The sequence below is a fragment of the Oculatella sp. FACHB-28 genome (genome assembly GCF_014696015.1).
Classification (GTDB): Bacteria; Cyanobacteriota; Cyanobacteriia; order Elainellales; family Elainellaceae; genus JAAUTN01.
Genome location: NZ_JACJPJ010000057.1, coordinates 115,344 through 173,014 on the forward strand (window position 1 = coordinate 115,344; position 57,671 = coordinate 173,014).

Consider the following 57,671-nt stretch of genomic DNA (forward strand, 5'->3'; position numbering starts at 1 on the left):
GATAGCCACTTTAGCGAACGTGGAAGACAGGGACGGATCATTCGTCTAGCATCTGATTTGGGTGTTAACAAAGCCTATGGTGTAGATGAGAACACCGCTCTGGTCGTAACTGATGCGGGAACTGAAGCAGTCAACTTCTCGGTTTTAGGGCAGGGGGGAGTGTCTATCTTTGACCTATCCGAAGCCAACGTGGGTGAAAAAAATAGTTATTGGACAATCGGTGGAGTTACAGAAGCCTACTTGAATGAGGGTGATCAGTTCAATCCCCTGACGAATGAGGCTGCTTTTGGCAATAAAACGCCGATTACAAACGAGCAATCTGGTGAGGTTCCACTAGAAAGAAATATTTTCAGCTATTTTGATGATGAACTAGGTACCTGGACTGATCCACGAGCCTTCACGGAAACGGCGATCGCCCTGTTTAACAGTACCGAAACTCAAGCCTTTGGTCAGAGTCTTGAGTCTAATCCAACCTATGGTGTAACTCTGACTAAATCTCCTGGGGCAACTGGGTTTTCTGGCACCGATAGCCAGGGAAATGTGCGCTATTCCTTTGAAGATTTGGAAATTGCGATCGCTCCTGTCCCTGAGCCTGGGACACTGTTAGGTTTATTTAGCATTGGCGCACTAGGACTGGGATATCGACTTCAACAAAAGCGTTAGTCATAAGCGTGATTCTTAAAGGGAGGTAGGCTTCGGTCTGCCCCTTTTTTGTTCTCATCATTTACATGACAATGCGGCTGCTCCCCACCAAACACTCACTTGTCACGTTGGCATTATTGAGGAATGATTTGACTCACATGACCTGCTATGATTTGCCAGCGGTTTTGTCGTTGCATCCAGACACGAGTAAAGCGATAAGTTTCTGAGAAAGCTTGACCGTTAAGAACCCCACCAATTTCTGCTTTGAGGGTGACGACGACGCAATCGCTACTGTAAGGATGAAACTGGCGATCGCTAATCTCCAACTTTGTGAACCGAAAAACTCCAGAGCGGTATGCGTCCAAATCGGATTGCTTGTTACTTACAAAACCAGTGTGCATTGTCCAAACCAGGTCGTCGGCAATCAGCTCATCCAGTACAGCAACATTGCTAGTGAGCATAGCTTGCTGCAATTTTTCTTCCAAATTTTCGATAGTTCTATTATCCATCGCTGGTTTCCCCTCTATGGGTTGAGGAACGTTTAAGTTTTACTGAGATTAACGGCGTTGTTGCATGGAGGAGTTGCGGATAGGCGAGGTGATAGGTTTGAAGTACCACCAACAAACCTTCACAGCAATGAGCTACCGTATCTGCAACTGGTCTGAGTATAACGCTGGGCTCAAGCAACGAGGAAGCCTAACGTTTTGGATAGACCAATCGGCATTGGAAGGGTGGATAGAGCCGTACTTAAGCGGTCAGCCTGGAGCATCGAACCAGTATAGCGACTTGGCGATTGTGACGATGGCGAAGGAGAGTGGAAAACTCGGCAACACGGAGTGGGTAAACGACGCACTTGGCGCAAATTGCACGTGGGAGTCGATGAGGCAACAGGAGAAATCCTGGCAGCAGTGGTGAGCACCAATGACGTGCATGATGGTGAAGTCTTAGATGATATCCTCGAGCAGATTGAAGCAGACATTGAGCAAGTCACAACGGATGGAGCCTACGACCATAGTCACTGCTACGAGGAGATTGCCGAGCGAGGAGCCAAAGCGGTGATTCCACCCCGCAAGGATGCAGTAATTTGGCAGCATGGTAATTGCAAAGCTCCACCCCATCCTAGGGACGAGAATCTCCGCTACATTCGCAAGCATGGGCGCAAAAAGTGGAAACGGGATTTTGGCTATCATCGTCGGTCCTTAGCAGAAACGACGATGTTTCGCTTCAAGGTGATCTTTGGCGGTAATCTCACCACTCGCAAGTTTGACAATCAGGCAGCCGAGTTATTCATCAAGTGTGCTGCTCTCAATCGCATGATCCAAGTTGCAAAGCCTGATAGCTATGAAGTTAAAGCTTAATCTCAACCTAGTTTAGAACTTGATTGGCTCAATTCTCAATCATGCAACAACGCCGAGATTAACTGCAATAACTTCGCTACTGAGAACAGTAATCTTCATTTTAGGATAGCGCTCGCTCTGGCTTGCTCTCATCTCACAGCAAAGGGTGAACTGATTCCTGTATGTTCTGCATTTTCCTCTGTAGTTATTAACCCGGCAATGTAAGTTCCAAAAGGGAATCTAGCGTTTTCGACGGTTACAGCCTAGAAAATGCAAGATCAATGATTGCCGGTTTAATAGGTTTTCCTAAAGATAAATTGCAGGAGTGAGTAAAATTGATAAACAATAGTACAATTGAACTATTGCGTGTGGGATAGCTCTATCACTTTAGGCGATCGCAATTCTCGATTATTCTTTAGCCAAAGGAGCGTACCATGAAGTTGAATTCTTACTTGATGTTTAATGGTCAGTGTGAAGCAGCGTTTAAGTTCTACGAACGGTGCTTAAACGGGAAAATCACAGATATGATGACCTATGCACAGTCTCCAGACCCATCTATGATTGCGCAGATGCCCTCAGAGTGGCGCGATCAAATCATGCATGTTGCACTGATGATAGACGATCAGGAATTAATGGGTTCTGACAATCCCCCTGGATACACGGAAGAGCCAAAAGGGTTCTCCGTATCGATTGGACTGGACAATCCCTCGGAAGCAGAGCGCATCTTTCACGCATTGGCAGAAAATGGAACGATCCGGATGCCGCTCCAACAGACGTTTTGGGCTTACCGTTTTGGAATGTTAGTCGATCAATTTGGCATTCCCTGGATGATTAATTGTGATCAAGCCGCCTGATGCCCAGCTCAAGAAATACTGTAGTTTTTTGAAAGAATAAGGAGATAAAGCAATGGAGACTAATACAGTTCAACAGGAGTCAATGATGCATTCTGAACCTCAAAAAGAACATCATTGGCTCCAGAGATTAGTTGGTGAATGGACATATGAAACTGAAGCATTAATGGGGTCAGATCAGCCGCCAGCCAAATGTACGGGAAACGAAAGTGTGCGATCGCTCGGCGAACTTTGGGTTGTGGCAGAAGGATACGGTGAGATGCCCGATGGTGATACCGCAACAACCATGATGACGCTTGGCTATGACTCCCAAAAACAACAGTATGTAGGCACTTGGGTTGGGTCAATGATGACCTACCTGTGGACATACAAGGGTGAGATGAATACCACTGAAACGGTGCTGTCACTCCACAGCGAGGGTCCTGCAATGTCTGGTGAAGGGAAGATGGCAGAGTATAAGGACGTGATTGAGTTTAAGGGCGATGACCACCGAGTGATGACTTCTCACCTCTTGAAGGACGATGGACAGTGGCAACAGTTCATGACTGTGAATTATCATCGCAAGTAATCTGAACCTTGTCTAATCAGTGCTTTGATGAGCTCTCTCGATCACACAATTCTTTGGCAGAGATTGGATCTGCCTGGACACGACATCTGCCGACTCTGGAAATCTACTGCTGGCTGGCAATTATCCGGTACAGCGATCTTCCTGTTCGAGCAGATGCCGTGCCTCCTTGCTTATGAGGTGAGTGTTAATAACAGTTGGCAGACCTGTGCTGCCAGTGTTTCGGGTTTCGTTGGTCAATCAGACGTTGCGCTAGCGATCGCTCCTACTTCGAACGGACATTGGAGTATCAACGGAATAGAGTCCCAGGAAACAGCAGGCTGTATGGACCTTGACCTCGGCTTTACGCCAGCCACTAACTTGATCGCAATCCGTCGCATGGCGTTGAGAGTTGAGGAACAATCACGAGCCCCCGTAGCATGGCTGGACTTTCCAGACTTCAAACTAAAACAACTTGAGCAGTACTACCGTCGTGTCTCAAGCTATGAATATGAGTATGCGGCCCCCGACGTAGACTATGCTGCAACATTAGAAGTTGATCGTTTTGTGGCACGCCTACAAGTGAAAGCCACGGAACCATCAGTACCGGATGACTTCATCTAATTACTAATTCCAAAAATTAGGGATACAGAGGGAAGGGCACCCCGCCGAGGGGTGCCCTTCCCTCTGTATCCTCTTTGTAGAGAAACGGTATAACTCTCCTATCAATTGCATCCGTTACGTGTTGCACGTGTTGCACGTGTTGCAGTAGAATTGCCCTAACTCGTAGAATTTACACGTTAGGAAAAAGTACCAAAGTCTTATTAGTGTAAACTTTGTTTAAGTTTCAACATAACCGTATTGCAAGATGGTTTAGGCAGTTCAATTGATTTTCTTGTTGCCCAGCGTACCTTTGCGGAAATACGGTTGAGATTACATTAATCTAGGGCTCAAGGTTCAAAGAATCTTCATACAAATCGCTAGTCTTTGAGGCAGCGAGAGGATATTGTGTTGGGAGTAATGCTCGGCATTTGCATCAAAAGTTGCGCAAAAGCACGAATTGCATCTAACTTCTATATAGGTCAATACCTTTTGTGCAACAAACAGTCTGTTTTGGCTTCTACCTGCTCTGACTATAATGTAGTAACGAACCAGGCTAGAACTGTACTAGTCACCAGAATATTTCAGGTCATCGCCACAGCTTAGGGTGTAAGCTTTCCAGGTTCGAACCTAATGCAGTTAACACTTAGTGTTGCTATCCGCCTAGCTGATTGTGCTTCTATCGCTGCTAATTGTGCTTCTACCTGTAGTCATATTTTTGGGAAAATTGTCCTGCTTAACTTGATGTTGTTTCCCTAGCTGATTGGTTGTCTTGCTGTCAGTTCTACATTAATTGTTCAACCCTTCCCTCGAAGGGCTGTTTTGCTTATCTCAATGGCACAAAGTGACTGTCTACTCAATACATTCCCTGTTGATTCGTCATGGTCATACCGGCAATTTATAACTTTGCGTTTCAAGCGCAAGAGTTGCCCCAGAAACTGAACCACGCAACTCAAGATTTGCTTGAAGGCACGCATACGGGCTATTGGCTTTGTGAATTTCCTGCTGCTCCTAAAAACAGTCAAGTCAATCCGTTATATATTGCTTTACTAGAAGGACGGGTTGTCTTCTCAGGGAAACAACAGTTCTCCTGGCCGAGCTTGCTTGAAACACTGCAGCGTTATATCCCTCGTCTCCGCCACAGCAGCGTCAGGCAAACGATTCTCACTTTAGAGCGGAAACTCACTTCAACGCAGCATAATGCAAAACGCATTATTATTCCCAGGCTGTTGAACGAACTGCGTAAGCTGAGCCTGGTCGAGCAGTCAGAAATTACCCAAGCATTGCGGCTGAAGATATTGTCAGACCTGGACCTGTGTTTGTTTGATTGTTCAGGACAAGCTCAGTTTTTGCCATCCCCTCAGTTACACGTGGAATCTCCAATTCCCGGTTTTGAACTAGAAAGCTTGCTTTCTGATGTTCAAAAGCGACAGGCGTTATGGCATAAACTCCAGGCTCAGATTCCTTCTATGGATAGCGTTCCAACTCTCAACACTGAGGCGGTGTCCCGCTCAAATTTATCGATTGAACAAAAACGACGCTTGGAAAATCTGGTTTTACATGGCAAAACCTTGAATGAGATTGCTGAAACGCTAGCTCAAGATTCATTAGAAATTGCTAAAGGGTTTGCCAAACTGGTCAACGAAGGATTAGTTACGCTTGACACATCTACCGCTGCTATTGTTCCAGAGATTGTCATTGTTGACGATTCTCCAATCATTTTGAATCAGTTCAAGCGTTTGGTTACGACTTGGGGCTATCAGGTGAAGCTCTCTCAAAACCCTGCTACTGCACTTAAAACAATCCTGTACTCCAACCCGGCAATTATCTTTCTAGATATCAATATGCCGGAAATAACGGGCTTTGATCTGGTTAAGCAAATTCGTCGTCAGCCTAAGTTGGCTTCGGTTCCTTTAGTGATGTTAACGGCTGAGAAAACGCTTTCCAATAACTGGCGAGCACAGTGGGGTGGCTGTAAGTTCTTGTCAAAACCGGTGGTGATGCAGGAGGTACCACGATTTCAGGTTGAGCTTCGAGAATTGTTAGGAGAATTAGCGCCGCTACAAGCCTCAAATCAGGTTGAGACGCATTTAGTCCAGGAGAAGTGATCATGAGATTTCTAATTGTTGATGATAGCGCTGTAGATCGGCATTTCTTAACATCCTTACTTGAGGGAATGGGGCATCAGGTTGAGTCTTGCGAAAGTACGGCAGGGGTGATTGATAAGATTGCGACTGGCAATTACACCGCTGTATTTCTTGACATTGTCATGCCTGAACAGGATGGCTATAAGTTTTTGCGGGAGTTGCGTTCTAACCAGAACACGGCAAAGCAGCATGTCATCTTTTATTCCAGCAAGAAGACTGCTGTGGAAATCAATTATGGAATTAAACGAGCTGGGGCAAATGACTATTTGCCGAAACCCATGACTCGCGAACGTCTCGAACAAACCTTGCAAAAGTTCTAAAGTTTGAGGCCAGATATGATAGACGCTGCGGCAGAGGGTCTTATGCAGGGAGAGACGGAGTTGACAACGTCGCCGTCTCTGCAAGATCGCTATATTCTCACTCAAGTTGGAGATCAACAATTTGCTTTTCCGTCGGTGTGTGTGGCTGAGATTTTGTTGATTGAGCGATCGCAAATCTTAGCGTTGCCCTTTTACGATGCGGCCATTCTGGGAGTGGTTCATAATCATGGACGGATTGTGCCGCTGGTTGAAATTCAGCGGTTGTTTAAGAAAACATCCGGATTAATGCGAGAAACCGTGAATGTGGTGCAGCTAAGCCAGGAGACTGAGCATCTGGCAGGTATTGGGATTGTAGTTGATCAAATTTTGGATAACCGTTCGCCTGGGCAACTTCCCGATGACGTATTGGGTGTTGCTGCATCTAAGCTTTCTGGAACTGTATCGTCGCCTGTTCAGGGATCAATTCAGCTTTTTCGTCCTGAACTGTTGAGCGATCGCCTTTGGACACCTCAATACTGGCATTAAATCCCGAGGAACCAATCGTATTGCTGTAGGGGTGGGTACCACTCACGCTTGGCGAAGACCTGAATGACTAGGGACGTGAACTGTGAGAGTTAGTGATACCGATTTGAATAGATTTCGCAACACATCAATTTCTGTAAGGGCGCACTGCGGTGCGCCCCTACACGCCTCTGCAACGTCCTCAAATTAAATCGGTATGAGTACTGCCTACCCTGCAAAAGATGGTATATGAACTGGACCGTTTTGCTTGAAACCTCATTCACCCTTAAACGAGAAGAACTGTGAAACGTAGACATTTACTTCGTCAACTCACCATTGGCACCGCTACAGCAGGCACTCTAGCTGCGTGCAGCAACCAACCCCAATTTTTTGGCTCTCAAGTTCAATCAGGTTCTCAGCCCCGAGTTGAGTGGCGAATGGCAACCAGTTGGCCCGAAAACTTGGATATTGTGTTTGGGATAGCAAAACTGATTTGCGATCGCGTTAGTGAGTTAACGGGTGGAAATTTTCTGATCACAGCCTTTCCTGCTGGTGGAATTGCCCCTCCTCTGGAAATCTTGGATACCATCCAGGCGGGCACTGCCGAATGTGGTCACACGGCTGGCTATTACTACACCTCCAAAAATCCAGCTTTTGCCTTTGCGACCAGTGTGCCGTTTGGGCTAAGTCCTAACCAACATCTAGCCTGGATGTATGGGGCAGGTGGGTTAGACCTGCTGCGGGAAGTGTATGCCGACTACAACGCAATCAACTTTCCCGCAGGCAGTACAGGCAACCAAATGGGAGGTTGGTTTAAGCGAAAAGTAAACACCCTGGCTGACTTGAAGGGGCTAAAAATTCGGATGCCGGGTTTGGGTGGAGAGGTGATGAAGCGTTTAGGGGCAGCCGCCCAAACTCTCCCGCCTGAAGAAATTCCACCTGCTCTTGAGCGAAATGATATTGAGGCAGCAGAGTGGGTTGGCCCTTACGAAGATGAGAAATTAGGACTAAACAAAGTTGCTCCATTCTACTACTACCCAGGATGGCATGAGCCTGGAACCACTTATGAACTGATTGTGAATCGTGGCTCCTGGGATCAGTTGCCTACCGGCTATCAGCAAGCTCTGCAAGCTGCTGCTGCTGAAGCTCAGATTATGATGCTCTCGCAATATGACGCAGCCAATCGCGAGGCATTGCAGCGATTAGTGAGTAGTGGAACGGAGTTGACCCCTTACTCTAGCGAAATTATCAATGGCGCACAAGCCGCAGCCCTGGAGCTATACGAAGGATTTTCTAGCCAGGATGGCGGTTTTCGTAGGATTTATGACAACTGGAAAGGATTCCGCCAGGGAATTTATCAATGGAATCGAATTAACGAACAGAGTCTGGGTGAGTTTATATCTCCTAGTTAGATATCTTTCGCTTTCATGCAACTTAAATAACGTAGGAACCTATCGTTATGCCTGCCCAACATCAGAACGTATCAGATTCCCAACAGAATACTCCTAAAAATACAGCGAATTCAGCCCCATCTGCTCAAACTTCGCCTTCTCCTGGAGGTCCAGCAATGATGGATATCGCTACCTCAAAGTTAAGACAATCGCTTAGAAGATCGGGTCTGAATCTCTCGAAAGACTACCTGCTAGGCAGGGGATTGAGCATTGGTGTTAAAGCGACTATTTTGGCAACTGTGTTTGGTGTGCTGCCTGTATCGATGGTGGGTTGGTATGCCTATCGTTCTGGAGACAGTGCGATTACTCAACAGATTGCTGAGGAAAAGTTGCTTGAGGCAAATCAGCTTTCTGACCAGGTGAGTCGCTTCCTGGAAGAACGATTGGCTAACATCAAAACGGTCGCCACGATCGCCCATCACCTCATTGAAGATGAGGGAGTGGGTAATCTTAGTGTCACTTCTCCACAGCGGGCCGTGCTGGAGCAAGCTGCATCAGAGGAATTTACTACATTTGTTCAAGACTATCGAACCTACTCAAGTATTGCTTTATACGATCTCCAGGGTGAGGTGATTGCCCAATCCCAAGGTTCTGCGCGGGAACTGAATCAGAAAGATGCGGCTTACTTTCAGCAAGTTCTCAGCACAGAACAAGCCGTTGTGAGTGAACCGAATACAACGACGGGTGTAGATGGCACAGAGAGGCTCTCCATCTATGTAGCGGCTCCGGTCGCAGATGAGTCTGGAAGAACAATCGCGGTCGTTGCAGCCAGGATTCCGGTAGAGTATGTGGGCAACGCAGTTCTCAGAACAGCGAGCTTGCGCGAGGGAACAACCTACCGGCTGGTGGATAGTTCAGGCAATGTGTTCCAAGACTTACCTGATACTGACAGTAATGCACTAGGTGGGGCGATCGCTGAGGCGGTTCCCCTTTTCCCTGAAGTGAGTGCCGAAAAACGGCAGCAAGCCTGGTTAGCAGAGTCCGCAACGGGTGAACAGCTAAATGCCTATGCCCCCATCAGAACGGCTGCAAACCTGGATTGGAGCGTTGTCACCTCAGTTGAATCTAATGTTGCTTTTGTGCCTCAGGGTCAGTTGTTGCGAGCGATCGCCCTGGGTACAGTCCTAACTGCTCTCGTCGCGGCTGCGTTGGGTGCGTTTTTAGCAAAACGGGCCACTGACCCAATTCAGCGAGTCACCAAAACGGTTGAAAAGCTGGGACAAGGTGAGTTAGAAGCCCGAATCCCAGTGCGGGGTAGTGATGAGTTTGCAATTCTGGGTGCCAACGTCAACCAGATGGCGGCCCAGATTCAAAACCTGCTGCAAACCTTGCGCCAAAACTCGGAGCAGTTGAGCCATCAAAACGATATGTTGGCAAGTCTGGCTCAAAATGAAGCGCTGATTCAAGGAGATGCTCAAGAGGTGGCTAAAGCCTTTACTGAGACGATCGCCCAAACCATCCAGGTGGATTGCGTCAGCATTTGGGTGTATACGAGCGATCGCACTGGACTCACCTGTCTGGATCAGTATGACCATTCCACCAAACAGCATAAAGATGCAGATATCTTGACCGCGATTCATGCAAAGGAGTATTTTCAGGCGATTGATACGGTGATTGCCACCACAAATGCTATTGCTAACCCTGCAATTTATAACCTCTTTGCAAATGAGAAAATTGCATCTGGTATTCAGTCGGTCTTAAACATTCCAATTCAGATTGGGGGTCAAACGGCTGGCGTGATTCGCTGTGACCGCAACGCTGAGCGGGCATGGCAGGCAGATGAACAAACATTCGTCACCTCAGTCGCAAACCTGGTGTCAATTGCGATAGAAAGTGAGATTTTGCAGCAAGAAGTGAGTCATTTGCTAGACGTTGTATCTGAAGTAGAAGAAGGAGATTTGACCACTCAGGCAAGAGTGAGCGATCGCACCACAGGACTGGTTGCAGATACTTTTAACCGTTTGATTGAGCGCCTCACAGATGTAGTGACTCAAGTGGTTGAGGCGGCTCAGCAGGTTTCAGAAGGAGCCAACCAGCAAAAGGCAATGGCTGAAGTTGTGGCGACTAACACCGAACAGCAGGCACAGGCAGTTACTCAGGTTTTGCAATTGACCGAGCAAGTTGAGCAAATGGCGCAAAGCTCGGCTGAGAAGGCCAGAGCAACTACCACTTCGCTGGAAAGTGTGCGGTTCACTGTGGAACAAGGACAGGGGGCGATCGCTACTTTGACGCAAGGAATTGAGGTCTTGCAAGAAGGTACTAACCGGATCGTGCAACAGATGAAAACGCTAGGCGAATTCGTCGGACTTGCTGACCAGTTTGTGCAGGAACAAAGCCAGATTGCTTCCCTGACTCAAACACTCGCACTCAACGCTTCGCTGGTCGCTGCTCGTGCCTCTGAGCAACGCGACCCCAGACAATTTGCTGTTGTTGCCCGTGAGTTTGATTCGATCGCCAATCAGGTGGGTCGATTGGCGCAGCAAACCAACGAAGGACTGGTGACACTAGAGCAACGCAGTACCCAAATTCATAGTGTAGTTTCGATCATTGATGCCAACATTCAGAACCTGGGAGGCTTGGTGAGAGGCTTCACTGAAGGGGTTGATCAATCCAGTCAGGTATTTAGCAGTGTCCAAGTGGTGACAGAGGAAACTGTAAATGCAGGTGAGGCAGTAACTCAATCCAGCCAGGCAATCGTAAATGCGGCTCAGTCTGCGGCTCAAGTGGTTCGAGACATTGCCGAAATTGCTACCCAGACGGCGGGCTTGTCTCAACGCACCCGCACTCAGTCTGAGGAAATGAATCTGCTATCTAATCAACTGCTGCAAAGTATTGAATTCTTCCAGTTGCCAACCTTAAAAGGCGACAAAACGGTAATTCAAACACCTGTAGATCTCTCTCAGGCAAAGGTTCCAACTGTGGATATCTCTGCTAACACATCGGACAGGGTTGAAACGCATCTCTCGGCTCAAACTGTTCCTAAGCGATCGCTCTAAACAGTTTCAAGCAGGTTTCATGTTGGTCTAAACAGGACAGGGTGTGCGGTTTGAAGTGTTTTGTATCGATTTTTCGGCAACTTTCATATTCCTGAACTTTATTCAGATCGTTTATGTCATTCACACCCCACACTCCCCGACCTTCCACCCCTAACTCTGCTAGTGGAATGAGTTTTCTCAGAGCGATCAATCAGCTTCCACTCATTCAACGGTTTCGCCTCAACTCGATTGGCACCAAGTTGTTTATCTCAGTTGTGGGAGGCGCTTTGGTAGGAGTGGGTGGCATTACTTTTCTGTTTGGCGAAATCGTTAAATACCAGGCAGAAGCACAAATCCAACAAGCTGTGAGTGATAAAGTACAGCTCTTGGATGGTCGTTTGGAACAAGCCGAGCTCTTTGCAGAGAGCCTGAGAACCAGCATCCTGGCGCTGCATCTTCGCAATACCAACTCAGCCGAAACCTATCGGCAGCTGCTATTTGAATTGTTTAAAGACCGCCCCAGTTTTGTTAGGGGCTTAGGCGTTGGTCAAAGTCAAAATGGTATTTTGCCTCAGCAACAGTGGTTTTCTGCCTACTACTATCTTGATTCGGGTGAACCAGATGCGGCTGGAACGTTATTGTCTCCGCCTTACAATGACGTTCGTTATGTAGACGGAACTCAAGCCAATAGCTTTTATCCTGAAAGCGATCGCTATCGCACCTTTTTTGTCCCTCAAGAGGACGTTTGGTCATCCCCTGCCTTAGAAGAGCAACACAAGACCACCTACTATGCTCAGATTCTAAAAGATGGTGCAGGTTGGTTGGGAACAGTGTTTGTCGAACTAGACCCCACTGCATTCAATGATGTAATCGAGGCACCCGTAACGCAAGGAGCCGGATATACAGCTCTGCTGACCAGAACCGGGCAGGTGATTGCCAATCCATCTGCTGCCACTGAGGCAGACCCGGTAGCCACCTATCAATCAGTTCCGGGGCTAGAACCTGTTTGGTCAGAGATGACAGGTCAAGCCGGAATTTTAGAAGGTGAGAAGGGGTACTGGGCCTACGAACAGATTCCCGAAAGAGAGTGGATTGCAGTTGCCTTTGTGCCCTATGAAGCAGTGTTTGACCGGGTCGCACTCATTACAGTGGGTGGAACGCTTGCCGTCGGGTTGGCTTTAGCACTGGTGGTGGCTCTGTCGGTGCGATCGCTCAATCACCGCCTGCGGCCCATGTTAGCTGAGTGTCATCGGATAGCTGGTACGGATACAGAAAAGATGGCCCTAGAGCAGCAAGACGAAGTAGAACAAATCTCCACTGCTTTCTTCAAAGCCCTAGAGCAGCTCAAACTTGATCAGGAACAAATTCAGCAAGATCTGGTTAATCGCGTCCAAACCGAAGAACAATTAAAGCAGATGGCGATCGCCGAGCAAGCCAATCAAATGCTGCAAACCGAAGTTGAGCAGCTTTTAAGAATGGTTGCGGCGATCGAATCAGGTGACTTGACGGTAGAAGCCCGCAGCAGCACTGGAGTGACTGGCTCAATCGCAAATACCCTAAATCGCCTGGTCGAGCGGTTAGGACACGTCATCGCGATTGTCCTGGGCACCACCGAATATGTTGCTCAAGGGGCAAACCAGTTAGAAAAATCGGCAGTCTCTGTTTCAAATAACGCTGAACAGCAAACAGAGTCCATCATCCAGGTGCAAAACCTGATCGAGACGGTGGATGACCTATCTCAAGAGGCTGCACAACAAATAACTGCTACTAGTGAAGCAGTTCAGTTAACTCAAGCCGCAACGCTCCAAGGACAGCAAGAAATCACCACTATTTCTGAAGGAATGAGTAGCCTTCAGCAAAACACAAACCAGATCACCAAACGGGTCGAAATGCTCACCAGTTATGTGGAACTGGCGGCCCAATTTGCCAAGGACCAAAAACGAATTGCCTCCATGACTCGGATTTTGGCGGTAAATGCGTCTATGTTGGCAAACCGGGCCGCAATGCAACAAGATCCACAACAGTTTGCCAGCATTACCCGTGAGTTTGAAACGGTTGCGGCTCAGGTAGACGACCTCGCATCTCAAACCAACCAAAGTTTGATTTTGCTGCAACAGAGAACCGACCAAATTCAAACTACGGTATCTGGATTGGACTATGACGTTCAAGAAATTAGTCAGCAGGTGAGTGACTTTACCGTTGGAGTAGACCAGTCTTTGCAGGTATTTAACACGATTCAAACGGCGAGTGAGCAAGTCGATCAAACTTGGCAACAGATGGTGCAGTCCAGTCAGGCGATCGCCACTGCCGTGCAAACTGCTTTGCAGTCTATTCGTACTATTGCAGCGATCGCCGTTGAAACATCCGAGCAGGCAAGTTTGACCAAGGCACAGACCCAACAAATAGAGCAATTAGCTCAAATGTTGCTCCAGACGGTTGACTTCTTTAAGTTGCCTCCTAGCACTATCCCCAACTCATCTCATGCACCTGCATTTCCTACCTTTCACAGTCAAACTCGCCAAAACGGGCACTCTGCTTTAGAGGAGACTCATCCGAGTACTGTGAATGTTGCAGTGAGTCAGCCTGATGTGGGTCAACTGATGAACTGATTGGTATTGCCTCGATTCAACCCATGAATTTTGTTCAAGGACGCTCACAAATTAGTCATCATGTCGATTTCAGACGTTGATCCTTTAAAAGATTCAGAAGCACTCGCCGAAGCCCAGTTGCAGCAAGAGCTACTCACCCTATTTATCGTCGATACGCAAGACTGTCTGCAACGCTATAACCAAATTACTAAGCGGCTCCATGCCGAGTCCTGGACGAGTGATATTCGGGAACTTTACCGGTGTATTCACACGATCAAAGGAGGTGCGGTCACGGTCACGGCTGAAGCGATTCTAAAGCTCGCAACTGTGGTAGAAGATTTGCTGTCCGACCTCCGCTACCTCGAACTGGCTCCTCCCTTGACAGACGGCTACCTGCAGCAAACATTACTAGAAACAGGTGAACTGTTAGCCAGCGCCTTAGATTTACCCACTTCAGATGAGTCTGCTGTTGCTCAAATTGCGCCGATTTTAACTCGGGTTCAATTCCTGCATGGAGAGGTGCGGGAGCGATATCTACCCACCTGGAATGAGCAAAAACAACTGCATCAGGAGTTTGCCGATCAGGGATTTGACATGATTGTGCTGGACCTGGAGATTGCGCTGGAACAAGCCCCAGCCCAAGGTTCTGTACTGGAAATGACACGTACCCTGGCGCAGCAAACGCTGACTCAACTTCAGCAGGTAGGGCAAGATTTGCAGTTTGCGGTGGGGTGGTTTCAACTGCTTGATCAGGCTCAGCAACTGTTTGAGCGTCCAGAAAACTCAATTTGGCGATCGCAATGGTTGCGTCTCTTTCACGTCTTAAAAACTTGTGCCAAACAAAGTGGTGCTCCGGTCGCTTTTGAGCTGAACTGGACAGAAGTACCTGAAGAAGACTGGACAGCAAACAGAGAAGTGAATTCAGATGTAACTTTAGAATATGCTCCTGTACAACATCAGTTTGACTCACTCAATTTACTGGATAGTGAGTTGATCAGTGAGTTAGACGATACATCAGAAGTCTTTTCAGAAAACCTTTTAGATAGTTCTTCAGATGATGCATTGCTTGATTTCAGTCAACCCCTCTCCTTCCTGGATGAGCCAGAGCAATCCGACGACCTGACTGATACCAGCCTCTTCCTAGATGATGCGAATCTTGCCGAAGGGCTGGTCCTCGAAGAAGATTCCCTCGATTTTCTCAGTCCTGCGTCTGACCAACCCGACCTAACGACAACAGCAGAAGTTGGATTCTTAGATAGGTTTGGAGATGAGTCTAACCTGTTAGATTTTAAGGTTGATTCAGGCTCAGATGATCTGGACTGGGCAGCAGATTGGAGCGATCGCCCCTCTGATGCAGCCTCCGACCAGCTTGAGCAGGTTGACATCACGGTTGACCTGACACAAGTGGAGGATTTACCAGAGTCGCCGAATCAATCTACTGACTCCATTGCTCCAGATTCAGCACAAGCGCAAAACCTTTCAGGTGCTCAAGCTCCGTCTGCTGCTTCTCCCCGGCATATCTTTCAAGCTCCGTCCGATCGCTCTAACGACCTTGCAGATAAAATTCAGATTCCTGTTCCTCTAGAAAAACTAGATCAATCAGCTCAATATTTAATAGAAACCTTACTTACGGCTCGTACAGCCCGTGGATTTTATCAAACGCTAAAAACTCAAATCAATCAGCTAGTGGCTTTGGCTCAGGAAGGTGCCCAACATATCACTTATCTTCGCCAAATTCAGGATGACTATGCCCTTTTAGATAACCTGAGACGCAATACTCAAGGTCCGACGCCCGAACGCTATCGGCAGGGTTACACAACCATTAACCGACTGCTAGAAACAAACTTAAGGCTATCTGAATTAGGCAGAGAAACAGAACGGGTGATTCGCCAGACGGCTGAGAGTTTGCAGAACTTAGATAGCAACCTGCTCAAGCTTCAAGATACGGTTGAAGATAGTCGCCTGGTGCCATTCGAAAATCTCAGCTTCCGGGCGAGAGCAGTCCTTCGAGATCTGACAACTCGCTACGGCAAACCCGCGCAACTGGTCGTACAAGGAGAGCAGATTGAACTGGATGTCAGCACTGCCCGAAACTTGGAGCCAGCTCTGCTGCACCTGATTCGCAATGCCTATGCTCACGGATTAGAGCCTGTCGATCAACGCCTCACTCAAGGTAAGCCTGAGCAAGGTACGATTTCTCTGTCCCTTCAACGACGTGGCAACACGTTTCAACTGTCTCTGCAAGATGATGGTCGCGGCATTGATGCAGAGGTAATCCAGACCAGGGCTGAGGCATTAGGCTTACCCCTAACCCAGGCTCAAACCCCAGTTGAGCTACTATCTGTGATTTGTCAGTCAGGATTTAGCTCTGAGACTCGCGCGAATATCACGGCTGGGCGTGGAGTGGGTATGGATGTGGTTTCGGCTCAGATTGCTCGAATTGGCGGAAAGTTAAATCTTGACACTACGCTAGGAGTTGGCACAACCTTTCACCTTCAGTTTCCGGTGCCTCATCTGTTGGTTCCCTGTCTCCTGCTTCAGGCGGGCGATCGCATTTTCGCAATTCCTACAGAATCGATCAGGACGACTGCTCTACTCGATTCCTTAAACATCACTTTCCTGAAAGAAACAAATTCCGTTTACTCTCGCGTGGTTGAGAGTGAAACCGAAGCAATTCCTGCACTAGATCTACTGGAATACTGGCGACCTCAGACTCACGCCCGCCCATTACCTGACACAGCAGTTTGTCTCCACATTCGTCCTCAAGACAGCTTGCAAGGCATCTGGCTGATTGCTGATGAGCTTTTAGAACAAGCCGACTTACTGATCAATCCACTCCCCAGTCCTCTTGTTGGACCCGACGGTTTAATGGGAGTCAGCTTGCAAACCAATGGCACCCTGATTCCTGTTTTAGAAGCAACTGCTTTACTAGAACAACTTTTAACGGCTCCAGCCAAACTCCCCCAACCTACCGAAGTTCCGCCTTCTGAACCTGATGTTCCAGACCCAGAAGAGACAACGCCAACCATTCTCATCGTTGATGATGCGGCACTGATTCGACGAAGGCTTGAGATTAGCCTGCACGCCTATGGCTATTCCACTCATACCTGTGTGGATGGACTGGAAGCCTGGAACTGGCTGCAAAAACATACTCCTACTCTGATCATCACAGACATTGAAATGCCAAACATGGATGGTTTCACGCTAACCGATCGGTGCCGACAAGCAAAAGTCACAGCTCCTATTCTGGTAATCTCTTCGCGATTGTCTGAGGAATGGTTCACCGAAGCAAAACGTTTAGGAGCAACGGACTATCTGACAAAAGGCTTTTCTACCTTGGAACTGATCAACAAAGTCAAGTTTTTGTTGGATGCGGCGATGGTATCCACCCACTAGCCCAGAAGCTTTCCAGGCTGAATGAATTTTCTGCTACCTGAGCAGAAAATTCGCATCTTGAGAGACTTTGTAAAGATTTGAACTCAACTTCAATAAAGTTACGGGTGAGATACAAATCAAAGTGTAAAAAAAAATGTGTTGCACGTACGACAGAATGTACACTCGTCTGTTGAGGTTCAGCTCACACAACGCTGTTTGCTTGATGAAATTAGAAGGAAGCCCACAAATCGCCACATTGAATAAGACACAATAGATATAAGCACAATAGATGCGTCCAAAAATACTAAAATCTATTTTATGTTTTGGTGTTTTCATAGCTACTTGGTGAAGCAACTCCAGTCGTCAATTCACAGAAAAATTTAAGGTTCTAAATTTGAACTTAAAGGGATACTTGTCTGTCGCTGTAGTTTGACTGGTCTACATATTTAAGGCGATCGCATTGTTCTTATCCCTAACCTCAAAGAAATACCATTTGGTTTAGTTGCAGATGATACCAAGTCAGCTAACAGAAGAATTACAAAAATTAGGTCGAGATGAGAGTGACGGTGAGCTACTTTTAAACAGCCGTAAAGATATCTGGTGCCTTCATATCTTTCACGGTAAATTGCTTTATGCAACTAATGAATATCATCGTGCAAGACGGTGGGATAGAGCCTTAAGACAGCATTGTCCTAAATGGAATTGGGGAGCAGATTTTGCTCAATTAATGGATCATCAGCATTGGGAATATCAACTCCTTGACTTAGGCATTAACCATAAGCGACTGAGCTTAATTCAAGCGAAGCTGATAGTTCGCAGCATTATCCAGGAATGTTTATTTGAACTGAGCAATCAGACAGACTTTAAAGAGACTTGGAAAACTTGCTCAAGAGATGTGTCACCGCTCTGTAATCTCATTGCTCTGTCTTCTCCTGAAACGTATACGATCTTCAACAAAGTCGCAAAGATGCAGGAGAAATGGCACGCGGCTGGATTAGGTTATCTGAGCCCAACCCTTGCCCCAACCCTCAAGCAAGAATCTAACCTGCAAGCGACTGCTCCTAACGTAAAACAGGAAATAGATCCTCAAGCGCTGCCAATTTCGGATAAATACCTTAACGCTAACTTCACCCTGTGGGACATTGCCTTTCTGGTAGATAAATCGGTGATTGAGGTGACCCTTTCCCTCATCTCTCTTGTAGAGAAAGGAGTTTTACAATTTCAAAGAGTACCCGACCTACCCCTCTCAGCGTTTGTTCAACCCCTTGCTGGCGTTTCTGTCCAACGGGCTTCAACAGCACAGCCATCCTCAGCACAGTTAGCTCAGTTCAACCAGAAACAGCCGTTAATCGCTTGTATTGATGACAGTCCTGTATTAACTCATACGTTAAGGAAAATTCTCGCATCAGCAGGCTATCAGGTATTAAGTATTCCAGAACCGATGCGAGGATTTTCTCAACTCATTGAGCATAAGCCTGATCTGATTTTGCTAGATTTACTGCTGCCCAACGCAGATGGCTACAGTATCTGCAAGTTTTTACGAGATACTCCTGCATTTAAGGAGACACCCATTGTGATCCTAACCGCTAAAAGTGGTTCGATTGATCGAACTCGCGCTCAACTAGCCGGGGCAACTGAATTTTTGACTAAACCTCCTCGGGCTGAAGAACTACTGCAAATTGTACGAAAGTATCTCTAGATGAGTAGAGCGGAGGATGGAAGCAAAGCTAGAAGCAGCGAAGGCTTGAGTGACTTTTGCATGAGGGATCGCAGAAAGGAAGTCTTTGATTCAAGCAGAGGATAGATGGAGGGCGATCGCTTCCAGAGGACTACTGTATGCCATGCAATTGAGAATTGCTATAGCCCTCTTTCATCACTTTTGGAGAAGAGAATTTTCTCAGTCTCTCTCGTTCCTAGCTTTTAGCCAGGAATGCAGTTCTAGAGGCTCTGCGTCCGCTTCGTTGTAAATGGAAGCAGAGCCTCCGAAGTGGCATTTCCAGGCTTTGCCTGGAAACAGACGCTTGTAGGCTTTTTGTACTGTGAAAGTGATAGAAGAGAGATAGAAATTGGTACAAGGCTCTTCAACGTATGCCGTAGCAATAATCACTAATTACTGCTACGACACAATCTCATGACCCGGCAATTAAATAGCTTCGTCAATGATTAATCCGCTGTTAAAGAAAATCCTTTCCATATCTAGAATAGTCATTGCTCTCTCATGATAAGAAGCAATTCCCTGGAGGTATTTCTTATTGAGGTTAATGGAGTCACTCACGTTGGGACCCTTCATGACTTCTCGTTGATCCAGGAGAAACATCGTATCGCCAATCTCTTTGACCATTACCCCAACGACCACATTTCTGACCTCGATCACCATCGCTTTAGAACCCTCAATTGCTTTGACTGAACGCTCAGCGGGGTCTAAGAATTCATGCAAATCAATCAGAGTTAGAATCTCACCGCGCAAGTTCATGTTGCCAACGATGTAGCTTGGGCAACAAGGAACAGGCGTTACCTTGCGAACATCTACAAATTCACGCACGACTTCTACATCAATGCCAAAAAAATCATCACCTAAAGCAACCACGACAAGAGGCTTTAGGTCTTTTGAGTCTTGCGGTTGAACTGAAACTTTTAAGTTGTTGGCTCGCTTTCGGAAAATTTCCCTTTCCTGGGGCGTTGCATTGGGAAATAGGGTTGTTTGTCGTGCTAGTGGTGCCTCATATCCATTATCTTGCGGTTGATCTGCGTGCAGGTTGGTCTGAAATTCTGCTGGAAAATCTTTTGTAGATAGCAATTCTTGAATTTCTGCGTACCAGAGCCAGTTGCCTGGATTGCTCAAGATAATGATGTTTTCGTCACTAATAATTCCAGCAATGATTTTTTTCCGCTCAACGTCTGTCCATTCCTGATCATGAAAAATTTCAGTGTTGATTTCTTGAGCAGGTATAGTTCTGATGTCGTCAATTTGATTCACAATGATGCCAACACGCAAGTCTTCCCACTTTAAGATTACTAAGCTATCCGTCAATCGATACTTGAGTGGAGAATGACCTAGCGTCAGGTTCAGATCCATGACCGGCACGGACTCCCCTTGAAAATCGATGATACCAACAATATCGCGAGAAGCTTTTTGAGTGGGAGTGATGTCGGGTAGAGCAAAGACTTCTTCGACATACATTGTATCGATGCCGCAGCGCTGTTGATTAACGCTAAAGGTAAAGTAAGACTGTTGGCTCATGATAGTTCCTGGTCAAGACTTTTGAGTTCTGTTTCTAGCTGTAGAATCAGTTCGGCAGCAGTTAAGTTTCCTAATTTTTGAATGGTCGTATCGGGCGGAAGCTGTCTGAGCAAGTTGAGTGCAATTTGCTGCATTCTGATGCTTCTTCCAACGTGAGGATTGTCACCCAGGTCATCATCGGTATCAGAGGATAAATTTTCTGCATAATAGCTCTGCTGTTCATCTAGTGTTGATGAAAGGGATGCAGTCGTTGAATCGTTTGCTGTACGCTGATAAATAAGTGATTCTGTAAATACTTTAATTTGGAATGGATTGAGATTTTGATTGGAGAGTTCGGCGTGCCCGGTCAGCAAATATCCAAGAGGTTTAAGAGTGCGGTGGAACTTGCTTATAACTTTGGCGATCGCCGCTCTTTCAAAATAAATAAAAACATTACGACAAATAATTAAATCCATATCCCTCAATTCAGAATCCTGTTGAGGAAACTCGTCTTTGATCAGATTTAGAATCTGAAAACTCACCATCTCTTTGATGCTTTGATCAAGCTTATAGCGATCATGAATGAGTTGAAAATATTGCTGCTTAACGTCGGGGTCAACATTTCTAAACGACCACGGGCTGTAAATTGCTTTTTTTGCTTTCTCTAAAGCGAGCTGATTAATATCTACACCTAAAATCAGTAAATTCCATTGCTCTAAGTCAGGAATAAGCTCTTTTAACAGGATGGCAATTGAGTAAGGTTCTTCTCCTGAAGAGCATCCCGCACTACAGATGCGAATCGTTTTACTGTCTTGATTTTGCTGAATCAGTTCAGGCAGAATTTGGTTCCGTAAAAGCGAAAACTGTTCTGTGTCACGAAAAAAATAACTTTCACCATTGGTCAACAGTGTAACCAGATCTAGCCATTCCTGATGGCCATCGGCATTAGAAGACTCTAATAGCTGATAGTATGCCGTTGATGAATCTAATTTAAGCGCCTTCATCCTTGAAGAAATTTTTGTGCTTAAACTTGCCTGATCTCTTGCTCTAATTTCTATGCCAGTGTGCTTGGCAATGAGCCGAACAAATGCTTCTCTTCGCTCTGCGCTCAAAGGTTCTGTTGGTGACACGTTTAGTTTCCTAACACTCCTCATTAAAATCTTGCAAACTTGATCCAACGGCATTTATCGATTTACAGTATTTTGTGATTTGCTATTGTTAGTCTCTACGACTAGCTAGATAAGAAGAATTAGTGTGTAGTAAGGATAATAATGTCGGGGCGATCGCCTGAATCGGCAAAATCTGTTTTGCGGCTCCCAGGCTAATTGCTTCTTTAGGCATTCCAAATACAACGGAAGTCGCCTCATCTTGAGCGATCGTAAAACCGCCTGCTTCGGCGATCGCCTGCATCCCATCCGCGCCATCTCTACCCATCCCCGTCAACAAAATTCCTACCGTTGATTTCCCATACGCCTTGGCAGCAGAAATGAAAGTAACCGTTACTGAAGGACGATGCCCTCCTAAAGGTGAAGCGTCAGAGCAGATAAATCGCCCTCTAGAGTCCAGCTCTAAATGTCGTTGCTCAGGTGGGAAATAAATCTTTCCTGGTTTTGGCAGATCTCCTGGCTGAGCAATTTGAATGGGTAGAGAGCAACTGTTGGCAAGCCAATCAATCAAGCCTTGCAAGAAGCCTAGACAAATGTGTTGGACACAAATGATTGGAAGTGGAAAATCAGACGGTAATTGAGTAAACACATCGTGAAGAGCTTGAGGTCCCCCCGTTGATGCTCCCACAACCACAATTTTAGGTTTGTGATAGAAATCTGGCTGAAAGACAGAAACTTTATCTGATTCTAGCTTTTTGGGTTTACTATTAATCTTTCGTTTTCTAGTGAGAACTCTAACCCCAGAGAGGATCTGAATTTTGTTGATTAATTCTTTCCCAAACGCCTGATTGTCAATCGTTAAACCAGCAAGGGGTTTTGGGAAAATATCAACGGCTCCTGCCTCTAAAAGCTGGAAAACTTGATGAGTGTCCTCGTCCTGGACAGAAGCACTGATAACTAATATAGGGCGAGGATAAAGTGCCATCACCTCGGATGTAAAAGTGAGTCCATCCATGCGGGGCATATGGAGGTCTGTGCAAATCACATCAGGTTTCACCTCCGGAATCATCGCCAAAGCTTCTAGTCCGGATTTGGCTTCTCCTACGACCTCAATGTCAGGAGATGAGCTTAAAATCCGCTTTAAGATAGTGAGAGCAATCTGAGAATCTTCAACCAGCAAAACTCGAATGGGCATTTTAATTAACCAATCTTTCTAAGATTTCTAGAAGCACATCCTGGTTAAACTTTCCTTTAATCACGTAGGCATCAGCACCCGCGTCAGCGCCCCTTTTCTTGTCTGCATCTGAATCTAGCGTCGTGACCAGAATAATAGGTAGGTTCTTATATTCCTGCTGTTGACGAATTTTTGCAGTGAGAGATAATCCATCCAGGTTGGGCATCTCTACGTCAGATAACACCGCATCAAATGAACGAGTTTGCAGCTTATTGTAGCCATCTAATCCATCAACAGCAATGACCACTTCGTATCCTGCTCTCTCCAGAAGCCGCTTTTCCTGCGTGCGAACTGGAACGGAGTCTTCTACCAGCAAAATAGTCGGTTTTCGTCGAACGGTTTTGGGTTTGAGTGCAATCGCAGGAGTGTTTTGCTCCTTCAACGATTTGATCAAGTCAGGAGCATTCAAAATGGTGCAAACTTCTCCGGTTGGCAGAATGGTGGCTCCTGCGACGTGGCGTACCCGCTTCAGTACTTGGCTTTGCGGCTTAATTACAATCTCTTGGGCATCAAACAGGCGATCAATGAAAAATCCGGCTCGCTCTTCCCCAACTTTGAGCAAAACGCATTGCTGCAAATTACTTTTTCGTCGATTTGTGGTGATGGGTGGAGTGTAAGCGTGAGATTCCCACAGTTTCAACATTTCGCTCAAATCTGCGACCGGGATATCTTGTCCATTCCAGCTAATAGTGGCTTTGTCTTCAGTTGTAGAGATCTGACTTTCAGAGATTAAGAGTGTTGTCTCAAGATATTCAATAGGCAAAGCATGAATGAGCCCCTGTACGTCTAGAAGAACGGTATCAATCGTTGTTAAAGTTGTGTTGAGCTGAATTCGGAAGGTGCATCCTTGTCCGGGGTTGGATTCAATTTGAATTTCTCCCTTCAACCGCTCAATGTTGTTTCTGACAACGTCTAAGCCAATACCTCTACCGGAGATTTCTGTAATGAAGCTGCGAGTTGAAAATCCAGGTACAAAGATGAGTGAATGAATCTGACTTGGGGACATTGCTGCCAGTTCTTCTGAGTCATACAATCCGCGCTTAAGGGCAGTTTGTTTAATCCTCTCAAGATCTAACCCACGTCCATCATCTGCAACCTCAATGACGATTTTATTATCAGTTTGGTAACCCTTTAACCAGATTTTGGCAGTAGTGGGTTTGCCCAGGGCTTGCCGTTCACTGCGAGTCTCAATGCCGTGGTCAATAGCGTTGCGAACCAGGTGCATCAAGGAGTCTTTGATTTCTTCAAGAATACTTTTATCAGCGGTGGTGTCACCCCCTTCAATGATTAACTCTACGTCCTTAGATTGCTGTTTGGCTAAATCTCTAATAGTGCGAGGAAGGGGTTGAAACACCGTAGAAAGAGGAAGCAGTCGCAGGGTGCGAATTTTTTCTCTGAGTTCTCCAGAAATCTTGTCGAGTCGAGTACTGCTCTCTTGAGCGGAGATTCTGAGAGAGTTAATGGTTTTCTCTAGCTGTTCCTGGTAAGCAATGGACTTGGAGGAGGCTTTAGAGGACAATCCCTGGTTTCTGCTACTGCTTCTCCAATCTCTCCAAAGGTTAGACATCTCCTCAATCACCACAGCGATTTGACCTATGCTGGTTTTAGTAACGGTGAGTTCTTCAGCTTGGGTCATTAAAGCATCGAGATCACGAGTTGGAACGCGAATAGTGTCGATGCGGTAGAGTTCGTTAATTTCAGAGGAAGGAGAGAGGAGAGTTTGCTCGGCAGGGGTTTGAGTGGGGGCAACTGTTTCTGGAGCAAGTACCTGAGTATCTGGAGCCGGTGATGTTTCGACCAGGTTGTTGAGGACTTGGGCTGTATCAACTTGGCTGATTTGTCCGGTTACTGCTTCATGAACCAGTTTGCCGATCGCATCTAACCCTTGATAAAGGCGATCGCTCACTTCCACTGTTAGAGCAATGCGTTTGTGCTTAAATCCTCCTAAAACTTCTTCAATTTGGTGAATTAGGGTTTCTACAGGGTCTACTCCAACGCTTCTGGAGTCTCCCTTGAGGCTATGGGCTTCTCGCAATAACTGCTCTAGCGTTGCTTCATCTTCGGGGTGTTTTTCGAGTCGCAGCAAGCCTGCCTCGATCCGCTGTAGTCGCTCTCGGCAAGCAATCTTATAAATCTCTCGAAGTTCGTCATCCTCGATAAAGGTTGCAGCGCGTGGGGCGGTTAAATCTGCTGTTTCAATCGTGATTTCAGTAGCTTCTGCTTCGGCCGTTTCTAATATGACTTCTGCTTCTGATGAGACTGATGCTTCCTCAAGGGTTAATAACAGAAGCTCAACCCAGTGCAGCACATCTACTGCACTGGGTTGACCTGTGACTGTTTCTTGAACTAGTTTATGAATCGATTCTAGTCCTTGATGCAGGCGATCGCTGACATCAAGGAAGGCAATCCTTCCTAATTGGATAGCCTTGAGAATCTCTTCTACGTGGTGGGTTAGCGTTTCTACCGCATCCGCTCCAACTCCTCTAGAGTCTCCTTTAATGCTATGGGTTTCCTGCTGTAGCGCTTCGAGGGTTGCCTGATCAGTAGGGTGCTGTTCCAGGTATCGCAATCCCTCCTCCAGTTTTTGGAGGTGGTGCTGGCTGGAAATTTCATAGAGGTGACGCAATTCTTCGTCTTCTATGAAACTTGATAGGGCAGGAGAAAGAGAGTCCGGTGAAAACTCTTCTGGATAATCAACGACTTTCACCAATTGATCCAAAATTTGAATGACATCAGCAGTGTTGGGTTGTCCTGTTACAGCTTCGTGGACGAGTTGTCCGATCGCCTCTAGCCCTTGACGAATGCGATCGCTCACTTCAGTGTTAAGGGCGCACCGATGGGATTGAACGTTCTTGAGAATCCCTTCGATTTGTTGGATCAATACCTCAATATCTTCAACACCGACACTCCTAGAGTCCCCTTTAAGCCCGTGAGCTTCGCGACGCATTTCTTCAAGGGTCGTAGCATCATTGGGGTGTCGTTGAAGATAAAGCAGTCCTGCTTGGAGTTTCTGTAATCGATCTTGGCTAGAAAAATCATACAAATTTCGCAGCTCTTCGTCGTCAATAAAACTCGACAGAGCCGCAGAGTTAACCGGATTTTCTATAGCAGGATCAAAAGGCTGTTGGGTTTCCAATTCTTGATGAGCTGCCATTAGCAGTTCAACGATGTGGGGAATGTCTACTTCGCTCTGCTGCCCCGTCACCGCTTCGTGAACCAGCATATTGACTGCTTGGAGTCCTTGCTGGAGGCGATCGCTCACTATGGCAGTTAAAGCAACTCGTTTCGTCTGAACGGTTTTTAGAATTGCTTCAACCTGTTGAATGATCGCTTCAACCGTTTCTACGCCTACACTTCTTGAGTCACCTTTGAGGCTGTGAGCATCTCGCCGTAGCTCTTCTAAAACAGCTTCATCATCTGGATGTTCTTGCAAGCGTAGAAAACCCGCTTCTAGCCTCCGCAGCCGCTCCTGGCTGGAGAGTTCGTACAGATCCCGAAGCTCTTCATCATCAATTTTCATAGTTCATCATTGCTTATGCCATTGGCGATCGAAGGGATGATGCCCCCTGATTTAGAACTGTCCCTATCGAATTTTTGGGAAAGCAGGAATCTTGCTGAACTACCTGCTGCAACTTCAAACTAGTGGATTCAATTAGCTACTACCGATTACTAACGATTAACTAGACTCCCTAAATCAATCGCTTGAGATTGAGAGCGGTTTCATTCAATTGCTGAGTTCCTACTTTGGCTTGCGTGATACCGCTAGCAGCTTCTTTTGCCCCTTGATTGATCGTTTCCATTGCCTGAACAATCTGCTGGATGCCATCCAGCTGTTGCTTCAGATTAAGTGAGATCTGTTGGTTGTTGAGAACCACCCGGTTAACTGCATCTGCTGCTCCAGCAAAGGCTTGCTCCGTTCTTCTTGCAATGTCTACGCCCGTAGAAACCGTTTTTGTGCCTTCCTCAGTCACCATCACAGTTGAGCTAATTGCATTCTGAATCTGAGACACCAGTTCATTAATCTTGTCGGCAGATCTTTGGCTTTGGTCTGCCAACTTACGAATCTCGTTAGCAACGACAGTAAATCCTTTACCATGTTCGCCCGCTCGAACGGCCTCAACCGAAGAGTTGAGCGCCAGCATGTTGGTTTGGCTAGCAATATCAGACACCAGTTGAGAGATACTGCCGATTTGTTGGGCTTGCTCACTCAGCTGCAACATTTGTTCGGCGATCGTTCCAACCTTCTTCTCCAGCATAAACATGCCTTCTAGGTTCTCTCCCACGGCTTGGTTGCCCCCCTCTGTTAGCTCAAGTGCCTGTCGTGCCGCTGCTGCTGCTGCCTTGGCTTGCTCGGCTGACTGTCGGAAAGAAGCCTCTAACTCATCCATCGTGGTGGTTGTTTCATTCACCGAAGCAGCTTGCTGGTGAGCAATTTGCTCCTGCTCCTCAACCGTCGTAGCAATCTCATTGGAAGAAGTCGTAATGTAGCCAATAGATTTCTGAAGTGCCCGACTAATTCCTGCCGTAATTAATCCACCCGAAACTATGGTTAACGCCGAAGCTGAGAGAGTACCAGCTACCGCTATCAGGAGCAAAGCATTTCCAGCAGCTTCCGCTTGACGCTTTTTCTCATTCAGAAGAGTCAGTTGTTCTTGCAAAATTGCATCTGTTGTCGAGTCTAAAGTAGACACTCTCAAGTTTTCTACGAGCTGAGTTGCTTGCTCAACTTGACCTGCTCTCACCAGAGAGAGCACGTCTTCCCCAACCGCTGCAAAGCTTTCACCATCTGCTAATACAGCCTGCATTTTCTCTTTATCCTCGGGGTTTTCTAACACATCAAGGATTCCTATAGATGCTTGCTGATAGCGCTGAAATCCATCTTGATAAGCAGATTGATAAGAATCAATTTGCTCAGGATTAACAATCGCTGCTCTCGTGATCCTAGCCATTCTGCCTAGACCAAGTGCCAATTGAGTGACTTGATTAATTGTGGTGTATGAAGCCTCTATCTCTTCGTTTCGCTTTTCCCGATCCAACGCATTCACGTAGGTAGCTCCACCCAAAATAAATAGCAGAATTAAAGGGGGCATGTATCCCAAAAAGATGCGAGTTCTAACTTTCAGACTATTGAGATTCTTCATCGTTACCCTAAAAATTCCTGCGGCATTGAATTGATTGATCAGTTGTAATGAGTCGTTGAGCCTAACTATTAAGTACTAGAGCCGCGCCACTTCTTTCAAAACCAGAACAGCATCGTTGAGTTGTTCTGTATCTGCCTTGGTTTAAACTCTATCTTTTGCTCAGGGATAAACATGCCCAGAAACCCTCTCTAGACCAATCGCTTGAGCGTCAAAGCAGTTTCGTTCAGTTGCTGAGTTCCTACTTTGGCTTGCGTGATACCGCTAGCAGTTTCTTTTGCCCCTTGATTGATCGTTTCCATTGCCTGAACAATCTGCTGGATGCCATCCAGCTGTTGCTTCAGATTAAGTGAGATCTGTTGGTTATTGAGAACCACCTGGTTAACTGCATCTGCTGCTCCGGTGAAGGCTTGCTCCGTTCTTCTAGCAATATCTACGCCTGTAGAAACCGTTTTTGTGCCTTCCTCAGTCACCATCACGGTTGAGTTAATCGCATTCTGAATCTGAGACACCAGTTCGTTAATCTTGTCGGCAGACCTTTGGCTTTGGTCTGCCAACTTACGAATCTCGTTAGCAACGACAGTAAATCCTTTACCATGTTCGCCCGCTCGAACGGCCTCAACTGAAGAGTTAAGCGCCAGCATGTTGGTTTGGCTAGCAATATCAGACACCAGTTGAGAGATACTGCCAATTTGTTGGGCTTGCTCACTCAACTGCAACATTTGTTCGGCGATCGTTCCGACCTTCTTCTCCAGCATAAACATGCCTTCCAGGTTCTCTCCCACTGCCAGGTTGCCCCCCTCTGTCAGCTCAAGTGCCCGTTTCGCTGCTGCTGCTGCTGCCTTGGCTTGCTCGGCTGACTGACGGAAAGAAGCCTCTAACTCATCCATCGTAGTTGTTGTCTCATTCACCGAAGCGGCTTGCTGGTGAGCGACCCGTTCCTGCTCTTCAACAGTTGTCGCAATCTCATTAGAAGAAGTCGTAATATCTCCAACTGATTGCTGCACTTTGCGGCTAATTCCAGAAGCAATCAGAAAACCTAAAAGTGCAGTAATAGCAGTGGCGATCGCAGAACTGGCCAATACTACATTCAGGAGAAATTTCTTAGATGCTTCCCCCTCAAGCTTTTTCTCTTCTAAAGCGGCAACTTCTTGATCTAAAATCCCCCTGACCGTCGTATCCATTTCATCCAGAATGATTGTAGTGACAAGCCCTTTAGACTCTTCAAATTGTCCCGCTTTTGACAGGGTGATAATTTGACCAGCTACTTCTTGAACTTCCTCAGCCTGCACCAAAACGGTATTCATTTGTTCGATAGTTGCAGGATCATCGAGCAGTGGAATCAACTCCGCAGAAGCTTGCTGGAATGCTTGAAGTCCCTTCTCATAACCTTCCTGATAATGAGGATCACTCGGGTCAATCACCTGACCTCTCAATGCTCTAACCATTCGAGAAATTCCAAGTGCGGTCTGCTGTGCTTGAAAAACCGTGTTTTGGGCAACTTCAATTTCCTCATTAAGTTTTTCTCTGTCTAAAACATACGAATATGTCACCCCGCTCAAGATGAGCAAGATCAGGACAGACGGAAAATATCCCAAAAAGATACGTGTTTTGAGCTTTAGGTTGCCAAGGGTTGCCATTGTTTACTCCAAAATTTCTTGTGGGAACAACTAATCGGATATGGATAGATGCATCGAGGCAGTCAAGCTCTGAAGCGAATAGAGCTACGCCATTTCCTTTAAAACTAAAGCAGCATGGTTAAGCTGCTCAGTTCCTACTTTGGTTTGGGTTAAACCAGCGGCAGTCTAGAGAACCCATGAACAAAAAATTGGTGAGAAGGTGAATTCTCATGTTTGGCTTTACAGATAAACTGACAAGTTACTATCACATTGAATTGCTCGATTTTCTAACGTGGTAATTCTCTGCCTGAACGGTTATGCTACGCGAGTTTTGCTCAAGTCGTCTCATCATAACTACTGAAAAATCACCCATAATCAGGATGCTTTTTAGTAAAAATAGTTGTACAGTCGGCCGACAAATTTGTGCGGAAAAAAGAACAACAAAAAGTTGCTTTGTAACCTAATTGGTTAATAGCTACAAAGCTTCAACTTAAGCTTTAAAAGATTAAGTTGGCATATTTAATTGAGTGAATTGCTTATAGTTTCAGCGTGAATTGTTGAAGTTTGTACGAGTCTTGTCAAGCTGTAAGAACTAAAGCGCGGACAGGATGCATCCAAAATATATAGCCTTGCATAAAACGTTGTAGGAGGCAGACTGATCCTGAACCATCATCAAAACAGGCGCGTTTGATGTATAAAAAACTACAGACAAAAGTTCGCTACTGAATTCTACAAAATCTTTAGAGACTGATGATGCACCTACGCCTCACACATTCTAGGTATTTTAAAGTATGCAAGACATGTCATACACCCACTCGAATTGTATTGCGCCTCTTTCCTCATCAGCAAGCTCTTCTAGCAATTTTCATTAATTGTTCATATAGCATTGCTAGAAAACCCGCAACGGCTAAGGAACGTGGGAGTACTCCCCGGAGGGGTATTTTGGCTGGGCTAAATATAACGGCTAATCTTTTAGTGCTGTGATCAATCTTCAATGCGATCAGACATTAAACAGCATTTGAAATAAGATACTGAGAGCTTAATAGCAACTTAAGCACAGCATGAACACAGCATGAAGCGAATTTTCTAGAGTGTGTCCAAGTTATACCAATTCCAAAAATTAGGGCTATGGATGGAAGGGCACCCCGCGTCGCGGGGTGCCCTTCCATCCATAGCCTCTTTTTAGAGAAACGGTATTAAAACCTGTATAGCTACAGCTATACAGGTTAGGACAAGAAAAAGGAGCAGGGCTTAGCCCTGCTCCTTTTTCTTGTCCTATTTTTCTTGTCCTAATTGAGATGACTAGCGCTATGGAGTAAGAGACCCCTTAAGCGAGCTTCACCAGGATTGAGTCTCCCTCAACTTTCACATCATAGGTCTGCAGGGGTTCTTCGGCAGGACCCTGTGTCACATTTCCAGCTGGGTCAAACTCAGCATTGTGGCACGGACAGACAAAGGAATTGACAGCGGTGTGCCATTCTACAAGACATCCAGTGTGAGTACACTTTGGATTGACTGCGGTTGGAGCAGTTGGGTCATTAGCATTTCTCACAATCACAACAGCCACCTCAGGAGGAACGATCGCCCCAGATTGAGAAGCCTGTAGTGCGGTTAAGCTGCCCACTGGAATAAACCCATCGTCACGGGGTGCCATCTCTAGCGTGCCAGTCCCCTCACTAGGTGCTGCTTCAGGCGCTGCGGCTTGCTCTTCCTCCGGAGAACTCGTACAAGCTGCAATGGCGATAGGCAAGGAAGCAGAAATCCCAAACAAACCAACCCAGTTAATAAACTCGCGACGATCCATAAATCTCAAACCTCACTCTTAGTATGATCCGTTAACCTGAGACAACCTCATTTACTGAATAGGTTGTCCTTCAAATTTGAGAGCCTTGTCTCCGGCTTCTGCAAAAGCTCTAGCAAGCTCAAGATATTTTCGCCGTTCAGCCTCATCAATGATTCCGGCATGAATAAACTCACCGTCACTGTCTACGGCTGCTGGCGGCATACGATTCGACTCCATGACTCGTACAATCGTATGACGAATTGAGAGCGCCTGGTTTGGGTAATTCATGATGCCGAGTGGAGCAATAAACGAGGGGTTGCCAGGATTATGACAAGTTTGGCAATCGTGCTTGCGTGACTCTGCATCTAATGCACGGTAAGTCTGATCAAGTTCCTCAGTGTAGGGATTATCCTCGGAGAGCAAGTAGGAGAACAGCGTCACACGGGGTTCTTGTTGCCCGGTCTCACCGATCCAGGTCCAGCGACCATCCCACGTTCTGGAGTTGTAATCACGAGAGCGATCTTTTTCTGCTGAACGCAGCACGGCTTTGATTTTCCCTTGCTCTATCACCATAAGTACTTCAGGAGAAAACTGGAAAGATTCCCACTTTGTTCTGGAGTGCCAGTATGGATAGGGATATTCGCCTAGACCTAGATCATTACGATATTCATAGGGGAAATAGATAATCGTTTGCTGAGTTCCTGCATTCGCATCCCCAACCTGTTCGATTCTATAGTCACCCTTAAACATGAATACTGAGAGATATACTCGCCACATGACAAGGGGATGGAATCGAGTTGTCGTCCTTAAAGTCCTGATGTTGTAGTTGTTCCTTTGTAATTGAGTACCCCAAAGTACAGGAACGGCTGTAGCGTCGGACAGAATCTTAGAATCACCTAGCTTTTGTCCGCATTCATCACGAGCTGCCGAATCTGAAGGATCTGCTAACGGACAAGCAGCAATAACTTCTTTTGCAATCTCTTCGGCAAGTCTGGTTTCTGCATTAGCAGGTTGCCCACCACTCAAAAAGCCTGCAAAAAATACTCCAAGCATCGCAGCGATGGCTAGCAAGGCCATCAGAAGCGTTCGACGAAGCCTACGCCCTTCAAACATACAAATTCTCTCCGGCAATAATGCTGTGTGGTTTGGATCGCTATTTCAGCTTGCAACATCTATTTTTTAGAGTCTTAGTATCTGCGTTGCCGCAGCCCAGATCTGCTGCTAGCAGGTACTAGCAACAGGACTAAGATCAACGAGTCACTCAAAGCAGAGCGATCCATAAAATTTTGAGAAACAGCTTGGTTGCAAACTATCTCTCGATATAGTCTGGAGCCACTTTTTCAGAACGGCTGCCACTCAAAGTATCTTTCATAGAGCGTTGACGAGATAGGCTTGTCATGCTCATTCCTGTAACTAATAATCCTGCTAGACCCAATCCATTGAGGAGGGGGTAAATCCCTTGTAATCCAAAGATTCTACCTGAATGAACTTGAACTAGAAACCCCGCCACGCTATTCAGGGAAAGCCATTCGCTAAAAATGGGGTAAGCCATTCCTGAAATTATGGTCAGTGCTAGGGGCAAGCACATGATTATGGCAAGTTGTCGATGATAACGGCGAAAAGCACTGCTTAATCTCATTTTGCACTCCACTATGATGCAGGACGGAACAGCGAGCAGCAGGCAATCAACTTAATAAACTCGCGAGATAACTAGACACAAGTTTTCACCTAGCGATCGCCACTTAGAACTAGTCGCAATTCGCTACAAACTAGACCCAGGAAAATTGGATCAACCAATGTCTTTCAAAGGGCTGTTAGTCTGCTATGAAGAAGCTTGTGGTCGTGTCTCAGTGCTTTTAAATTGACTACTAATAACTCACAAAAACGCCTATTCACGTATCTGCGAGGGAACTACACTATTGCTCCATTTGAGCAGGGAAAGTAGTCCTGCGCTGCACAGATAGGTGAGTCAATTCCGCACTCAAAAAGCTATTCGGCTCCAAGTAGCCTTGCTCAACAGTCACTATGAAAGGTAGTGAAGGTGGAAGCTAACAACAGCCCAGCGTATTAAAAAGACTGGACTGACTGAGCCTAGTAGATGCTTTTGCACTTTAGTGTCCTCGGGTTGGCGTTGATTAACTCAAATTCTCCGTTTCAGAGAAAATTTTTCTGAACCTTGACCGTACTGGCGAAGGTCGAACTTCAATTTCCCATGAGATATTAGTAGGTCATGGAAGTACGTGTAAGTATTAATTACGACAAAATAATGAAAAATGCAAGACACATCTTGCTTAAGATAGTTGTCAATTTGCTTTTTCAAACTCTGGATAAGCAGATTAAGTAGAAATCAGATAGTTAGTAGACCGTCTATTATAGAAAGAAACTGCAAAGATCCTTGAAGCGAGAATCTTTTGCTATTTAGAACATGGTGGTTTCAACAGCAGAAGGTATGACAGCTCTTTATTCCGCTTGTTTGCTTAGAGTGCGGAATTATACTCTAATGTATGAAATTATACTTATACTTTTTAGATGGCTACTCCTATACAGATAATGACTTTGGTTACGCAAGCAGTATCTTTGCGGCTCGAAATCGCTACTTCAACGCTCCTGTCCTAAGCTTTAGAGTAGAGGAAAGATTTTGAGTTCTTTTTGATAAGCTAATACAAGGTTTTCCAAGGCTTTCTCCCATTTTTGGGCAACTAACGGCTAAGCGAAAAGCAGAACTACCAACTAGGTTTGTACTCAGCTCCCTAACCGCACCAAACTGCCGCTTTCGTCAACCCAGCGAAACTTCTATAACCTTTCTCTAAAAAGAGGCTACGGATGGAAGGGCACCCCACAGTGCGGGGTGCCCTTCCATCCGTAGCCCTAATTTTTGGAATGGGTACAAGCTGAACGAAAGAGTCCTGTTAGCCTCAAAAGGTGGGGTAAAAGTGAGAAAAAATGCCAAATTGCTGAAGGAAAGCAACTACTCTATCTAGATACCCTGCCCCTTGCGCTGCCCTGTGATTGTCATTCATGAAAATCAAAGTCATCAACCCCAACACGACTGCTAGCATGACCGAAAAGATCGGCATCGCGGCTTGCAGAGTCGCTAGTCCTGGCACTGAGATTATTGCTTGCAATCCAACCACGGGTCCAGTTTCAATCGAAGGACACTACGACGAAGCCCTGAGTGTGGTAGGAATCTTGGAGGAAATTCGCAAAGGGGAAACAGAGGGGGTTGATGGTTATGTGATTGCCTGTTTTGGTGATCCGGGGCTGCTTGCGGCACGTGAATTGGCAAAAGGTCCGGTTTTAGGAATTGCCGAAGCTGCCATGCACGCTGCCACTTTTGTGGCAACAGGATTTTCCATTGTGACGACGTTAAGCCGCACTCAAATCATTGCTCAACATCTGGTCGAACGTTATGGCATGACTCACTCTTGTCGCAAAATTCGAGCTGTTAACCTGCCCGTTCTCAGTTTAGAAGCAGACTCATTCGCTAAAACGATGATTCTGAAGGAGTGCCAAATTGCGCTAAAAGAAGATGGCTGTGGGGCGATCGCCCTGGGCTGTGGCGGCATGGCTGACCTGGCGACTGAGATCAGCAGCCAGCTTGGCATTCCAGTAATTGATGGCGTGAGTGTGGCGGTGAAATTTGTGGAGATGTTAGTCAGTCTAGGATTGACCACCAGTAAAGTTGGCGACCTGGCATACCCGATCGCCAAACCCTATATGGGAATGCTGTCTGCCTTTGCTCCCCAATAACTTTCAGGATGCATCTGATGATTACTACTTCGCTCCTTTCTATTAATGGCGATCGCCTCAACGACAGCATCAATCGTCTAGCCCGAATTGGTAAACAGCCCAGTGGCAGCATTTGTCGCCTGGCCTTTACCCCAGAAGACTTGCAGGCTCGCTATCTGGTGCAGCAGTGGATGGTTGAGGCAGGCATGAGCGTCAAAACAGACGCAGCCGGAAACCTGATCGGCACCTACGCTGGCAAAGAGAACATCCCTGCCCTGGCGACTGGCTCTCACATTGATACGGTTCCATCAGGGGGACGCTTTGATGGCGTTTTGGGTGTGCTGGCTGGGATTGAGGTGGTACGAACCTTGCGGGACAATGATCTGCGCCCAAGGCATCCGATTCAAGTCATTGTTTTCACCGATGAGGAGAGCAGCATGATCGGTTCTCAGGCGATCGCTGGAACCGTTCTGCTTAACGCTCCTGAACAGTACAAACCCAAAGTAGGCGAATCAATCCAGGCGTGCCTGGAAAACCTGGGCGGCAACTGGGATGACCTGGCTACCGCCAAACGCACTCGCGCAGACCTGACCGCCTTTGTAGAACTGCACGTCGAGCAAGGCGCAGTCTTAGAAAACACTCAAGCTGAAATCGGAGTTGTCCAGGGTGTTGTCGGGATGGTGCGTGAGGCGATCGCCATCACAGGTCAAGCAAACCATGCAGGCACGACTCCAATGGATACGCGCCAGGATGCCCTCGTTGCTGCTGCCCAAATTGTCCTAACCGTTCAGGAAATTGCCCGACAGATGCCTAGCCGACCCGTTGCTACCGTTGGCTACCTGACAGTTTCCCCAAACGCGGTAAATATTGTGCCCGGTCAGGTCGAGCTAACCGTAGACATGCGCGACTTGTCGAAAAACTGCCTGAATCAAATGCGGATGCAGCTCAAGCAGGCTGTGGAAGCGATCGCCGCCGCCACCCACACCGCCATTCAAATCACGCCGCTGCTTAATGTTGAACCCACTCCCGCAATGCCCCAGATTCAAGACACGATCGAATTAGTCTGCCGAGAACTAGGGCTAAGCTACTGCTACCTGCCCAGCCGTGCCGGACACGATGCCCTGGAAGTTGGTCGAATCACCGACATGGGCATGATTTTTGTGCCTAGCCAATCGGGGGTTAGTCACTCCGAAGCCGAATACACTTCTCCCCAACAGTGCGTTCAGGGTGCAAATGTGCTATTGCACACGCTGCTGAAGTTAGACAAGATCTATTAGGTTATCATCGTACATAGCACAGGAAATAAAGTTTAGGCTAGAGCGTTTTATCTCAATTTTGGCGAAAATTCTCATCAAAATTGTGATATGAGATACGCTAGCTTCTACAAGGATGCATTACAGTATGCCTATGAGAAAGTCGAGTTTGCACAGCATTTCTTAAGCAAGTTCACGCTGGCAAGCGCTTTCTATTCACCTCAAAGCCGCTCTGGCTGTGCGATTCACTGCTTTATCAGTAATTTCACCAATTCGGGAACCTGAAGGACTGTAAACACTTCTTGATGTAAATGTGAAGCACTGCCCGATCTAGATCACAGAGCGATCGCCGCTCAAAAATCTAGCTCCAAAGCTCTATCTAAATCTGCTCTAACTCTCAAGAGTACTGGTATGACTTCTATTCGTGAAATCGTCGGACAAACGCTGGAAACTGGCTACCTGCCTTTAGAGGCGGAAGATCAGCTGCGGAGACTGCTCCAGCAGACCAAGTATGGCTGGGAAGACCTGAATGCCTTTATCAAGCTCCAACAGGCAGCAATGGAAGGGCAAATTCGTCAGGAGTCACGTGAAGCAGACGAACTTCATTATCTCCTCGTCAACTCATAATTCCTCCGGATGAGTTTGGCATTTCTTTGCTAAATTCATTCCGTAAAAGATTATTCGGGGTTTGCCCTGGAACTTCTTTTAGGTCTGCAATGCTTTTAGGCTAAGGGAAAGAGGGAGTAGAAGTTGATTGGCTTTTTCCCTTTGCGTTTCATCCCCTTCCTGGAAGTGTTGTTTTTATTATTTTTAGCAGTGCTAGCTTTCTGAAAAGACGGGTTGATAGAGATTAAAAATTTGTTGCGATGGTAGATGCTCTGACAGAGACGCAATGAATTGTACCTGTACAAGCAGACTTAAGTTTTGAATAAATTGCTTTAGGATTGAGGGGTCTATACTGAGTAGTTCCTACTGCAATTTAACCACTGAGGGTTGCAATGTCAGAATTTGCTCTTCCCCAACCTCCTGTATTTGAGCGCGTTGAAGACGAACGACTACACCGCAAACAGCGCTTGGCAGCTGCATTTCGTTTGTTCGCTCGCTATGGTTTTGATGAAGGCATCGCAGGACACATCACAGTACGCGATCCCGAATTTCCTGACCACTTTTGGGTCAATCCCTTTGGCATGTATTTTGGTCAAATTCGGGTGTCTGATCTGATTCTGGTCAGCAGTGACGGTGATGTCATTAAGGGAAATCAGCCCGTTAACCAGGCAGCTTTTGCGATTCATGCACCGATTCATGCTCATCGCCCTGATGTTGTAGCGGCGGCGCATTCTCACTCGACCTATGGCAAGGCGTGGTCTACGTTTGGCAGGACGCTTGATCCCCTAACCCAAGATGCCTGCTCGTTTTATCAAGACCATGCGGTGTTTTCAGACTATACGGGTGTGGTGCTGGATACTTCTGAGGGCGATCGCATTGCCGCAACTCTGGGCGATCGCAAAGCTGTCATCCTACAAAATCACGGACTATTAACCGTCGGGCATTCCGTCGATGAAGCTGCCTGGTGGTTTATCACGATGGAGCGATCCTGCCAGGTGCAGATGATGGCAGAAGCGGCAGGCAATCCTATCCTGATCAAGCCAGAAATTGCTCAGCTTGCCCAAACTCAGGTTGGTACGCCCTCTTCTGGCTGGTTTTGCTTTCAGCCGCTCTACGACAAGATTGTGCGCGAAGAATCTGACCTGCTGGAATAATCAGCTTTGAGTAGACCTAACCCGCAGGTGGTTCGTCGGCTTGTGGAGCAGGAGCCTGACAAGATTCAGCGGTGTGGTCAAATTTGACTGTGACCACGTAAACCTGATTGGCATCCGATTCGTTCTCAAACTCGTAAGTGGCAACTGTCTCCAACGCCTTCTGATTAAACAACTGATAGCCAGAGCTTTGAACCAGTTTGGGTTCGCCAACCAGCTTATTCTCTTTGTCTACCACGACTCCATACACAGCCGCAGGTTCAACTTCTAGTGGACAAGCTTCTGCCGGATAGACCGCGGCAATTTCCATCGACTTCCATTCACTATCGGCTCCCTCTTCGACCTGAGTTTCAAACCATTCAACGAAGGTTGTTCTAGCTTCCTCCTGGGTCGTCCCGCTAGAGTCAGCGCCCAGACGGGCGATCGCCGCTCGACGTTGAGCGATCGAATCCTGTAGCCGCTGTTCCGCGGTGCGGTTGTCTTGAGGACGTGGATTGTCTTCTGGCACAGGACTCGAACCGGTACCCGCCCTGCCTGTGAGGTTATCTAAATCAGGATTTCGAGCCACGCCAGGGTTGGTCGGTGCAACAGTTCCGGGTGAAGGCGAAGGTGAGGGAGAAGCGGACGGCGTTGGCGACGGTGAAACAGAGGTCGAGGGAGAGGTCGAGGGTGCCTGTCTGGTTGCTGGAGGACCAGGCGGCGGCTCATAGGATGGATAAAGATCGGGCGAAAAGGGTGGGAACGGCGGAAAAAGCTGAGACGGCGGAGCCTGATTGGGCACCGGCGTGAGCGAATATAAATCAGATTCAGAAAGCGGTGGCAGTTCCAGACTTGGCGTGGAGAAATCTGGAACGCGGGCTAGCTCCTCGGGCGATAGCTCTACAACCCCAACGGTGCGCTGATCATCTGCCTCTTCCGCCAAAAACGAAGACGGCAAAATTGGCAGAACACCCCACAGCAGCCCATGAACACCTATCGAGAGGGCAGTTGCAATCCAGCCAGGCTGACGCACAACCTGACTCAGGGTTGGGCCAATAGAGCGAGCGAAGGAAGATCGGAACATAGCAAGTGGAGGACTCTGTTCAAGCTAGGGGGCAAGGAATTTCAGATGAATGGGGTAGATAGCGACCAAGCGTACTGACCAAGCGTACTAGATTTACGTTCCTGTCTGACAGCCCAGGAGCGGGAACGTCTGGATATCCCTTGTAGTTTTTTCTTCATCCTTATCCTAAATCCGCCCGGTGAACCTGGACGATCAGTAAAGAAAAGTAGGGGAGCTTGAGCTGAGGGCGATCGCTTAGATCAGCATAGATTACCTGCTCAGGTAATGTAGCTCGTTCTACCACATAGCTTTGCTGAAGCAGTCCGTGCCGATTGAGCACTGCCCAGACCTGCTCATAGACAGAACTTACCTTTAGTAAAACGACTACGTCGGCAGTAGCGATCGCAGTTTCCAAATCTGCAACGGTGTGAAGAGCAGGCAAAACAATTAAGCGTTGATTCCAGAGAGTCAATGGAAGTCCCAGTGCTGCCGTTGCTGCCAGCGGCGAACAAATGCCGGGGATCGTCTGCACCTCAACTTCGGGATGAGAATGCAGCAGCGTTTGCGCCAGATAGGTAAAGGTGCTGTAAAAGCTCACATCTCCTTCGGACACAAATGCTACGTCCTGCCCCTGCGTCAGGTATTGCCAAACCTGCTCGGCTGCTGCTTGCCATGCTTCGGTCAAAGTTTTTGCATCTTGCACGTAAGGAAAACTTAGCGCCAAACGGATCTGATCTGGCTGGAGCCACTCCTGTACAATTCGTTCTGCGATCCCCAATTTTCCAGACAGCCCGGCCGGAAATGCAACTACAGGAACGCACTTAAGCAGGCGAAGCCCCTTCAAAGTGATCAACTCTGGATCACCTGGACCAACGCCAACGCCGTACAGCTTTCCCAAATAAGAATCAGTCATGGTGTTTAGAATTAGCGATCGCCTCCTTCCACAATCCACCCAATAGCTCATCTGATTGAATGAATCTGCCTTGCCTTAAGACCTTAAACTAGAAATTGACAAACCTAAACTCAGAAGCATACACATCGTACAAACGGTAAGGATTCCACCTGGAATGCTTGAGCCAGAGGAGAGTGTCTGAGTGAGCGAGACGATGCACTTCAAAATTGTATTAGCCTGTTCCAAGCTGAAATTCGACAACTAAAAATTCTAAGTTCAGTAAAACTTTTGTATATACAACAGCCCGTTTGACAGAGTTATGAATCAGATTGCTCAACGACTAGCCGAAATCGATCGCAAATATTCCCAGCGCTACATTGAACTCGATCCGGGTGGCTATTTCATCATCTACTTAGATCGGGAGGAGGAGTTAATTTGCGTCAAGCATTTCACCAACGTGATCAGTGAAAAAGGATTAGCACTTGATCCAGAGACGGGCAAACCCATCCCTGTGCGGGGCAAAGTCGAACGAACGGCTAACGCTGTATTTAGCGGCAGAACCGCTAAAGAACTTTGCATCAAACTGTTTGAAGAGATGAAACCTCCCCTGGTCAACTACCTCGACCACGCTGCCTATCTGGGAAGAGAATTGGTGCGGGCAGAGACAGCCTTAGTCAGTGGGGAGGAATATATACAGGACTAAAGTAAACAAGGGAAATTTTTTGTTCGCTAAGCGAACGAAAAATTTCCCTCACAGAATTAGCCCTGAAGAATTTGATACAGGTAGTAGGTTGCCATTGGAATGACCGTTGCGGCAACTAGGAAACCCACAACCCAGACGGTTGCGTTACTTTTTTCGGTGTCTTCAGGGGTGGCGAAGGTGCCTTCAACCAAAACGGTGTTGTCTACGACAGGTGGTCCGGGATCAGGCTGACCAGAGAGAACGGCAACCAGGCGATCGCTTGCATCCAAAAATGCCTGGTTGTACTTGTTGTCTTGGCGCAACGGCACCATGACAGTTTCCTGGGCTACACTTTGGGCAATTTCATCATTTAAGGTTGCTTTGACGCGATCGCCCGTCCGAATCGCAACATTATTAGTGACGTTGTCTAACACCAGCAACGTTTGATTGGCTTGCGCTTCAGGGGTAGGGAACCACTGCTCAAAAAGCTGATCGGCAAAGCTCTGGATCGTTTCCCCATAATCGAGCCGATGCACCGTTACAAATCGAACTTCGTTGCCTGTCGACTGGGCGAGCTTTTCTAATTCACCGCTGATTCTGCCTTCGTTCAAACGGCTTAAGATTTCTGCTTCGTCAACGACCCAAGTGGAATCCCCTGCCGCTAGACTCGGCATACTGTAAACGCTTGTAGCGTAAGCGGGTGCAGCGCTGACTTGAGCAACAAAAATCAGTCCTACAGCAGCTAGCAGCAACCCACGCAGAAGTTTTGCCAAAGTTGAAGTAAGAGAAGAGAGGAGCATATTTATGAGTCCGATATTTATCTTTTGTTACTTATCTCTCAAAATACTATACTGCTGTGCTAAGTAACTATGAATTAAATCAACCCTAAATTTTGCTCAAGAGCAAACAGGAATCCTGCTTTCCCCTACTTTTCAGGGCGTTGCACAAATTGAGAAGGACGCGGAAATTCCTGACATGTGAATCGCCTGCTGTAGGGTCACGGCAATGGCGTGCCCCTACGAAAATCACTTATTAAATGTGCAACGCCCTTTTCACAATGGTGTTGTTGACGTTTCATCCAGCAGGTTGGGCGCAGGGGCAGCGGCATCATTGGTCAGGTTTCCTGGAGTACTCAATAAAGCGGTTGTGGCGTTTATTACCAATTGAGTTGCTCCGGTTAGGAAGGGGCGATCGATTTTGTCGAGTGTGTCTGTGGGTTGGTGATAGTTAGGATTGCGGTAGTTGGCGGTGTCTGTCACCATGACTGCGCCGATGCCTTTTTGCCAAAAGGGGGCATGGTCGCTTCGCAACAAATCAGGGGTGAGCGGTCCTAACAGCGGAATCGGTAAGCTCAAGACCTGAGGCAAATCTGACTGACTAGTTTCATGGAAAGCGTTGATTAGGGACATATGACCACGATCGCCAATTACCGCCAAAAAGTCTCCCCGATCGGTGGGTGGGCTGATGGGCAGCCCAGCGGGATATTGCTGACAGCCCTCGGTGTGACAAGCAAACCCAATCATATCCATCACGATTGCGCCTTCTAAATTCTCGGTCAGACTATCATCTGCCGCGTAGGCTAAACTGCCCAGCAGTCCGACCTCTTCCAGGTCAAATAGGGCAAGCTTGAGTGTTCGCGGCGTGGGAAGTTGCCCCAGTAGCCGAGCCGTTTCCAGCACAGCCGCAACCCCAGTAGCGTTGTCGTCTACACCGGGCGATTGCTCTATGGAGTCGTAGTGTGCTGCGACCAAGATTGCCCCAGCCGACGGATCGGTTCCTGAGCGCTCTGCCACGACATTAATGCCATTCTCGAAGGTTTGGAACTGGGGCAGCCAATCTGCTTCCCGTAAAGCCGAAGCAATGTAGTCTCGGGTGCGGCTCCGCTCTGCTTCGCTGTGTCGCTTAAAGGCAAGTGCCTCGACATCCGCCAGCACTCGGTCTGGGTTGATGGCGGGTGCCTCGATCGGAGCAGGCATTTCTGCACGTGATTGGGGCGATCGCGAACGGACGGGACTTTGCTGAAAGCTGGTTTCTAAAATCTGAGGTCGGAGTTGAATTCCGTGCCAGTTCCACCCGGTGATGACTCCTACTAGCGTGACGAAAAATAACGCCAACCAAATTCCCAGCTTCCTCATATCTGCGTCCTGCTAATTTGCCCAGTTTTCATTTTATGAGTTCTACCCAAGTCATGCTTGTTTCAAATCACAACTTAATTAATGAAAACTATAATTCTCACTTTCAGTATCGCTACATTAAAAATGCTGCCCTGGTTGCAAATGCCCGGCATTGCTGATGTGATGTATGGATTTCGTAGAGACATGGCATTGCCATGCCCCCACAGGGGGGATTGAGATCCGTGAATCAAACCCATATTCAGCAACGCCCGATGCCCTTCCTTTAGCTAGAACCTAGAACTCCACTCGTTTATCCTTGCTTTAACTGCTCTACAAACGCGAATATTCCGGTGAATTTAACCCCACTTGCATCACTTCTAACACTCGTTCCATCTGGTTATTCAATAGTGCTTCGACTGCCAACCATAAGCCTGGAAACACTTGACTGTGCATGATCTCATCTGCATCAGGCATGAGTTGCTGATAATCTCCATCTAGCAGTTGGAACCACTCTAGTTGATTCTCAAATGCTTCCCAGATGATATATCCCAATACTCCATTGCGACGATAGGCTTGCTTTTTGCTGCCTGTGTCAATTACCCCTTTGGGAAACTGCGAAGCAACCGCTCTCAGGACGAGTTAGGCGATCGTCATTTTCAAGCGGTGGCAGGTGATTATAAGCCGAACTGATTTGGGAGTAGGACGATCGACTAACCATCTTCAAATCCTCGGAATTATCCAATATCGCTCACTGTAGGAAATCCAATATATCGAGTTGAAATTCTTGCACGGTAAGAATTTCAACTCGATATATTGGATCAGTGAGCCTGGATTATCGGGTAAGGATCAGCATCGCAGTGGTAGCGATCGCCTTGAAAGATGTTCCTCCAATAAGGATGTACGTGGTGTGATACACGATCAATTGGGTGTTTAGGCAGATTTTGTATGAGTGAGTGCCCTGTCTATCCCAGTGACCGGTGTAAGTACTGCGGTAACCGATTTCTTGTGAGGGGTTGTCAATTGTTCAAACTGACTACTGAGCCAACCATATCCTCTACCAATGCAGGTGGGGCAAACAGCGCCACAGTTTTCTCCTTGGTCGTCGCAGATGATTACTTTTGCTGCCTGCATTTTGAAAACGCGATCGCATGTTCGGCAAACTTGTTGCTTGCCAACCCGATCATTACATTCAACTTGGAGTTGCATAAGATTTTCCCAAAGTTTAGAAATGAGTTTATAAAGAGGTGAGGTTAGCGGTCGCTAGGTTAATTACTTGAGCCAAAGCTCAATGCTACAAAGGTAAAGGCGATCGCCAGACCGTGCGTCTATCTTAGGAATAAACTTTGGGGAGAACGAATCCATATGAGCTTAATGCAGGGTCCCTCGATAGCGCAGTTGCCGCTTAAGCGCATAGTGTTCGGCAAACTTGGGAATATCGCCCCGGTGTCCCATCAGAATCACCGTATCGCCTTCCTTGATTACTGTGCTGTGGTTGGGGTGGACAAACGTACTGCCATCACTTCGACGTAGCGCTACCACAATAAAAGTGCCTCTGCCACGCACCTCAATGTCACTCACGATGCCACCGACTAGAGGTGAGCCTTTAGGAACTACCAACTCATCAAGCTGGACATCAATTTCTGCTAACAGTTCACTTAATGTACTGCGACCGTCGTTTTGGTCGAGAAAGTCGATTGAGGCTGGATGAGTAATCATGTGCGCCATTCGCAAAGCGCCGATTGTAGCAGGCAACACTACATGGTCGGCTCCTGCCAATCGCAGCTTTTTTTCAGTGGTGGGAAATTCACCCCGCGCAATGATTACCAGGTTAGGGTTCATTTCTCGTGCCGTTAATGTAATAAATACATTAGACGCATCATCTGGCAGCGCAGTAGCTAATACTTTGGCTCTCAAGATTCCGACAGCCTGCAAAATGGTTTCATCGGTAGCATTGCCAATGCGAACTAGATAACCCATTGCTTCGGCTTTGGCAAGGCGATCGCTGTTGTTGTCGATGATCACAAAAGGTTGACCCGATTCCATCATCTTCTTTGCCAGGATCTGCCCAATCCGACCAAAACCACAGATAATCACATGCTGTTGTAAGGTATCAATTCCTTTTGCTATCCGCCGAGCGTCCAGAGCGCGGTTGATTTCTCCCTCAGTCACCATCTGGACAAACCCTCCTACCATATAAACTGCTGACGACGTTCCCGCAATGATCACCAGAATGGTAAAAATCTTGAGTGCTGGAGATTCAATTGGGCGAACTTCGCCATACCCAACTCCGAAGATGGTAATGACCACCATGTAAACGGCATCGAGCAATGCCCAACCTGCGATTGTGTAACCTGCGATCGCCACAACAATGGTAATAACAAAAAAGACAGTGCCAAGCAGAATGCGGCGAAAAGACTGGTGCAAATTGGGTTGCCAGCAGGGGTAACACTCCTACCGATGCGACAATCTTGCCACCAGTAGCTGAGTGCCAGGTGTAGCAGGTTATACCGAAGGGAGGGGATTAGGGGGTAGGGATTAGGGCGAGAAGAAAGACATTTCCTCTTTCATCCTTTCTTCCTCCTATTGCACCTGCGGCGAAGGTTCTGGAATTACCCCTGCGTAGGGGAAGTTGCTCACAGAACGCTGTAACTCTGCTAAAGAGCGGTTATAACCTAGAATCGCCTGTACTCGGTTAAACTCTGCTTCGGTCAAGTCAGATTGCGCGATTAATACGTCTGTTTGCGTTCCTACACCCGCTTGGAATCGCAGTCTTGCCAATCGCAGGGCTTCCCTTGCCTGTTCCAGGGCTAAGGACGCGGTTTGAATGTTCTCGAAGTTAGCTTGCAGATTAGAGTAAGCGCTTTCTACATCAAACCGAATCTGGTTGCGCTGCGCTGCAAAATTGGTTTCGGCGATCGCAATATTGGCCTCTTCCTGAGCTGCTTGCGCCCTAGCAGCGCCTCCATCAAACAAACTCAGATTGAACTGAGCGCCAAACTGATAATTGTCTTGTACGGTTTGATCCTCGTTTAAGGTGTCCTGCACGTTATAGCTCGCAAACAAACCAATCTGAGGTCTCAACTGAGCCAAAGCAGCCCGTCGTTGAGCGTCACTAACTTCGCGCTGCACAAGCTGTTGCTCTAACTCAGCCCGATTTCTGATTGCTAAGACGATTGTTTCTTCGAGGCTCAGATCCCACAGGTCTGCCACCTCCACGGGATCGGCTGCTGCCACCTCTACCGACTGAGCCAAGCTCAGCGTTTGGACGATTTGACGACGGGCAATCTGGCGTTGGCTGAGGGCTTGGGTAAGCTGCTGTCTAGCATTTGCCACGTCCACTTGGGCTTGCAGCACGTCAAACCGCGTTCCTACCCCTGCTCGCTCCAGTGCTTCGGCATCGCGCAAACTCTGCAACGCCTGTTCTAGTGCTGACTCTTGAATTCGCACTTGCTCATCTGTTTCTTGCAAGTCGTAGTAGTTATTAATGACATCTAGACGAAGCTGCTCTTCCTGGGCTTCGACCTGCAATTCCTGAAAACGAACCTGTCCCTCAGCTGCCTCAATCAAAGCCGGTCGCCGACCTCCAGTAAACAGCGTGTAGTTGAGTTCTACCGCACCTCCCAGGACGACGTTGACATCATCCTCGTCTGATTGACCGCTGCCACCTTGACCTCCCTGAAGCTGATCCAGAAAATCCTGTAATGCCCCTGAATCTTGCTGCTGCGTGTTTTCCTGGAAAGTCAGATTTGAATTTAAGTCTACTGTGGGTAGATTGTTTGCCTGTACCTCCCGCAAAGCTGCCTGTGCCCGCTCTAGTTCTAGCCTGGACACCTGAAGCTCACGGTTGTTACGAACGGCCAGATCAATTGCTTGTTCTAAGGTAATGGGCTGAGTTCCAACAATTTCTACCTCTTCAGGTTGAGTCGGAAACTGAAGTGGATTGGGGCTGGGATTAAGGTATTCTGGTGCCGCCTGAATCAAGTTTTCATCGGCTGTTTCTGCCTCTGCTTCCGCTTCTGCTTCTGCCTCGTCATCTACCTCTGCTTCATCTTCTGGGGGGGCAGCTTCGTCAGAGGAGTCTAGGGATGGGGCGGGCGATGTTTCCTCAGTCTCATCTCCTGCTGGTAGATCTTGGGATAGTTGCTCTGATACTTCTTCTGATGCCGTTTCTGACGATGTTTCTGGCGTTATCTCTCTTTCTGACTCATCGGCAGAAGCATCATCCGGGGAGGCAGATGCATTGCTAGGTTCCTCTGCCTCGTCAGATTGCTCTGTTGGCTCCGCTGACTCAGCATCAGCCTCAGCGTTAGATTGATCGCTTGCTGCGACTGGCTCTGTTTCTACGACAATGGCTTCTGACTCTGAGTCATTTTCAGGCTGAGCCGCTTCGTCAGCTTGAGCAACTTCGACGGTTTCAGCAGAGTCTAAAGCCGTTGCGATCGCTCCAATCGAATTTTCATGCTCAACCTCATCCTTGCCGTCAAGTCCACCAAGACGTGCAGGAGACTGAGCAGAAGCTGAGTGCAGGGGACTGAGAGCAATGATGGTGCCAACACTTACAGCAAGAAGAGAAAGAGAAAATCGCATGTTGTATATCTTTCAGTCCAGATGTTTAGCGGCAAAAGAGAAGCCTTAAGCAGAATACTGGCTGACCGCCAGAATTGGCAAATGACTTCCTGTGAAGCCATTTAAGTGCAGTTTAGGTAAAAATTAGGCGATCGCACTTCATCCACCTGGTTAATCTTTCCAGGGGAAGACGACAGGTAGGGGTTGGGGGCTAAGGACTGGGGGCTAGGGGCTAGAACGCCGCATAAAAGGGATTTCCTTCATCCTTCACCTTTACACCTCCCTTCACTTCTACACCTCTAGTTTCTCAAACTCCTTTTGTCCATAAAGCATTTGCTGGTCAACCGCTGAAAGCACGCGATTATTTGCTAGGTCAGATTGCAAACAGCGGCAAACCAATTCTGCTACATCCGCCCGATGAATCGATCCGGCAATAGTTGGGTCTGGAGTTAACACTGCATTGCCCGTTGCGGGTTCCGATTTTAGCCCGCCTGGACGAATGATGGTGTACGTCAATCCGCTAGCAATTAAATGCTGTTCAGCCTTTTCTTTTTCGACTAGAACTTCACCTAATGCTTGCAGGGCTTGAGGAGGCAGCGCTACCACACTGTCACCGCTGCCAATCGACGATACCAAAATGAATTTTTGTGCCCCTGCTTTGACCGCAGCATCGATCAAATTCTTGTTGCCCAGGTAGTCTGCTCGCTCACCATCTTTAGGCAAACCACCGATCGTGCTAATCACTGCCCCAATCGGTTCTCCCTGCATTGCTTGCTCGACTTCAGCCACGTTCAGCGCATCTCCCAGAGCGATCGCAATTCCCATTGCCTCTAGCTCTGCCCGTGCCGCCTCGCTGCGTAAAAACGCTTTGACTGAAAGCGATCGCCCAACTAAACCCCTAGCAATCTCGCGTCCTACCCCGCGACTGGCCCCGGCTAGAAATACATATGGTGCTGTCATCAAAATTGCCTCCCCGTTTGAATCAATTGCTCACAGATTTAGACCTCTGCCACATTAGTGTGCGAGAAATCTTGCGCCTTTGTACAAATTGATTGGAAAAACCGACTAAAAAGATTCTACGCCTGGAACTTCTGCGTCAGTTTGGGGTCAAACACTGAGGAAGCGTAATGCTTCCTACAGGGGGGTTGGGGGCTAACCCCCCTTAAAAATTTCACGGTGCCACCCTACCGTCAAGACTCTGAAACCTTTTCCTTAAATAGCTTTCCAGCCGAAAACACAGGGACAGTCGTAGCCGGAATCGTCATCACTTCACCTGTCTTGGGGTTGCGCCCTTCACGGGATTGGCGTTCTCTTGCTTCAAATGTGCCAAAACCGACGAGAGTTACCTTGTTGCCTGCGGCGACAGATTCCTGGATGGACTCCAGCACTGCGGTTAGCACTGCATCCGCTTCTTTCTTGGTTACTCCTGCCTTATCGGCGATCGCATCCACTAATTCACCTTTGTTCATATAGGTTGCTATTTAACGCTTGCAAGGATTATAGGGCACAGACCACGCAGACGCACAGCCAATAAAAAGCAGCCGCTACTGGGGTGGGCTGCTGGCTAGCATGAGTTGCTAGAAGTAGAATATCACATTGGCTAGTACATTTGAACTAAATTGTCTGCTTAACTAAAGTGACTAGTTCTTGCAGGGTTGTGAAGTTGTAGGTCGAAGTAAGTTCAGTTTTATCGAAGATGCTGTTTGTGGGAGTATCTAGCCAACCGATACAGGCTGAAGTGCCGGAAGCACTTTCTCACCAAAGACTTCAATAAACTGTTGTTGTTCACGGTTGACGTTATGCAGTAACAGTTCGCTGAACCCTAACTCAATATCCTGTCTCAGCCAATCAATATGTTGCTGAGGGTCGGCAGAAATGCGAACGGATCCATCTAACTCATGGGGTTGCACAAATTGACCCGCAACCTCAAACTGACGAGGGGATTGCAGTTCTGTCATCAATACATTTTCAAAAATGTTACTGCGCCACTGTTCGTGAGCTTTTTGGCGAGCGGCTGTTTCATCTTGGTCATAGGAAAGTTGGACTTTCAGCAACATCGGTTTTCCGGCTCCACCACCTCGACGGAAAGCGTCTACCACTTCCTTAAGTTGGTCGGGTGGGCGCGAAATCGTGATCAGTCCATCAGCCCAACTGCCTAGCCATTCTGCGGTTTTGGCGGTGACGGCTGCCCCAATGATTAGCGGCGGAGTGTCAGGACGGGAATAAAGTTTGGCTTCTTCAACACAGACTAGTCCGCGATGAGTTACGGTTTCACCCGCCCAGAGCGATCGCATGATATCCACACATTCTTTGAGCCGAGTATTGCGATCGCTTTTGATCGGCCACTTATCACCTGTAATTGTTTCGTTGAGCGCCTGTCCGCTGCCAACCGTGATCCAGAAGCGATCGGGAAACATCTCAGCTAGAGTTGCTGCGGCTTGAGCAATAATTGCAGGATGATATCGCTGCCCAGGCGCACAAACTACTCGATAGGAAAGCTTTGTTGCCTGCATAGCTGCCCCTAGCCACGACCAGGCAAAACCACTTTGTCCTTGCTGCTCAGTCCAGGGATGAAAGTGATCAGAGGAAAGAGCATGGGTAAAGCCTGCTTGCTCTGCCAGTTGCACGTACTTCAGCAGCTCACTCGGCTTGAACTGTTCATGGGAAACATGGTAGCCAATCTTTACCATAAGAATTTTTCCTGCTCGTGGTGTTTGTTGAGGGCAGCTTTACTACCCTATTTCGCACGAGCATGGATAAAAAATCATCGGTTGTTAGGCATAAACCTTTTCCAGGTTTAACGGACACTGAGGTCTTAAAGGATTGTCTTCCATCGGTGGCTGAGCAATCACGCGCAGCTCATGGGGATAGCGGGGATGTGAATCATTCACCAACCAGATGGGCGGCACCATCATTGCCTCGTAATCGGCGATTGTATCAAAGGTGCCAGGTTGGGCTTTTAATTCAACGATTTGCCCCGGTCTATATTCAAATGCTTCTTCCCAATCTAAATCTGCCCCAGAATTCATAACCGTTATAAATAGTATTATCTTATACGGATTGTAAGGCTTGTTTATCGTTTAGGCAATATTCTGTAGCTATAGATACAATTTTTAATCGCGTTGAGAACACCGCAAATTCGATGCTTGGAGTTTTTAGGGTGTTTGCAAAATACCTCTACAGGAGGAATAAATATCCGTCGCTAAGATACGTTTTGCATAGGGGCGGTTCGCGAACCGCCCCTTGTATCTTCAGAAGTAGGTAACCCTTCACGGAAATTTCCTTCGCTACATTTGTTCTAGCTCTTTGCCCTTGGTTTCTTTGACCAGGAGGAGCACAAAGAAAAATGAGATGGCAGCAGCGATGGTATACAAACCATAGGCAGTGCCCAAGCCAAAGGACTCCAATAGGGGAGGGAAGGTCGTTGATACGAGGAAGTTGGCAATCCACTGCACGGCAGCACAAACAGACAGAGCGATCGCCCGTATTTTGTTATTAAACATTTCTCCCAGCAAGACCCAGACAATTGGACCCCAGGAAAACCCAAAGCAGAATACATAGGCATTGGCTGCAACCAGGGCGATAAGTCCTGACGTATCGCTCAGAGCCGGATTGCCTGCGGCATCAACAGGCGCATTGCCAAACAAAGCAGCGAGTGTTCCTAGGGTGAGAAACATGCCAATGGAACCGATCAGTAGTAGCGGTCTTCGACCAAATTTATCGACAAAGGCGATCGCAATTAGCGTCGTCACAATATTAGTGACAGACGTAATCACCGTTATCCAAAGTGAATCTGCCTCTGTAAAGCCAACCGATCGCCACAGCACGCTGCTGTAGTAAAAGATGACGTTAATTCCGACAAACTGTTGAAAGATTGATAGTCCCATTCCCAACCAGACAATGGGCAACAGTCCACCGCTGCGACTCACTAAGTCTGAGAACTTAGATTTACGCTCTCGCATCACCGTTTGCTGGATATCACGCACCTTCTGCAAGATGTCTCCTTTCTCAATCTTGGAGAGAACCTGAATGGCTTCTGACTCTCTGTGCTGAGCCACCAAATAACGAGGCGACTCTGGAATTCGCAACGCCGCTATGCCATAGAGAACTGCCGGGGGAATTTCTGTCCAAAACATCCAGCGCCAGGCTGTAACGCCAAACCAGAACGGTGACTCAGCCGACCCTGCTCCGACTGCAATAAAGTAGTCACACAGCAGAGCAATAAAAATTCCAACCACAATGGCAAGCTGTTGCAGAGAACCCATTCTGCCGCGCCATGCAGCAGGCGAGACTTCTGCAATGTAGGCAGGGGCAATCACGCTAGCTGCGCCAACCGCAGCCCCTCCTAAAATTCGCCAAAAAATAAAGTCCCAAATTCCAAATGCCAGTCCAGATCCAATGGCGCTCACGGTAAATAATATGGAAGCGATGATCATCGCTTTGACTCGACCCAACCGATCTGAAATGTGTCCAGCGTAAAATGCGCCAACGGCTGATCCTAAAAGTGCTAGGGAGACAGCAAGCCCGATCTGTACGCTGTTTGCACCAAAGGCGGTTTGTATCGCTGCAACCGCACCATTGATCACTGCTGTATCAAAACCAAATAGAAAACCACCCAGCGCAGCAGAACCACAGATCAAGGTAACGAAAGATCGGCTCCGTCGGGCAACAGGTTCTTGTAGAGAAGTCATGGCTATATCTTTAGATAGGTAAATTGCTCAAAAAGATGAGGAATTAGATAGTTTAGAGCTGGAATGTTTGAATTCAAACAAACCGCTGGAAGCTCACTCAGCAAGAACTTTTGGGAACTTGCAAAACGGTATAAGGCTCCAACCATTAGCAGATTAAACTTTTGCAATGACGTTTCTCATCTGTCTTAGCGCAGGATTTCTCGCGGTTTCATGAAGTAAGCTGGGCTTAGCTCAATCTGAGGTGCTGTGATGACTGACATCAAAGAGATGTTGCGCCAGGTGTCACTGTTTGCCCATTTGCCCGATCAACAGTTGCAGTGGCTCGCTGAGCAGGGTACTGAAGTTTGGCTAGAGCCAGGAGAATTGATTGCCGCTCAGGGAAGCCCGGCGGATGGCTTTTATGTGATTTTGCAGGGAGAAACCACCTGGACAAAAGAAGTGCAGGGGGAATCGGCTCATGCGGTGACGTTAGGCAAGGGAGACGTTTTTGCAGAACTGATTTTGCTGTTAGATGAAGCCTATCCCACAACAGGGCGAACCGTAACCCGTGTGCATCTCTATAAGTTGACCCCGGAGGGCTTCTGGGAAATGCTGAGAATCTGTCCGTCGATCTTCCGCAGCATTTTAAAAATTTCGGCGCAGCGATCGCAAATTCACGAGTCGGTTACTCAGCAGCAGGCTAAGCTGATTTCCCTTGGCACCCTCTCTGCGGGGCTAGCCCATGAGCTAAACAACCCGGCGGCAGCGGTTAAACGGAATGTATTTTACCTGGAAGAGGTGTTGCAAAAACTCCCCAACCTGGCGCTCAAGCTACACGAGCAGCCGATGACGGCAGACCGGATTAAGTTTTTGAGCGACCTATATCTTCAGGCGACAGAGTCCGCTAAGCAGGGCTGTCTGTTTGACCCGATCGCCCAAAGTGAAGCAGAAGATGCGATCGCCGATTGGCTAGAAGCCCATGATGTCGAGAATGGCTGGAAACTCGCCCCAATGCTGGTCATGGCTAATCTACACCCAGAGCGGCTAGATGAAATCATGACGCACATCGAGCCAGACTGTTTGGGCAGCGTTTTGACCTGGCTAGAAGCAACGCTGACCGGAATCAAGCTTTTGGAAGACATTAAGCTCGGTTCAACCCGCATGTCTGAACTGGTGACAGCGATGAAAAGCTATTCCTACATGGATCAGGCACAGCTTCAAGAGTTGGATATACATGAGGGCATCAACAATACACTCACTATCCTGAAACATAAGTTGAAATATGGAATGACGGTCAAACGTGAGTACGGTGACTTACCTAAAATTTGTGCCTACGGACCTCAGCTAAACCAGGTGTGGACAAATTTGATTGATAATGCCGTCGATGCAACTCAGGGAAAGGGACATCTGTGGATTCGCACTGCGCTAGAGGGCGATCGCGTCCTGATTGAGATTGCTGATGACGGAGGGGGCATTCCTGCTGATATCCAACCCCGCATATTTGAACAGTTTTTTACCACAAAAGAAGTTGGCAAAGGCACAGGGTTAGGACTAGACATCGTTCGCCGCGTTGTCGTCGGTCAACACAAGGGTGATGTTCACTTTGAGTCAAAGCCTGGGGATACACGCTTTCAGGTGCGCCTGCCTCTTCGCCCACCCAAAAGTGCTGCTCCCAGCAATTAGGACACTGCACTCAATACGTAAATCCTGTTTCTGCAATTGAATCTACTGTATATGTCCAAATGCTTTGGGGTTTAGGTAACTAACTGTACTTTATCCCAGATGTATGTACACATTAGACAACCAAGGGCTGAAACATGGTAGCGCGGCGCGGCGAAGATCTACAGTTTGATTTGACATTAGATTTTCGTAAGGCAGTTTTAGGTGGAGAAGAAATAATTCGGATTCGCCATTTAGAAAGGTGCCATGTTTGTGAAGGTTCTGGGCAACGACGAAGCATTGGCAGTTGGCTAGGAATGCAGCCAGCTATCTGCAATACCTGTGGGGAAAGTGGTCGAACTGCGATCGCCAAAAACTTGACGATTACTATTCCAGCAGGGGTTGATCAGGGGACTCGTCTCAGAGTTTCACGAGAAGGAGATGTTGGAGAAAATGGTGGTGAAGCTGGTGATTTATATGTTTACCTGTTTGTGAGTCCACATCCTGAATTTCAGCGGCAGGGAACCCACTTATCATCAGAAGTGACGATTAGCGCTCAACAAGCGCTCTCTGGATGCGACATACAGGTCAACACCCTTGATGGAGCGACAACGTTGACTATTCCTCCACAAACCCAGCCCAACACGGTCTTCACCTTGCAGAACCGAGGGGTTCCCACACTAGGTAATCCTGGGCAACGCGGTAACCATGAGGTGACGGTCAAAATTGACCAACAGTCCAACCCCTTGTGGAGTAAACCTGATTTCTCTGACTCAACTGACTTGGATGGAAGATCCTATCTTCCGTCAAAAGTTCCTCCAGAAACTCCAAACAATCTCCTGAATCAAGGAGTTGAGAAGTTTAAGCGTGAGGATTATCGAGGAGCGATCGCTGATCTCCGACAAGCGATTGCATTAGATCCTAATTTTGCATTAGCGTACTCTGCTTGGGGCAACGTTTGTATCGCGATGCAGGACTACCAGAGTGCGATCGCCTGCTTTGGTCAGGCTATTCAGCTTGCTCCTGATCTGGTTGAAGCTTATGGTAGCCGTGGGCTGGCATATCATCTCTTGGGCGATCGACAACGAGCATTAGAGGAGTTAACCTACAGCATTCAACTTGATCCCTCGTTAGCTAACTCTTACTACACACGAGGGCAAATCAACCTGGAACTCGATCATATTCCCCAAGCTTTAGCAGATTTTGAGAGTGCGATCGATCTGTATCTTTCAACTGAAACTTGTTATCTAGCCGATGATGCGCTACCTCGAATTCAAAATCACTACCGCTCAGGAATTGCCTCCAGGCACTCACCAGTTGAGCCGTTGATTCAACAAGCAGCCGAGGCGCAGAATGCAGAAAACTTCCAGCAAGCGCTCAGTTGCCTCACTGAGGCAATTCAGTTAGAACCAGAACTGGCTGATTTATATTACTATCGCAGCGCAGCCTATCAAGGATTGGGGCAGAGGCAATATGCGCTGGCAGATTTATCTCAGGCAATTCAACTCAATCCTAGAGTTGCTGACTATTACTACAACCGGGGCGGAATGTACTTTGACATGAAAAATGACGCCTGCATTGCTGACTTCAACCAGGTGATCAAGCTTGACCCCTACCTAGCTGAGGCACACTTCAACCTCGGCAGTTTTTATGTTAGTCAGGGCAGGAAGCAGGATGGGCTGCCTTACATTCAACGAGCGGCAGAGTTATTTCAGCAACGAGGAGACAGGCAGAGCTATGAGCAAGTTGTTCATGTAATAAATCAAGTCGCTACTTTGATATGATGACTGCAATTCTGATTACATAGCAGCGCTACGCGCATACTTTAGAGATACGCCAACCCTTAGCTGCAATTCAGGCAGCTAAGGGTTGCTTCTACTACCTAGAGTTGCTCTGAAGTGCAGTCAAGAATATCCTCCTACTACGCCTTCTCACCCCCGCTGAATCTTGCTATAGATGAGAGTGTGTAACGATCATTGGAGATAAAAGCGAGGGCTATGGTTAGAAGGATTGCGTTTTGGTTGCTGTGGGCGGGTTTTTCTGCCTATGCTTTTTTGCTGGCTCCGCCCAATCAGCCAGATACGTTTGCGTTAATCAAAGATCTCTCTACTGGACAGTGGGATGGCATTAATCCACTGGTGATTGCTTTGTTTAACATCATGGGCGTTTTGCCAATGCTCTACGCTTGTCTAGTGTTTATTGACGGCAGAGGGCAAAAGGTTCCAGCTTGGCTGTTTGCGTCGGCTTCGTTTGGTGTAGGCGCGTTTGCTCTGTTGCCTTATCTGGCTTTACGGAAACCCAATCCAACTTTCGTCGGTGAGAAGAACGCTTTACTCAAACCGCTCGATTCTCGCTGGACAGCGTTGGCGCTGGCGTTAGGAGCGATCGCCCTCCTCACTTACGGTCTAACTGCCGGAGACTGGAGCAATTTCATTCAACAGTGGCAAACCGATCGCTTTATCCACGTCATGAGCCTAGATTTTTGTATGCTCTGTCTGCTATTTCCAGCACTGATTGGTGACGATATGGCACGACGGGGTTTGCAGGATAAGCGAATTTTTTGGGCAGTGGCACTGGTGCCATTGCTGGGGGCGATCGCCTATCTCGTGCTGCGTCCACCATTAGAGACTGCTCCAGAGCGCGAATTGTCGCCTCAAAGTTAAATATTGGGATGTCAGGTCTCACACTTCAACCTAAGACCTTAAGCTTGACAGCTACTACTTATACCAAACTCGTCTGTAGAATAGCGGCATCTGTTGGGGCGAAGCACTTGGTCGCAATCCCTGCCACTGAAGCACAATTCTTTTGCCGAGTGCTTCGCCCTTACACCAAATAGTGCTTCCTTACAGAACGGATTCCGTATTAGAAATCAAAATAGATGTAAGGCGCAGCTTCATTTGGAGCCAGTAGCCATGCAGCAAATAGACAAATTGGCACCAGCAGAATTTTGACTGACCAGTTTAACTGCACTTTTAGCCCTCGCTGAATCAGGTAGGCGATCGCCATTCCCACCACGATCAGTAAGAGTAGAAAAGTGATTTGGAGGCGATCGCTCCCTAATGCTTCTGCGTAAATCTTTTGAGCAAATTGAGCGTCTGCTGGATGTCCCCAGAGGCGCTGCACGACCAGACTCGACTCACGCAGGTCAGGCAAGCGGAAGAAAATCCACGAGGTGAACACCATAAATTGTGTGAGTGCCCAGGCCGTTACTGTTCCGGGGAGGCTTTGCCACCAGTTCTTGAGCGCTGGGAATCGTTGAGACTGCGCCTCGGTTAGCCGATGCATAACGAGCGCTAGACCGTGCAGCAATCCCCACACCACAAATCCCCAGGCGGCTCCGTGCCAGATTCCGGCAATCAACATGACGATCGCCAGATTTACACAAGTCCGGATTAGGTTCTTGCGCGAACCGCCCAGTGGAAAGTAAAGATAGTTGCGGAGCCAGTCGCCCAGGGTAATATGCCAGCGTCGCCAAAAGTCAGCAATACTAGTGGAAAAGTAGGGGAAATTAAAGTTTTGCGGTAGCTCAAATCCCAGCAGAATGGCGCTGCCCCGCGCCACATCTACATAGCCGCTAAAGTCGAGATAAAGCTGTAAGCCGTAGGCAAAGGTTGCTAGCCACAGGTCGCCGCTGCTTGCCCGCTGAAGGTTGTTGAAGCTGAGGTCAACCAGAGTGCCGATGTGGTCGGCTAGCAGCAGTTTTTTCACCGCACCGCAAGCAATTAGCCAGAGTCCTTCGACGATTTGGTTGGGCGGCGGAAATTTCAGCGTCTTGATCTGGTCTGCCAGGGGATGGAAGCGGGTGATCGGACCGGAAATCAGTTTTGGAAAGAATAGCTTGTAGCTGGAAAACAGCAGAAAGCTGCGGGTTGGCGG

45 protein-coding genes and 1 pseudogene (2 of these 46 cut by a window edge) are annotated in these 57,671 nt (G+C 47.6%); 22 read left to right on the plus strand and 24 right to left on the minus strand.

Going from position 1 to position 57,671, the window contains the following annotated elements; all coding sequences use genetic code 11:
- Nucleotides 1-663 carry the 3' end of a Type 1 glutamine amidotransferase-like domain-containing protein gene (locus H6F88_RS11745; RefSeq protein WP_190642984.1) on the plus strand. Its footprint begins 708 nt before the window's first position, so the window shows 663 of its 1,371 coding nt (coding positions 709-1,371); its start codon lies beyond the left edge, outside the window; the stop codon is at nucleotides 661-663.
- 113 nt (nucleotides 664-776) lie between these two features.
- On the opposite strand, the gene H6F88_RS11750 is transcribed toward H6F88_RS11745, so the two are convergent.
- Nucleotides 777-1,151, minus strand: coding sequence for a nuclear transport factor 2 family protein (locus H6F88_RS11750; RefSeq protein ID WP_190642921.1), 375 nt, complete (start codon nucleotides 1,149-1,151; stop codon nucleotides 777-779).
- A 127-nt stretch (nucleotides 1,152-1,278) separates the two neighbouring features.
- Between H6F88_RS11750 and H6F88_RS11755 the strand changes: the two are divergent.
- The 12 genes and pseudogenes from H6F88_RS11755 (at nucleotide 1,279) to H6F88_RS11810 (ending at nucleotide 19,030) form a co-directional block, all read left to right on the plus strand.
- Nucleotides 1,279-2,000, plus strand: a pseudogene (locus H6F88_RS11755) (IS5 family transposase).
- Nucleotides 2,001-2,413: 413 nt separating this feature from the next.
- Nucleotides 2,414-2,833, plus strand: a complete 420-nt coding sequence (locus H6F88_RS11760) for a VOC family protein (protein WP_190642922.1) — start codon at nucleotides 2,414-2,416, stop codon at nucleotides 2,831-2,833.
- A 52-nt stretch (nucleotides 2,834-2,885) separates the two neighbouring features.
- Nucleotides 2,886-3,398: a DUF1579 domain-containing protein gene (locus H6F88_RS11765; protein WP_190642923.1), complete on the plus strand. Its 513-nt coding sequence runs from the start codon at nucleotides 2,886-2,888 to the stop codon at nucleotides 3,396-3,398.
- Nucleotides 3,399-3,425: 27 nt separating this feature from the next.
- Complete coding sequence (locus tag H6F88_RS11770) at nucleotides 3,426-3,998, plus strand: putative glycolipid-binding domain-containing protein (RefSeq protein WP_190642924.1); 573 nt, start codon at nucleotides 3,426-3,428, stop codon at nucleotides 3,996-3,998.
- A gap of 857 nt (nucleotides 3,999-4,855) precedes the next feature.
- The gene (locus H6F88_RS11775) at nucleotides 4,856-6,082 is read left to right on the plus strand and encodes a response regulator (RefSeq protein WP_190642925.1); all 1,227 of its coding nucleotides are present in this window, start codon (nucleotides 4,856-4,858) and stop codon (nucleotides 6,080-6,082) included.
- 2 nt (nucleotides 6,083-6,084) lie between these two features.
- The gene (locus tag H6F88_RS11780) at nucleotides 6,085-6,441 is read left to right on the plus strand and encodes a response regulator (RefSeq protein WP_190642926.1); all 357 of its coding nucleotides are present in this window, start codon (nucleotides 6,085-6,087) and stop codon (nucleotides 6,439-6,441) included.
- Nucleotides 6,442-6,456: 15 nt separating this feature from the next.
- Nucleotides 6,457-6,966, plus strand: coding sequence for a chemotaxis protein CheW (locus tag H6F88_RS11785; RefSeq protein ID WP_190642927.1), 510 nt, complete (start codon nucleotides 6,457-6,459; stop codon nucleotides 6,964-6,966).
- Between the two features lie 278 nt (nucleotides 6,967-7,244).
- Nucleotides 7,245-8,354: a TRAP transporter substrate-binding protein DctP gene (gene dctP, locus H6F88_RS11790; protein ID WP_190642928.1), complete on the plus strand. Its 1,110-nt coding sequence runs from the start codon at nucleotides 7,245-7,247 to the stop codon at nucleotides 8,352-8,354.
- Nucleotides 8,355-8,401: 47 nt separating this feature from the next.
- A complete protein-coding gene (locus tag H6F88_RS11795; protein WP_190642929.1) occupies nucleotides 8,402-11,389 on the plus strand; it encodes a cache domain-containing protein in 2,988 nt (995 codons plus the stop codon).
- 113 nt (nucleotides 11,390-11,502) lie between these two features.
- Nucleotides 11,503-13,977 carry a methyl-accepting chemotaxis protein gene (locus H6F88_RS11800; RefSeq protein WP_190642930.1) on the plus strand — a complete coding sequence of 825 codons (2,475 nt, stop codon included), beginning with the start codon at nucleotides 11,503-11,505 and terminating at the stop codon, nucleotides 13,975-13,977.
- 60 nt (nucleotides 13,978-14,037) lie between these two features.
- Complete coding sequence (locus H6F88_RS11805) at nucleotides 14,038-17,352, plus strand: response regulator (RefSeq protein ID WP_190642931.1); 3,315 nt, start codon at nucleotides 14,038-14,040, stop codon at nucleotides 17,350-17,352.
- Between the two features lie 487 nt (nucleotides 17,353-17,839).
- Complete coding sequence (locus H6F88_RS11810; protein WP_190642932.1) at nucleotides 17,840-19,030, plus strand: response regulator; 1,191 nt, start codon at nucleotides 17,840-17,842, stop codon at nucleotides 19,028-19,030.
- 444 nt (nucleotides 19,031-19,474) lie between these two features.
- Here H6F88_RS11810 and H6F88_RS11815 read toward each other — a convergent pair whose 3' ends face one another.
- From H6F88_RS11815 to H6F88_RS11855, 9 genes are all read right to left on the minus strand, one after another.
- Entirely contained in the window at nucleotides 19,475-20,572 is a 1,098-nt protein-coding gene (locus tag H6F88_RS11815; RefSeq protein WP_190642933.1) for a chemotaxis protein CheW, read from the minus strand.
- On the minus strand, nucleotides 20,569-21,681 hold the full coding sequence (locus tag H6F88_RS11820; RefSeq protein ID WP_190642934.1) for a protein-glutamate O-methyltransferase CheR: 1,113 nt from the start codon (nucleotides 21,679-21,681) through the stop codon (nucleotides 20,569-20,571). The genes H6F88_RS11815 and H6F88_RS11820 overlap by 4 nt, the downstream gene beginning before the upstream one ends.
- A gap of 88 nt (nucleotides 21,682-21,769) precedes the next feature.
- Nucleotides 21,770-22,852, minus strand: a complete 1,083-nt coding sequence (cheB, locus tag H6F88_RS11825) for a chemotaxis-specific protein-glutamate methyltransferase CheB (protein WP_190642935.1) — start codon at nucleotides 22,850-22,852, stop codon at nucleotides 21,770-21,772.
- A 1-nt stretch (nucleotide 22,853) separates the two neighbouring features.
- The gene (locus tag H6F88_RS11830; RefSeq protein ID WP_190642936.1) at nucleotides 22,854-26,411 is read right to left on the minus strand and encodes an Hpt domain-containing protein; all 3,558 of its coding nucleotides are present in this window, start codon (nucleotides 26,409-26,411) and stop codon (nucleotides 22,854-22,856) included.
- Between the two features lie 169 nt (nucleotides 26,412-26,580).
- Entirely contained in the window at nucleotides 26,581-28,032 is a 1,452-nt protein-coding gene (locus H6F88_RS11835; RefSeq protein WP_199333562.1) for a methyl-accepting chemotaxis protein, read from the minus strand.
- A gap of 188 nt (nucleotides 28,033-28,220) precedes the next feature.
- Nucleotides 28,221-29,669 (minus strand): methyl-accepting chemotaxis protein, encoded by a 1,449-nt coding sequence (locus H6F88_RS11840; RefSeq protein ID WP_242050506.1) that lies wholly within the window; start codon nucleotides 29,667-29,669, stop codon nucleotides 28,221-28,223.
- A gap of 1,306 nt (nucleotides 29,670-30,975) precedes the next feature.
- Nucleotides 30,976-31,452 carry a Rieske (2Fe-2S) protein gene (locus H6F88_RS11845; RefSeq protein WP_190642937.1) on the minus strand — a complete coding sequence of 159 codons (477 nt, stop codon included), beginning with the start codon at nucleotides 31,450-31,452 and terminating at the stop codon, nucleotides 30,976-30,978.
- A 51-nt stretch (nucleotides 31,453-31,503) separates the two neighbouring features.
- Nucleotides 31,504-32,544, minus strand: a complete 1,041-nt coding sequence (locus H6F88_RS11850) for a hypothetical protein (protein ID WP_190642938.1) — start codon at nucleotides 32,542-32,544, stop codon at nucleotides 31,504-31,506.
- A gap of 196 nt (nucleotides 32,545-32,740) precedes the next feature.
- Nucleotides 32,741-33,070, minus strand: a complete 330-nt coding sequence (locus tag H6F88_RS11855) for a peptidase (protein ID WP_190642939.1) — start codon at nucleotides 33,068-33,070, stop codon at nucleotides 32,741-32,743.
- A 1,379-nt stretch (nucleotides 33,071-34,449) separates the two neighbouring features.
- Here H6F88_RS11855 and H6F88_RS11860 point away from each other — a divergent pair.
- The 5 genes from H6F88_RS11860 (at nucleotide 34,450) to H6F88_RS11880 (ending at nucleotide 38,173) form a co-directional block, all read left to right on the plus strand.
- Nucleotides 34,450-35,181, plus strand: a complete 732-nt coding sequence (locus H6F88_RS11860; RefSeq protein ID WP_277882164.1) for an aspartate/glutamate racemase family protein — start codon at nucleotides 34,450-34,452, stop codon at nucleotides 35,179-35,181.
- Nucleotides 35,182-35,198: 17 nt separating this feature from the next.
- Complete coding sequence (locus H6F88_RS11865) at nucleotides 35,199-36,437, plus strand: Zn-dependent hydrolase (protein ID WP_190642941.1); 1,239 nt, start codon at nucleotides 35,199-35,201, stop codon at nucleotides 36,435-36,437.
- Nucleotides 36,438-36,524: 87 nt separating this feature from the next.
- A complete protein-coding gene (locus H6F88_RS11870) occupies nucleotides 36,525-36,698 on the plus strand; it encodes a hypothetical protein (protein ID WP_190642942.1) in 174 nt (57 codons plus the stop codon).
- 126 nt (nucleotides 36,699-36,824) lie between these two features.
- The gene (locus H6F88_RS11875; RefSeq protein ID WP_190642943.1) at nucleotides 36,825-37,040 is read left to right on the plus strand and encodes a hypothetical protein; all 216 of its coding nucleotides are present in this window, start codon (nucleotides 36,825-36,827) and stop codon (nucleotides 37,038-37,040) included.
- 371 nt (nucleotides 37,041-37,411) lie between these two features.
- A complete protein-coding gene (locus tag H6F88_RS11880) occupies nucleotides 37,412-38,173 on the plus strand; it encodes a class II aldolase/adducin family protein (protein WP_190642944.1) in 762 nt (253 codons plus the stop codon).
- Between the two features lie 16 nt (nucleotides 38,174-38,189).
- On the opposite strand, the gene H6F88_RS11885 is transcribed toward H6F88_RS11880, so the two are convergent.
- The gene (locus H6F88_RS11885) at nucleotides 38,190-39,233 is read right to left on the minus strand and encodes a hypothetical protein (RefSeq protein ID WP_190642945.1); all 1,044 of its coding nucleotides are present in this window, start codon (nucleotides 39,231-39,233) and stop codon (nucleotides 38,190-38,192) included.
- A gap of 160 nt (nucleotides 39,234-39,393) precedes the next feature.
- Nucleotides 39,394-40,125 (minus strand): precorrin-2 C(20)-methyltransferase, encoded by a 732-nt coding sequence (locus H6F88_RS11890; protein ID WP_190642946.1) that lies wholly within the window; start codon nucleotides 40,123-40,125, stop codon nucleotides 39,394-39,396.
- Nucleotides 40,126-40,423: 298 nt separating this feature from the next.
- Here H6F88_RS11890 and H6F88_RS11895 point away from each other — a divergent pair, with 298 nt between their 5' ends.
- Complete coding sequence (locus H6F88_RS11895) at nucleotides 40,424-40,807, plus strand: DUF4346 domain-containing protein (protein ID WP_190642947.1); 384 nt, start codon at nucleotides 40,424-40,426, stop codon at nucleotides 40,805-40,807.
- A 56-nt stretch (nucleotides 40,808-40,863) separates the two neighbouring features.
- Here H6F88_RS11895 and H6F88_RS11900 read toward each other — a convergent pair whose 3' ends face one another.
- The 11 genes from H6F88_RS11900 to H6F88_RS11950 form a co-directional block, all read right to left on the minus strand.
- Entirely contained in the window at nucleotides 40,864-41,586 is a 723-nt protein-coding gene (locus H6F88_RS11900) for a TPM domain-containing protein (RefSeq protein ID WP_190642948.1), read from the minus strand.
- 252 nt (nucleotides 41,587-41,838) lie between these two features.
- Entirely contained in the window at nucleotides 41,839-42,921 is a 1,083-nt protein-coding gene (locus tag H6F88_RS11905; protein ID WP_190642949.1) for a M28 family peptidase, read from the minus strand.
- Between the two features lie 309 nt (nucleotides 42,922-43,230).
- The gene (locus H6F88_RS11910) at nucleotides 43,231-43,452 is read right to left on the minus strand and encodes a Uma2 family endonuclease (RefSeq protein WP_242050507.1); all 222 of its coding nucleotides are present in this window, start codon (nucleotides 43,450-43,452) and stop codon (nucleotides 43,231-43,233) included.
- A gap of 378 nt (nucleotides 43,453-43,830) precedes the next feature.
- The gene (locus H6F88_RS11915) at nucleotides 43,831-44,106 is read right to left on the minus strand and encodes a hypothetical protein (protein WP_190642950.1); all 276 of its coding nucleotides are present in this window, start codon (nucleotides 44,104-44,106) and stop codon (nucleotides 43,831-43,833) included.
- Nucleotides 44,107-44,268: 162 nt separating this feature from the next.
- A complete protein-coding gene (locus tag H6F88_RS11920; RefSeq protein WP_190642951.1) occupies nucleotides 44,269-45,324 on the minus strand; it encodes a potassium channel protein in 1,056 nt (351 codons plus the stop codon).
- A gap of 156 nt (nucleotides 45,325-45,480) precedes the next feature.
- Complete coding sequence (locus H6F88_RS11925) at nucleotides 45,481-47,487, minus strand: TolC family protein (RefSeq protein WP_190642952.1); 2,007 nt, start codon at nucleotides 47,485-47,487, stop codon at nucleotides 45,481-45,483.
- A 270-nt stretch (nucleotides 47,488-47,757) separates the two neighbouring features.
- Nucleotides 47,758-48,426, minus strand: a complete 669-nt coding sequence (locus H6F88_RS11930) for an SDR family oxidoreductase (RefSeq protein WP_190642953.1) — start codon at nucleotides 48,424-48,426, stop codon at nucleotides 47,758-47,760.
- 230 nt (nucleotides 48,427-48,656) lie between these two features.
- A complete protein-coding gene (locus H6F88_RS11935) occupies nucleotides 48,657-48,935 on the minus strand; it encodes an HU family DNA-binding protein (RefSeq protein ID WP_190642954.1) in 279 nt (92 codons plus the stop codon).
- A gap of 246 nt (nucleotides 48,936-49,181) precedes the next feature.
- Nucleotides 49,182-50,156 carry a TIGR03885 family FMN-dependent LLM class oxidoreductase gene (locus tag H6F88_RS11940; RefSeq protein ID WP_190642955.1) on the minus strand — a complete coding sequence of 325 codons (975 nt, stop codon included), beginning with the start codon at nucleotides 50,154-50,156 and terminating at the stop codon, nucleotides 49,182-49,184.
- An 84-nt stretch (nucleotides 50,157-50,240) separates the two neighbouring features.
- Nucleotides 50,241-50,495, minus strand: a complete 255-nt coding sequence (locus H6F88_RS11945) for a hypothetical protein (protein ID WP_190642956.1) — start codon at nucleotides 50,493-50,495, stop codon at nucleotides 50,241-50,243.
- A gap of 258 nt (nucleotides 50,496-50,753) precedes the next feature.
- The gene (locus H6F88_RS11950) at nucleotides 50,754-52,157 is read right to left on the minus strand and encodes a sugar porter family MFS transporter (protein WP_190642957.1); all 1,404 of its coding nucleotides are present in this window, start codon (nucleotides 52,155-52,157) and stop codon (nucleotides 50,754-50,756) included.
- Nucleotides 52,158-52,406: 249 nt separating this feature from the next.
- On the opposite strand from H6F88_RS11950, the gene H6F88_RS11955 reads away from it, so the two are divergent.
- From H6F88_RS11955 to H6F88_RS11965, 3 genes are all read left to right on the plus strand, one after another.
- A complete protein-coding gene (locus tag H6F88_RS11955; protein WP_190642958.1) occupies nucleotides 52,407-53,819 on the plus strand; it encodes an ATP-binding protein in 1,413 nt (470 codons plus the stop codon).
- Between the two features lie 134 nt (nucleotides 53,820-53,953).
- A complete protein-coding gene (locus H6F88_RS11960; protein WP_190642959.1) occupies nucleotides 53,954-55,579 on the plus strand; it encodes a DnaJ C-terminal domain-containing protein in 1,626 nt (541 codons plus the stop codon).
- Between the two features lie 213 nt (nucleotides 55,580-55,792).
- Nucleotides 55,793-56,458, plus strand: a complete 666-nt coding sequence (locus H6F88_RS11965; protein WP_190642960.1) for a DUF2834 domain-containing protein — start codon at nucleotides 55,793-55,795, stop codon at nucleotides 56,456-56,458.
- A 199-nt stretch (nucleotides 56,459-56,657) separates the two neighbouring features.
- Here H6F88_RS11965 and H6F88_RS11970 read toward each other — a convergent pair whose 3' ends face one another.
- A protein-coding gene (locus H6F88_RS11970) for an MBOAT family protein (protein ID WP_190642961.1) crosses the window boundary here: on the minus strand, nucleotides 56,658-57,671 show its 3' portion. It continues 486 nt past the right edge of the window; the window shows 1,014 of its 1,500 coding nt (coding positions 487-1,500); its start codon lies beyond the right edge, outside the window — the gene reads right to left on this strand; its stop codon occupies nucleotides 56,658-56,660.

What these genes read in the sequence shown, in the direction of transcription:
- H6F88_RS11750 (WP_190642921.1), bottom strand. Translation starts at nt 1,151, where the DNA reads ATGGATAATAGAACTATCGAAAATTTGGAAGAAAAATTGCAGCAAGCT.
- H6F88_RS11760 (WP_190642922.1), top strand. Translation starts at nt 2,414, where the DNA reads ATGAAGTTGAATTCTTACTTGATGTTTAATGGTCAGTGTGAAGCAGCG.
- H6F88_RS11765 (WP_190642923.1), top strand. Translation starts at nt 2,886, where the DNA reads ATGGAGACTAATACAGTTCAACAGGAGTCAATGATGCATTCTGAACCT.
- H6F88_RS11770 (WP_190642924.1), top strand. Translation starts at nt 3,426, where the DNA reads ATGAGCTCTCTCGATCACACAATTCTTTGGCAGAGATTGGATCTGCCT.
- H6F88_RS11775 (WP_190642925.1), top strand. Translation starts at nt 4,856, where the DNA reads ATGGTCATACCGGCAATTTATAACTTTGCGTTTCAAGCGCAAGAGTTG.
- H6F88_RS11780 (WP_190642926.1), top strand. Translation starts at nt 6,085, where the DNA reads ATGAGATTTCTAATTGTTGATGATAGCGCTGTAGATCGGCATTTCTTA.
- H6F88_RS11785 (WP_190642927.1), top strand. Translation starts at nt 6,457, where the DNA reads ATGATAGACGCTGCGGCAGAGGGTCTTATGCAGGGAGAGACGGAGTTG.
- H6F88_RS11795 (WP_190642929.1), top strand. Translation starts at nt 8,402, where the DNA reads ATGCCTGCCCAACATCAGAACGTATCAGATTCCCAACAGAATACTCCT.
- H6F88_RS11800 (WP_190642930.1), top strand. Translation starts at nt 11,503, where the DNA reads ATGTCATTCACACCCCACACTCCCCGACCTTCCACCCCTAACTCTGCT.
- H6F88_RS11805 (WP_190642931.1), top strand. Translation starts at nt 14,038, where the DNA reads ATGTCGATTTCAGACGTTGATCCTTTAAAAGATTCAGAAGCACTCGCC.
- H6F88_RS11810 (WP_190642932.1), top strand. Translation starts at nt 17,840, where the DNA reads ATGATACCAAGTCAGCTAACAGAAGAATTACAAAAATTAGGTCGAGAT.
- H6F88_RS11815 (WP_190642933.1), bottom strand. Translation starts at nt 20,572, where the DNA reads ATGAGCCAACAGTCTTACTTTACCTTTAGCGTTAATCAACAGCGCTGC.
- cheB (WP_190642935.1), bottom strand. Translation starts at nt 22,852, where the DNA reads ATGCCCATTCGAGTTTTGCTGGTTGAAGATTCTCAGATTGCTCTCACT.
- H6F88_RS11830 (WP_190642936.1), bottom strand. Translation starts at nt 26,411, where the DNA reads ATGAAAATTGATGATGAAGAGCTTCGGGATCTGTACGAACTCTCCAGC.
- H6F88_RS11835 (WP_199333562.1), bottom strand. Translation starts at nt 28,032, where the DNA reads ATGAAGAATCTCAATAGTCTGAAAGTTAGAACTCGCATCTTTTTGGGA.
- H6F88_RS11840 (WP_242050506.1), bottom strand. Translation starts at nt 29,669, where the DNA reads ATGGCAACCCTTGGCAACCTAAAGCTCAAAACACGTATCTTTTTGGGA.
- H6F88_RS11845 (WP_190642937.1), bottom strand. Translation starts at nt 31,452, where the DNA reads ATGGATCGTCGCGAGTTTATTAACTGGGTTGGTTTGTTTGGGATTTCT.
- H6F88_RS11850 (WP_190642938.1), bottom strand. Translation starts at nt 32,544, where the DNA reads ATGTTTGAAGGGCGTAGGCTTCGTCGAACGCTTCTGATGGCCTTGCTA.
- H6F88_RS11855 (WP_190642939.1), bottom strand. Translation starts at nt 33,070, where the DNA reads ATGAGATTAAGCAGTGCTTTTCGCCGTTATCATCGACAACTTGCCATA.
- H6F88_RS11860 (WP_277882164.1), top strand. Translation starts at nt 34,450, where the DNA reads ATGAAAATCAAAGTCATCAACCCCAACACGACTGCTAGCATGACCGAA.
- H6F88_RS11865 (WP_190642941.1), top strand. Translation starts at nt 35,199, where the DNA reads ATGATTACTACTTCGCTCCTTTCTATTAATGGCGATCGCCTCAACGAC.
- H6F88_RS11870 (WP_190642942.1), top strand. Translation starts at nt 36,525, where the DNA reads ATGAGATACGCTAGCTTCTACAAGGATGCATTACAGTATGCCTATGAG.
- H6F88_RS11875 (WP_190642943.1), top strand. Translation starts at nt 36,825, where the DNA reads ATGACTTCTATTCGTGAAATCGTCGGACAAACGCTGGAAACTGGCTAC.
- H6F88_RS11880 (WP_190642944.1), top strand. Translation starts at nt 37,412, where the DNA reads ATGTCAGAATTTGCTCTTCCCCAACCTCCTGTATTTGAGCGCGTTGAA.
- H6F88_RS11885 (WP_190642945.1), bottom strand. Translation starts at nt 39,233, where the DNA reads ATGTTCCGATCTTCCTTCGCTCGCTCTATTGGCCCAACCCTGAGTCAG.
- H6F88_RS11890 (WP_190642946.1), bottom strand. Translation starts at nt 40,125, where the DNA reads ATGACTGATTCTTATTTGGGAAAGCTGTACGGCGTTGGCGTTGGTCCA.
- H6F88_RS11895 (WP_190642947.1), top strand. Translation starts at nt 40,424, where the DNA reads ATGAATCAGATTGCTCAACGACTAGCCGAAATCGATCGCAAATATTCC.
- H6F88_RS11900 (WP_190642948.1), bottom strand. Translation starts at nt 41,586, where the DNA reads ATGCTCCTCTCTTCTCTTACTTCAACTTTGGCAAAACTTCTGCGTGGG.
- H6F88_RS11905 (WP_190642949.1), bottom strand. Translation starts at nt 42,921, where the DNA reads ATGAGGAAGCTGGGAATTTGGTTGGCGTTATTTTTCGTCACGCTAGTA.
- H6F88_RS11915 (WP_190642950.1), bottom strand. Translation starts at nt 44,106, where the DNA reads ATGCAACTCCAAGTTGAATGTAATGATCGGGTTGGCAAGCAACAAGTT.
- H6F88_RS11925 (WP_190642952.1), bottom strand. Translation starts at nt 47,487, where the DNA reads ATGCGATTTTCTCTTTCTCTTCTTGCTGTAAGTGTTGGCACCATCATT.
- H6F88_RS11930 (WP_190642953.1), bottom strand. Translation starts at nt 48,426, where the DNA reads ATGACAGCACCATATGTATTTCTAGCCGGGGCCAGTCGCGGGGTAGGA.
- H6F88_RS11935 (WP_190642954.1), bottom strand. Translation starts at nt 48,935, where the DNA reads ATGAACAAAGGTGAATTAGTGGATGCGATCGCCGATAAGGCAGGAGTA.
- H6F88_RS11940 (WP_190642955.1), bottom strand. Translation starts at nt 50,156, where the DNA reads ATGGTAAAGATTGGCTACCATGTTTCCCATGAACAGTTCAAGCCGAGT.
- H6F88_RS11945 (WP_190642956.1), bottom strand. Translation starts at nt 50,495, where the DNA reads ATGAATTCTGGGGCAGATTTAGATTGGGAAGAAGCATTTGAATATAGA.
- H6F88_RS11950 (WP_190642957.1), bottom strand. Translation starts at nt 52,157, where the DNA reads ATGACTTCTCTACAAGAACCTGTTGCCCGACGGAGCCGATCTTTCGTT.
- H6F88_RS11955 (WP_190642958.1), top strand. Translation starts at nt 52,407, where the DNA reads ATGACTGACATCAAAGAGATGTTGCGCCAGGTGTCACTGTTTGCCCAT.
- H6F88_RS11960 (WP_190642959.1), top strand. Translation starts at nt 53,954, where the DNA reads ATGGTAGCGCGGCGCGGCGAAGATCTACAGTTTGATTTGACATTAGAT.
- H6F88_RS11965 (WP_190642960.1), top strand. Translation starts at nt 55,793, where the DNA reads ATGGTTAGAAGGATTGCGTTTTGGTTGCTGTGGGCGGGTTTTTCTGCC.